The organism is Pengzhenrongella sp., assembly GCF_036565025.1.
Lineage (GTDB): Bacteria > Actinomycetota > Actinomycetes > Actinomycetales > Cellulomonadaceae > Pengzhenrongella.
On sequence record NZ_DATCNW010000165.1, the window covers coordinates 1 to 51,144 of the forward strand.

Genomic DNA, 51,144 nt, shown 5'->3' on the forward strand with positions numbered 1-51,144 from the left:
ACGTTTTGGTGCACTTTCGCTGCACTGAGCGCCGCACAGAGCGCTGCACTGAGGTCGAGCCGGCCGGCTGCCCGGACAGCGGGCCTTCGTCGCGGGTCGAGGGACGAGGGGGGCAGCGAGCCCGCGAACCCGGAGGTGTCGAACTCGGACACTGTTCGATCGGCGAGCTCGCGGCCGCACCGAGCGAACTCACGCTCGCCGATTCGCGCCGCCGCGAACTGGGAGTTGTTGTCGCGCTGGACGCCGAAATACGACAACGTCTCCCAGTTCGACGCGCAGCAAATCGTCCGCCCGCGCCCGAGCGCGACAGACTGTGCGGCGCGCCGCTGATGCGCGACCAGGAATGCCAGGACGACCGGGGGGGCGGGTGAGGCTGCTTTTCACCTTTGCCGGCGGCGAGGGCCACCTACAGCCGATGCTTCCGCTGGCGCGAACTGCCGCGGCCGCGGGCCACCAGGTCACGGTCACCGGCGCGAGGTCGCTGGGACCGACGGTGCGCGGCGCCGGGCTGGAGTTCGTCGCGACCGGTCCCGACGTCCGACCCCAGCGTCGCGCTCTGCAGGCCATCGACATGGAGAACGAGTACCGGGTGGTCAGGGAGCACTTCGCGGGCCGGCTGGCTGCGGCCCGGGCCGCAGCGCTGCTCCCGCTCTGCCAGGACCTGCGACCCGACGTCGTCGTCCGCGACGAGATCGACTTCGGCAGCGCCGTGGTGGCCGAGCGCCTGGGGATCCCGCACGCGAGCGTGATCGTGATCGGCGCGGGCTCGTTCGTGAAACCGGCGCGGATCGCGGAGCCGTTGAGCCTGCTTCGCGCCACCTACGGCCTGCCCGCCGATCCCGATCTGCTGATGTTGGCCCGGTATTTGGTGCTCTCGCCGTTCCCCGCCACGTTTCGCGACCCCGGCGACCCGCTTGCACCGACGGCGCACTACTTCCGCTCCGAGCCGAACCCTCCTCGCGGGGTCGGCTCCCGGCTCCTCGACCAGCTGGCCGGCCGGCGCGTGCTCTACATCACGCTCGGCACCATCTTCAACACCGAGTCCGGCGACTTGTTCAGCCGGGTTCTCGACGGAGCACGCCGGCTGCCGATCGAGGTGGTGGTCACGGTCGGCCGCGGCGTCGATCCGGCCGAGCTCGGGCCACAGCCGCCGCACGTGCACGTCGAGCAGTACGTGCCGCAGTCGTTGCTGCTCCCGCACTGTGACGCCGTGCTCAATCACGCCGGTTCGGGCAGCGTGCTGGGCGCGCTCGACCACGGCCTGCCGATGGTGTGCGTCCCGATGGGCGCAGACCAGGCGCTGAACGCCGCCCGATGCACCGCCCTTGGTGTCGGGCAAGAGCTCGACGCCCGCATGCTCACGCCCGACGACGTCCTTGCGGCCACCTCGGCGGCGCTCACCGAGCCCCGTTACCGCGACGCCGCGGCGCGACTTGCGGCCGAGATCTCCGCGATGCCCTCTACCGGGGACGCGGTCGCCCTGCTCGAGCAGCTCGCCGACCGGCCGACCTAGCAACCACCGTCAGGGCGCGTCCCAGCGGCCGAGCCGTTGGGCGAGCAGCGCGAGCGCGACCGGCCCGGCCGTCGACGTCCGCAGCACGTGCGGGCCGAGCCGGACGGCCTGCGCCCCGGCGCCGGTCAGCACGGCGAGCTCCTGCGCGCTGATCCCGCCCTCCGGGCCGACGACGACGAGCAGCTCGCGCGGCTGCGTGCCTGCGGTCGGCAGCACGACCGTGGACAGCGGCACGGCCGCTTCCTCGTGCAGCACGAGCGCCGCGCCACCCGCGTCGACCACGGACCGGATCCGCGCCGCGAGCCCACGCCCGTCGACGACCGTCTCGACCGCGGGCATCCGGGCCCGGCGGGACTGCTTCGTGGCGGCCCGCACCGTGCCCTGCCAGCGGGAACGGCTCTTCGCCGCGCGGTCGCCCCGCCAGACCACGATCGACCGCTCCGCCTGCCAGGGCAGCACGGCGTCCGCCCCGACCTCCGTCGCGGCCTCGATGGCCAGCTCGTCGCGGTCGCCCTTGGCGAGCGCCTGCACGAGCACGAGCGCGACGTCGGGCGCGGGTTCCTCGACGCGCTGGGTGACGAGCACGTGAACGCCGTCGGGCCCGGCTTCTTGGACGGTCCCGACGAGCCTGACCCCCGCGCCGTCGACCACGTCGACGCGCTCTCCGGCGCCGCGGCGCTGGACGACGCCCGCGTGGCGGCCCTCGGTGCCGCCGAGCAGGTAGACCGACCCGGCGTCGTACCCCGCGAGCGCGCCGGGCTCCGCGAGGAAGACCGGCGCGCTCACCGCGCGACGCGCGACGCGCGCAACGTCCGGGTCACCGGCCGGAGAGCTTGTCGCGCAGCTTGGAGAACACCTTGCCGTGCGCGCCGGAGAGCCGCGCCTCGGGGCGCTCCTCGCCGCGCAGCGTCGCGAGCCGAGTCAGGAGCTGCTCCTGCTCCTCGTCGAGCCCGGTCGGGACCAGCACGTCGACGTGCACGTGCAGGTCGCCGCGCCCGCCGACGTGCAGGTGCCCGACGCCGAGCCCCTTGAGCGTGAGGACGTGTCCCGGCTGGGTGCCCGGGCGCAGGTCGACGTCCTGGGCGCCGTCGAACGTGTCCAGCGAGAGCACCGTGCCCAGCGCCGCCGCGGTCATCGGCACCTCGAGGTTGCAGTGCAGGTCGTCGCCGCGCCGCACGAAGACGTCGTGCTGGCGCTCGCGGATCTCGAAGTAGATGTCGCCGGACGGGCCGCCGGCGGGGCCGACCTCGCCCTGACCGGTGAGCTTGATCCGGGTGCCGGTGTCGACGCCGGCGGGCACGTCGACCACGAGGGTCCGGCGCGAGCGGACGCGGCCCTCGCCCGAGCAGTCCGGGCAGGGCTCGGGGATCGTCGTCCCGAAGCCGTGGCAGGCCGCGCACGGGGAGGACGTCATCACCTGACCGAGGAACGAGCGCGCGACGCGCTGGACGACGCCGCGCCCGCCGCACACCTCGCAGGTACGCGGCGAGGTGCCCGGGCGGCAGCACGAGCCGGCGCACGTGGTGCACACCACGGCCGTGTCCACCTGGAGCTCACGCCGGACGCCGAAGACGGCGTCGGCGAGGTCCAGGTCGAGCCGGACCAGCGCGTCCTGGCCGCGGCGGGCCCGCGGGATCGGGCCGCGCTGGGCGCTCGCGCCCTGCTGGGCGCCGAAAAAGGTCTCGAAGATGTCCTGGAAGCCGAAGCCACCGCCGCCCATCCCGCCGCCGCTGGCCGACGACGGGTCGGAACCCATGTCGTACTGGCGGCGCTTCTCGGGGTTGGAGAGGACCTCGTAGGCCCGCGACACGTCCTTGAACATGTCCTCCGAGCCCTCGGCCTCGGCGACGTCCGGGTGGTGCTCGCGGGCGAGCTTGCGGTAGGCCTTCTTGATCTGCTCGGGGCTGGCGTCCCGGGCGACCCCGAGGATCTGGTAGTAGTCGCTCACTGGTCACTTTCTGCGTGCATTGCGGGTTCGGCGTGCCTGGCGGGTTCTGCGTACCTCGCGAGGCCGCAGGCTCGGGTCACCCGGCGAGCATCCGGGACAAGTAGCGTGCCACAGCCCGGACCGAGGCGATGGTGCCGGGGTAGTCCATGCGGGTGGGACCGATCGAACCGATGCGCGCGACGACGTCGCCGTCGCCCCCGTAACCGGTCGTCACGAAGCTCGTCTCGAGCAGCCCCTCGTGCTGGGTCTCGTGCCCGATCCGGACCGCGACCCCGACGGAGTCCTCGGCCATCTCGGTCAGCAGCCGCAGGAGCACGACCTGCTCCTCGAGGGCCTCGAGCACCGGGCTCAGCGAGTGTGTGAAGTCCGCTCCGCCACCGCGCGCGAGGTTCGCGGTGCCCGCGAGGACGATCCGTTCCTCGATCTCCTCGGCCAGGGTCTCCTCGATGATCGCGATCACCGAGCGAACCAGCGGGCGGTCGTCGGGCGCGAACGTGTCCGGCACGACGGCGAGCGCGCCCACGAGCTGGGCGAGGCGCCGGCCGAGCGCGACGGCGTTCAGGCGGGTCCGCAGCTCGGCGATCAGCACGTCCGTCGGCGGCCCGGCGAGCTCCAGGGTCCGCTGCTCGACGCGGCCGGTGTCGGTGATGATCACGACGAGCAGGCGGCGCTCGCCGACCATGACGAGCTCGAGGTGGCGCATCGCGGAGTGCCGCAACGAGGGGTACTGCACGACGGCGACCTGCTGGGTCAGCTGCGCGAGCAGCCGCACCGAGCGGTCCACGACGTCGTCCAGGTCGACCGCGTTGTCCAGGAAGACCTGGATGGCGCGCTTCTCGGGGCTGGACAGCGCCTTGACCGTGGAGAGCCGGTCGACGAAGAGTCGGTACCCCTTGTCGGTCGGTACCCGCCCGGCCGAGGTGTGCGGCTGGGCGATGTACCCGCCCTCCTCGAGGGCGGCCATGTCGTTGCGGATGGTCGCCGGCGAGACGCCCAGGCGGTGCCGCTCGACGAGCACGCGCGAACCGACGGGCTCACGTGTCTGGACGTAGTCCTCCACGATCGCGCGCAGCACATCCAGCCTGCGGTCCTCGACCATCACACCTCCTCGCGCAGCGTCCGGCGGATAGCACTCACCACCCGCGAGTGCCAATTCTACGCTGCCGGCCATACCCGGCGACTGAGCCGTGTCCGCGTGCTCGCGGGGCTCGGCGGCCGGCCGTCACGAGGCGGCCGCCGGGTGCCCGGCAACTCGCTCGCGGAAGAGTTCCAGGGCTCGGACGGACGCGGGGTGCCGCTCGACGGCGGCCTTGACCGCGAGGTAGACGCCGCGGACCGGCGTCGGGTCGACGATCGGCACCGCGACGACGCCGCGCGGCAGGTGCTGGGTGCCCAGGAGAGGGAGCACGGTGATCCCCACCCCGGCCGCGACGAACGAGAGGGCGCTGGCGTCGTCCGGGGTCTCGATCCGGAAATCGGGCACGAACCCCGCACCGGCGGCCGCGTCGAGCACGACCTGCCGGCACAGGCCGCGGTTGAAGTCGTTGTCGACCCATTGCTCGGATGCGAGGTCGCGCAGCGGGACCCTCGACCGTCCTGCCAGGGGGTGTGCTTCGGGTACGACGGCGACGAAGGGCTCGTCGAGCAGGTGGTGCACCGTGGAACCGGCGGGCGGACCCTCGACAGGCGGCCAGGGCCGGCCCGGGCCGCCGTAGCCGACGAATACCTCCAGGTCCGGGTCGGAGTCACCCGCCGCGCGCAGCTCGCTCAGCCGCAGGTCGAGACGCAGATCCGGGAACTCGCAGATCAGCACCGCGACGACTGCAGGGATCCAGGCTGCGCCCGCGCTCGCGAAGTAGCTGATCGACAGGGTTCCTACCCGCCCCGCGCGCAGGTCCCCCACCAGGGCCTCGATGCCGTTCATCGCCTCCAGCACGCCGCGCGCCCCGGCCGCAAGCGTGCGCCCGGCGGCCGTTGGCTCGATCCCGCGCCCGTGCCGCTCGACCAGCTGGAGCCCGGTCTCGCGCTGGAGCACGGTCAGCTGCTGACTGATCGCCGAGGGTGTGTACCCGAGCACCGCCGCGGCGGCACTCACGGAGCCGGTGGCCACGACGGTGCTGAGCACGCGCAGCCGGTGCAGGTCGATCATGGACGCAACGATACAGCGCTACTTAACAAAAATGAAGAAAGCATCGCTTGTGCTGATGCATCGTCGCTTGCCACGATCACCGCATGCCCCGTCCCCCGTCCCCCAGCACACCCTCCGCCGAGAGTGGAGTAACCGCCCGTTTGACGCGCGTCAGGAGGGCGGTTACTCCACTCTCGGCGGCGATCTCACCGCGCGGCGGGGGGTTCGCGATCGCTGCGGCTGGGGTGACGGTGGTGCTGTGGGCCTCGGCGTTCGTCGTTATTCGAGTCGTCGGCGCCGAGCTGTCCCCCGGGCCGATGGCGCTCGCCCGCGTCACCGTGGCCGCACTCGCGCTGACCGTGCCGACCGTGCTCAGCCGGCGCGGGCGACCGTTGCTCCCCCGGGGCCGAACCCTGATCCAGGTCTTCGCCTACGCCGCGGCGTGGTTCGCCGGCTACAACGTCGCCCTCAACGCCGCCGAGCGGCACATCGACGCCGGCGCCGCCGCGCTGGTCGTGAACATCGCGCCGCTGCTGATCGCCGTCGGCGCGGTCGCGTTTCTCTCCGAGCAGCTGTCCCGACCGCTGCTGCTCGGCTGCCTCGTCGCGTTCGGGGGCGTCGCGCTGATGGCGACGGGTGCCGGTTCGCCCGGCCACAACGACTCGGTCGGGCTCGTGCTCGGGGTGGTCGCGGCGGTGCTCTACGCCGGCGCCGTCCTGATCCAGAAGGTGATCCTTCGCGACCTGGACGGGCTGCACGCGACATGGCTCGGCTGCCTCGTCGGAGCGATCGCGCTGCTCCCGTTCGCACCGCAGCTGCTCGCGGAGCTGCCGACCGTCTCGGGCCGGGCAACCCTCGGCGTGGTCTACCTGGGCGTCTTCCCGACCGCCGTCGCGTTCACGACCTGGGCCTACGCGCTCAACCGGGTGCCCGCGGGCCGGCTGGGGCCGATCGGCTACCTGGTCACCGTCGTGTCGGTGACGATGTCGTGGCTCGTGCTGTCCGAGGTGCCGACCGCGCAGGTGCTGGTGGGTGGCGCGGTGTGCCTCGCCGGGGTCGCGATCAGTCGGTGGCACGGCCGGAACTGACCGGCCGGTGGCGGGCTCTCGACCACTCGTCCGGGGGCAAGACGTCCGTCCGACGGCTCAACGAGCTCAGGCGCCGGCCGATAGGTCGGCAGTACGGCGCGCCGTCGAGGCGCGACCTGAGTCGATGGAGGAAACCGCAGATGTCGTCGTTCAGAGCACTCGACCAAGTGGCCAGCGCGCTGCTGTCGTCCGTCGGGAGCGAGGTGTCGTTCCGCTCGGTCTCCACGCGAGTGCTGCTCCGGACCGGCGTCAACCTCCGGATGCCGAAGCCCACCCAGGCGTCGGACCCGGTCGCGATCGGCAAGGTCGTGTCCGCTCTCACCGACATGGGGTACCAGCTGTGACCGGCCGCCCGCTCGACTCCACTGGAGGAACGATGAACAGCTCGACCACCTCGAACCGCGCGGCACGCGCCTATGCGACCGGGACCGCTCGCGAAGCGGTCGACGCGGTCTCCTCGGAGCTGCGCGACGGCCTGGCCGGACAGGACGCCGCCGTCGTGCTCTTCTTCGCCTCCTCGGCCTACGAACCGGGCGACCTCGCCGGCCCGCTCACGGCACGCTTCCCCGAAGCGGTCGTGCTGGGCTGCTCGACCGCAGGGGAGTTCACGAACGTGTTCTCCGGGATCGGGGGCATCAGTGCCGTCGCCCTGCCGACGTCGGTCATCTCGCGGCGCGCGGCGGCCCTCGCGGACCTGACCGCCGACATCGCCGCCGGCACCGCCGAGGCGGTGCGGGCGATCGAGGCCGAGCTCGGGACCGAGCTACGGACCCTCGACCCCGCCCGCAACCTCGGTCTCGTGCTCATCGACGGCATGCACGGCGCCGAGGAGGAGGTCAACATCGCGCTCGGCAACGCCGCGCCGGTGCTCGACATCGTCGGGGGCTCGGCGGGCGACGACCTCATGTTCAAGAACACCTGGGTGTCGGTCGGCGACCGGGTCTCCTTCCACGGCGCGGCACTCGTGGTGTGCGAGACGACCGGTCCGTTCACGGTCCTGAAGACCTGCACCTTCACCCCCACCGGGGCGGTGCTGCAGGTCACCAAGGCCGACACCACCGAACGCGTCGTGCACGAGTTCGACGGCCGACCCGCGGTCGAGGCGTACGCCGAGGCGATCGGCCGCGACCCGGCCGACCTCGACAGCTCGGCGTTCATGGAGCACCCGGTCGGGCTGATGATCGACGACGCCCCGTTCATCCGCAGCCCGCAGCAGCTCACGGGTACCGGCGGCATCAAGTTCTACGCCCAGATCCTCGAAGGCATGGAAGTCGACGTCATGCAGTCGGGCGAGATCGTCGCCGAGACGTCCGCCGCGTTCGCGGCCGCCGTGAGAAGGATCGGCGGGGTGGCGAGCGGCGCGGTGCTCTTCAACTGCATCCTGCGCCGGCTGGAGCTCGATGCGAAGGGTGAGACCGACGCATTCGTCAACGTGCTCAAGGACGTGCCGCTCGCGGGCTTCCACACCTACGGCGAGACGTGGCTCGGGCACATGAACCAGACCCTGACCGGAGTGGTCTTCAGCTGAGCGCCTGCTGAGCGCCGATTGCGAGGGACGCTCGCGAGCGAGCAGTTCGATGCCTGTTCGCGCAATCGGTCGCCCGTCACGGCCGAGCACCGTCCACACACGTGGTCGCGAGACCGCCCGTCCTCGTCGAGATGCGAGTTGTTGTCGTCAGATCCGCGAAACACGACAACAACTCGCATCTCGGCGCACAAACGAGCCCTGGAGTCGGCTTGAGCTCGTCTTTCGACGCTTGCATCGACTCCGGCGACCCTTCGCTCGAGGAGCGTATGGGCGGACCGGACGAGAGATTCGGCGCCGAGATCCCCTTCCCCAGCGGGCCCCGTCGTCGCCAAGTGAGCACCGCCAGCACGAATATCCACCACAAGTCACGCACTGTTTACCCGCGCACCCCGGACGAGCCGCCGAGTTCGTCATTTTCATTCGAGTTCGCCGTTTTCGCCGTTCGCCCGACGAACTCGCGTCGAAACGACGAACTCGCCAGCGACCAACGTCGGGCGGCGGCTGACGGCCGGCGGCTCGCACGAGATATCCCTGTGCGGCCCGGCGTCGGCGCACGAGCGCCGACGTCGGTCGACACGTCGGTGCAGCGGGTCGACGCGTCAGTGCAGCCCTCAGTGCAGCCAAAGTGCACCCAGGGTGCGCGTTCGCTGCACAGAGGGCTGCATAGAGACTCACCCATGCCCGACGGTGCGCGAAGCGGCGCCAGCAGCTCCCCCACCCTCGAGTTCGCCCTTTTGAGCCGAGTTCGTCGGTCTCGGTTGAACCGGCGAACTCGCGTCAGAATGACGAAATCGAGCCGCAGCACCAGGGCGCGGGCGCGGGCGCGGGCGCGGGCGCGGGCGCGTGTCCGCCCGGGAAGTCGGGGGCTCACGCCCTAGGCTGCCGCGGTGAGCCCAACGGATCGGTACCGCAACGACATCCTCGCCGCCGGCTCGGACGGGGGCCACGCTCCCCGGCGGCCTACGTCGACGCCCATGACCGCGACGCCCGGTCTCGTGGTCGAGGACGTGACCTCGGGCTGGGTGGGCGCCGTCGTGCGCGTGGAGAAGTCGGGCGGCATGCACGTCGTCGTCCTCGAGGACCGTCGCGGCGCGACCCGGACGTTCGCGCTCGGCCCGGGCTTCTGGGTCGACGGCGCGCCCGTCGTGCTCACGGCACCCAAGGGCCCGGCGGCGCCGGCCAGGCCGAGCCGGACGGCGTCGGGCTCGGTCGCGGTGCACGACACGCCGGCGCGGGTCGCCCGGGGGTCCCGGATCTGGGTCGAGGGCAAGCACGACGCCGAGCTCATCGAGAAGGTCTGGGGCGACGACCTGCGCGTGGAGGGCGTCGTCGTGGAGCTGCTCGACGGCGTCGACAATCTCGCCGACGCGCTGCGGGACTTCGCCCCCGAGCCGGGGCGGCGCGTCGGGGTCCTCGTCGACCACCTGGTGCGCGGGTCCAAGGAGAGCCGGATCGCCCACGACGCCCTGCGGATCGCACCGGCGGGAACGGTCCTGGTGCTCGGGCACCCGTACGTCGACGTCTGGCAGGCGGTGCGGCCCGAGCGGGTCGGGCTCGCGGCGTGGCCCACGATCGAGCGCGAGACCGAGTGGAAGCTCGGGATCCTGCGCGAGCTCGGCTGGCCGGCTGCCGAGCAGGCCGACGTCGCGCGGGCCTGGAAGCGGATCCTCGCAGCCGTGCGCAGCTACGCGGACCTCGAACCATCGCTGCTCGGCCGGGTCGAGGAGCTCATCGACTTCGTCACGGCCTAGGCCGACGTCGGCGCGAGCCCCGGCTCGTGACTCCGGCCCCAGGTCATGGGGCCGTCGGGACCGGGTTGACCGGCCGGCGGATGGCACGATCGACGGGTGACGGGATCGGTGTTCCTCGGTGGCGGCGGCTCCGAGTGCGATGAGGCGCCGCTGTGGGACGAGCTGTTCGAGTCCGGCCAGCGGGTGCTGTACCTGCCCTTCGCGCTGCCGGCCTCGGAGCACGGGCGCGGCCGGAGCTGGCTGCGCGACAGCCTTGCGCCCCGCGGACGGTTCGACCTGGAGATGTGGACGCTCCTCCCCGGGCGCGGCGCGCCAGACCTCGAGAGCTTCGACGTCGTCTTCGTCGGCGGCGGGAACACCTTCGACCTTCTCGACCACCTGCAGCGGCACGACCTCCTGTCACCGTTGCGCGACTACGTCGCCACCGGCGGGCGGCTGTACGGGGGCAGCGCGGGAGCGGTGCTGCTCGGTGCCGACATCGCGATCGCCGAGAGCGCGGACCCGAACGACGCCGGGGTCACGAACACCGCGGGTCTCGACCTGATCGCGGGCCTCGTCGTCCGCCCGCACTACACACCGGAGCTGGACCCCGAGCTGAGCCTGCGGGCCGCGAGCACGGGGGAAACCATCCTGGCCATCCCCGAACGCGGCGGGGTGGTGGTCACCGGCGACATCGCGCGCTGCGTCGGCCCGCAGGACGTCACGGTGATCGGCGCCGCGCGCCGCACATTTCACCCGGCCGGCCGGAGCTGGCGGCTCCTCGCCTAGCGCCTGCCCGCGCGCGCCCTCGACCTGCGAACACTGGTCTTTGGGAGTGCGTTCTGGCTAGTCTTTGACGTGGGCAACTGGCCGCCCGGTCAGCTTGTCCCTGCATCCGGCGAAAGGCCCACAATGTCTGAGCAGAACCCGCCACAGCCCCCCGGCGGAAACCAGCCCCCGAACTACGACCCCCCGCCGCCGCCCTACGGCGCTCCGGTCCCGCTCGATGACGCCCAGACTCGGCAGTGGGCCGGCCTCGCGCACCTCGGCGGGATCCTGTTCTTCCTGCCGTCGCTCATCATCTGGCTCGTCTATCGCGAGCGCAGCGCGTTCGTCGGCCAGGAGGCCAAGAAGGCGCTCAACTTCCAGATCACCGTGGCCCTCGGCTACGTGGCCTGCACCATTCTCGCGATTGCCGGGGTCCCCCTCACCGGATTGCTGCAACTCGCCGTCTGGATCGTCGCCATCGTCTTCTCGGTCCAGGGCTACCAGGCGGTCCAGCGCGGCCAGGCGTACAAGTACCCGTTCTCCCTGGAGCTGATCAAATGACCGCGAACCCGCCCGAGAACGCCGACCCGCCGCAGGACGGGCCCGATTCGCCGCCGTCGCCCGGGTACGCGGCCCCGCCGCCACCTCCGGGGTACGCGGCACCACCCCCGCCGGCTCCCGGGTACGCGCCCCCGCCGGCTCCCGGGTACGCGGCTCCACCGCCTCCGGCCGGGTACGCCGCGCCGCCCCCGGCGTACGGCGCGCCGCAGGGTGCATACCCGCCGCCCGCGTACGGCGTCGCGCCCCCGCTCTCCCAGTCCGACCAACAGCTGTGGTCGGTGCTCTCGCACATCGGTGGCGTGTTCGTCTCGTTCGTTGTTCCGTTGGTGGTCTGGCTCGTGTTCAAGGGCCGCGGCGCGTTCGTGGAGGACCAGGCGAAGGAAGCGCTGAACTTCCAGATCACGCTCCTGATCGCCTACATCGCGGGCGGCGCGCTCAGCTTCATCGGGGTCGGCCTGATCATCCTGTTCGCGGCGTGGGTCCTGTCGATCGTGTTCGCCATCATGGCCGCCGTGAAGTCCAGCCAGGGCGAGCTGTACCGGTACCCGATCAGCATCCGCATGATCACGTGAGCCGTCGTCGGACATGACGCTCAGCGACGCACGAACGGGGCCCCGCCCGGGTTGACCTGGCGGGGCGTCGTTGCGTCTCGATCGGGAGCGGTGCGGTTCAGTCCGTCAGCGCACGCACGACGGCGTCCGCCAGCAGCCGACCGCGCAGCGTGAGCAGCACGCGGCGCTCGCCGCCGTCCGCGCCGAGCGCGGCCCGACCGTCGAGCAACCCGTCCGCGACCAGGGCCGCGACCTCGCGCCTGGCCCGTTCGGACAACCGGTCCAGGGGCAGGCCGCCGGACAGCCGGACGCCGAGCATCACCCGCTCGAGCTGCGCGGTCGCGGCGTCGAGCGTCTCGCGGCCCGCGGCGGGACTCCGCCCGGCCTCGAGCCGCCCCGCGTAGGCCCGGGGGTGCTTGACGTTCCACCAGCGCAGGCCGCCGTCCGGGGCGCCGCCGACGTGCGAGTGGGCACCCGGTCCGATGCCCCACCAGTCGTCGCCGCGCCAGTACGCGAGGTTGTGCCGGCAGGCCTGCTCGGGCGTGCGCGACCAGTTGCTCACCTCGTACCAGTGCAGGCCGCCCGCGGTCAGCAGGTCGTCGGCGATCTCGTACTTGATCGCCTGGTCCTCCTCGGTCGGCAGCGCGAGCTCCCCGCGGCGGACCTGGACCGCCATCTTGGTGCCCTGCTCGACGACGAGCGCGTACGCCGAGACATGGTCGACGCCGGTCGCCAGCACCGCCTTCAGGCTCGCCCGCCAGTCGTCGACGGACTCCCCCGGCGTGCCGTAGATGAGGTCGAGCGACACGGCGAGGCCGGCGTCCTTCGCCCAGCGCACGACGTCGGGGATCCGAAGCGGGTCGTGCGTGCGCTCGAGGGTTGCGAGCACGTGCGGCTGGGCGGACTGCATGCCGAACGAGACGCGGGTGAACCCGGCCGCGGCCAGCTCGGCGAGCGAGGCGGGCGTCACCGAGTCGGGGTTCGCCTCCGTGGTGACCTCGGCGTCGGGGGCCAGGCCCCACGCGGACCGGGCGCCGTCGAGCATCCGCGCGAGGTCGCCCGGAGGCAGCACCGTCGGGGTCCCGCCGCCGACGAAGACGGTCGAGAGCGGACGCGCGGGCAGCCCGGCGCGCTCCATGACGCCTGCCGCGAGCCGGATCTCGCGCAGCGCGGTGTCCGCGTACGCGTCCTGGTTCGCCCCGCCGCCGAGCTCGCTCGCGGTGTACGTGTTGAAGTCGCAGTAGCCGCAGCGCACCGTGCAGAACGGGACGTGCACATACAGCCCGAACGCCCGCTCAGCGGCGCCGGCCGCGACAGAGCCCGGCAGCGCGCCGTCGTCGGGCGCCGCATCCCCGTCCGGAAGTGCAGGACTCATCTCTCCCTCTCACCGGAGGTCTACTTCTTTTTGGTTTCGGGGGCGTCGGAGGACAGGGCTGCGATGAACGCCTCTTGGGGGACCTCTACCCGGCCGATGGTCTTCATGCGCTTCTTGCCCTCCTTCTGCTTCTCGAGCAGCTTGCGCTTGCGGGTGATGTCCCCGCCGTAGCACTTGGCGAGGACGTCCTTGCGGATCGCGCGGATCGTCTCGCGCGCGATCACGCGGGCGCCGATGGCGGCCTGGATCGGCACCTCGAACTGCTGGCGCTGGATGAGCACCCGGAGCTTGCCGACCATCATCACGCCGTACGCGTAGGCCTTGTCCTTGTGCACGATCGCGCTGAACGCGTCGACCTGCTCGCCCTGGAGCAGGATGTCGACCTTGACCAGGTCGGCGACCTGCTCGCCGGTGGGCTCGTAGTCGAGCGAGCCGTAACCGCGGGTCTTGGACTTGAGCTGGTCGAAGAAGTCGAACACGATCTCGGCGAGCGGCAGCGTGTACCGCATCTCGACGCGGTCCTCGGAGAGGTAGTCCATGCCGAGCAGGTCCCCGCGGCGGGCCTGGCACAGCTCCATCACGGCACCGATGAACTCCGCCGGGCACAGGATGGTGGCCCGGATGACCGGCTCGCGGATCTCGCCGACCTTGCCGCTGGGGAACTCGCTCGGGTTCGTCACGGTGACCACGGACTTGTCCTCGAGGGTCACCTGGTACACGACGTTGGGCGCCGTGGAGATGAGCTCGAGGTCGAACTCGCGCTCAAGGCGCTCGCGCACGATCTCGAGGTGCAGCAGACCGAGGAAGCCCACGCGGAACCCAAAGCCGAGGGCGACGGACGTCTCCGGCTCGTACGCCAGGGCGGCGTCGTTGAGCTTGAGCCGGTCGAGCGCGTCGCGCAGCGCCGGGTAGTCCGAGCCGTCGATGGGGTAGAGCCCCGAGAAGACCATGGGCCGCGGGTCGCGGTAGGCACCGAGCGACTCGGCCGCCGGCTTGTGCGCGTTGGTGACGGTGTCCCCGACGCGGGACAGGCGAACGTCCTTCACACCGGTGATCAGGTAGCCGACCTCGCCGACGCCCAGGCCCTTGGTGACCACGGCCTCCGGGGAGATGACGCCGACCTCGAGCAGGTCGTGGGTCGCCCGGGTCGACATCATCACGATCTTCTCGCGCGGGGACAGCGCGCCGTCCTTCACCCGCACGTAGGTGACGACGCCGCGGTAGGCGTCGTACACCGAGTCGAAGATGATGGCGCGCGCGGGAGCGTCCGGGTCCCCGACCGGGGCCGGGATGGTCGCGACGATCTTGTCGAGCAGCTCGGTGACGCCGACGCCGGTCTTGCCCGAGACCCGCAGGCACTCCTCCGGCTCGACGCCGATGAGCTTGGCGAGCTCCCGGGCGTACTTCTCCGGCTGCGCCGACGGCAGGTCGATCTTGTTCAGCACCGGGATGATCTGCAGGTCGTTCTCGAGCGCCAGGTAGAGGTTGGCGAGCGTCTGGGCCTCGATGCCCTGAGCGGCGTCGACCAGCAGCACGGCCCCCTCGCACGCGGCGAGGGAACGGGAGACCTCATAGGTGAAGTCGACGTGCCCGGGGGTGTCGATCATGTTCAGCGCGTACGGGGTCCCGTCGACCTCCCACGGCATCCGCACGGCCTGCGACTTGATCGTGATGCCGCGCTCGCGCTCGATGTCCATCCGGTCGAGGTACTGCGCCCGCATGGCCCGCGAGTCGACGACACCGGTGGCCTGCAGCATGCGGTCCGCGAGCGTGGACTTGCCGTGGTCGATGTGCGCGATGATGCAGAAGTTGCGCAGCAGCTCCGGCGGGGTCGACGCGGGCTGGATGCGCTGGCTCAGCGCTTCGCTGGGGATCGGGGACAAAGGGGTGGCGCTCCGAGATCGTCAAGGGATGGCAGGCGCCGTCAAGGCGAGAACTCCCCATGGTCCCACGCCGCGGCCTCGTGCGAAGATTCGCACCCCCTGACCTGGCCGTTCCCGCGCCGCGACCGTCGCTCGCTTTGGACCCGGCCGGGCTGGTAACATCGGTCCTCGCGTGTCCGCCCAGGTCGGCGGGCACAGTTCCAGCTCCTTTCCGCGGGTGTCCCCACGCCCCAGTCCCGGAGCTGGGCAGCCCTCTAGACCTGTCTGATCCATTCTCGAACGCCAAAGAGAGTCCAACACGTGGCAAACATCAAGTCCCAGATCAAGCGCATCGGTACCAACGAGAAGGCGCGCCTGCGTAACAAGGCCGTGAAGTCGGAGCTTCGGACGCACGTCCGCCGCGTCCGCTCGGCCGTCGCCGGCGGCGACAAGGGCGCCGCAACCGTCGCGCTCGTCGCGGCGTCGACCAAGTTCGACAAGGCCGTCTCCAAGGGCGTCATTCACGAAAACCAGGCTGCCAACAAGAAGTCGGCACTTGCGAAGGTCGTCAACTCGCTCTGACGCACGCACCCGCAGGATTCGAGGGCGTCACCCCGGCCGGGGTGACGCCCTCGCTGTCTGTCGCGGGGTCGTCCCCGACGGCGACCCGGCGCGCGCGGCCGCCGGGTCAGTTGCCGCGGGCCGCCGACGACACTCTCAGCACCGCACGCTCGACGGCGAACACCGGGTCCCGCCCGGCGCCCTTGACCTCCGCGTCCGCCTGCGCGACGGCGGTGATCGCCGACGCGAGCGCCTCGGGGGTCCAGCCGGAGAGGTCCTTCAGGGCGCGATCCACCTGCCACGGGGCGAGCCCGAGGTCGCCGACGGCGGCCGCACCGCGCCCGCGGGTGGCCGCCACCTTCGCTAGCACCCGCAGCTTGGCGGCGATCGCGGCGACCAGGGGCACCGGGTCGGCGCCGGTCGCGAGAGCGTGCCGCAGCAGCGCGACGGCCTGGCCGGTGTGGCCGGCGATCGCGGCATCCGCGACCCGGAAGCCGGTGGCCTCGATCCGGCCACCGTAGTAGCGCGCGACGACCTCGGCCCCGATCACGCCGGTGGTGTCGGCCACGAGCTGCGCGCAGGCCGCGGCGAGCTCGCGCAGGTCCGCACCGACCGCTTCGACCAGGGCGCGCGCCGCCGCGGCGTCGGCCCGGCGACCCGCGCGCCGCAGCTCGGCTGAGGCGAACGCCACCTTCTCGGCGTCCTTCTTGATCGGCTCGCACGCGATGCTCGGGGCACCGGAGGACTTCACGGCGTCCAGCAGCTTCTTGCCGCGCTGACCACCACCGTGCACCAGCGCGAGCACAACGTCGTCGGCCGGGAAGTCGAGGTAGGCGAGGGCGTCGGCGATCAGCTCCGCGGTGGCCTGCTCGACCCCCTGCACGACGACGACCCGCGACTCCCCGAAGAGCGACGGGCTCGTCACGACGCCCAGCGTCCCGCTGGTGTAGCCGGCGCCCTCGAGGTGGGTGACCTCGACCTGAGGGTCGCGCTCGCGCGCGGCGGCGATCAACCCGGCGACGGCCCGCTCGCCCAGCAGGCGCTCGGCACCGGTGACGAGCACGACGGGGGCCAGCTCGACCGCGTCCCAGGACAGCACGGGACCCCGACGGGCCGACGACGGGCGTGCGGACGAGGGGCGACGCTCGGCGGGTGGCACCAGGCCAGCCTGCCATGAGCCACCGACATGTCCGGCGTGCATCGCGGGGTGCGGGCGGCGTCGGCTGGGCCTTATGGGCGAATACGCCACGAATGCGCGACGAGTTGGTCGAGATTTCCCCGCACGAATCGGTTTGACAGTGCAAGGTAGCCTTGTCGTCAAGGTCACGGGCGACGCCCACCCACCGAACGTCACGGGGTGGGACCTAGGAAAAGGACTCCTCATGCGCAGTCGCCCCATCGTGATGATTGCCGCAGCTGCGGCGAGCCTGGTGTTACTGCCCGGCGTCGCCGTGTCCGCGCCGGCTGCCTCGGCCCACGCACGCAGCGCCAGGGTGTGTGCGACGCCGGCGGTGGGGTTCGCGTCGTGTCACGCACTGATCCGCACCGACGTCGCCCCGCTCGCGAAGCCCGGCCCGAACGTCACCCCCCAGGGCTACGGCCCCACCGACATCCAGTCGGCGTACAACCTCGCGGGCGCCTCGGCGGCCGGCCGCACGGTCGCGATCGTCGATGCGTATGACGACCCGACCGCCGAGGCCGACCTCAAGGTCTACCGCGCGCAGTTCGGGCTGCCCGAGTGCACCACGGCCAACAGGTGCTTCAAGAAGGTCAACCAGACCGGCGGTACCAAGGCGCCCCGCGTCAACGGTGGCTGGGCGCAGGAGATCAGCCTCGACCTCGACATGGTCTCCGCGGCCTGCCCGAGCTGCCACATCCTGCTCGTCGAGGCCAGCTCCGCCTCGTTCGCCAACCTGGGGACCGCGGTGAACACCGCGGCGAGAGCCGCCGGGGTCGTCGCGATCTCGAACAGCTACGGCGGCGGCGACGCGGCCGACACCACCTACGGTTCGTACTACAACCACCCGGGGATCGCGATCACCGCCTCCACGGGTGACAGCGGGTATCAGGGTGGGTCGTTCCCGGCCTCGTCCTCGTACGTGACCGCGGTCGGCGGTACCTCGCTGACCAGGTCGGCGACGACTCGCGGGTGGAGCGAGTCGGTCTGGAGCGGTGCCGGGTCCGGCTGCTCGGCGTACAACATCAAGCTGGACGCCGCAGCGACGTCCGACACCGGCTGCGCCAAGCGCGCGATGGCCGATGTGTCGGCCGTGGCCGACCCTGCGACGGGAGTTGCCGTCTACGACTCGACCGCCTACCAGGGCTTCTCCGGCTGGATGGTCTTCGGCGGTACGAGCGCGTCGGCCCCGATCATCGGCGCGGTGTATGCGTTGTCCGGCAACACCGCCGGATACGCCAACGCGCTGCCGTACCAGAACTCGGCCGCGCTGAACGACGTGACGACGGGCTCCAACGGCAGCTGCCCCACGATCCAGTGGTGCACGGCGCGCGCCGGATGGGACGGTCCGACCGGGCTGGGTACCCCGAACGGCGCGGCGGCGTTCTGACCTGATCTGACCTGACCTGATCTGATCTGACCTGCGCGACGCACGTGAGGCCTGCCTGCCTCACGGGCGTCGTGTACGACGGCGGCCGGCCGGCCGGCTCGCGGACAGCAGTCCCCCGAGCCACCGTCGCCGGAGCAGGTCGCGGTTCGCGATACCGACGCCGGCCGCCACCGTCGCGGCACCGAGCAACACGGCGCCGCCCGCCCCGCCCGGCCAGGGCAGCTGCGCGCCCGGCAGCCCGGCGCAGACCCGCGCCACCTCGGCGATCCACCACGCGGACCACCCGGCGACCTGCGCGAGCATCGCGCCGCCCCACGACCACCACGGGGCGACGAGCGCAGCGAGCACGCCGGCCACCGTGGCCGGCACGAGGGCGGGGGCCGCGACGAGGTTCGCCGGGACGGCAAAGGGCGACAGGGCAGGGTTGAGCAGCACGATGACGGGCGCGCAGGCGGACTGCGCGGCGAACGGGACCGCGATCGCGTGCGCGAGCAGGTCGGGCAGCCCGCGCGCGAGCCACCGGGTCAGCGGTTCGGTGAGCAGCACGATCCCCGCCGTTGCGAGCACCGAGAGCACAAACCCGTAGCTGCGGGCCAGCCACGGGTCCACGACGAGCAGCGCGATCACGGTCGCCGCGAGGGCCGGGATCGCCCGGGACGGTCGCCCGAGCAGGAGACCGCCGACCCCGACGGCACCCATCACGGCGGCGCGGAGCACGCTCGGCTCGGGGTGGACGAGGAGCACGAAGAGGGCCATCACGGCAGCGACGACGCCGACTCGGACGGGGCGGGACAGGCCGGCGAGGACCGTCAGGCCGAGCACGGCCGCGCCGATGATCGCGAAGTGGGCACCCGAGACCGCGGTCACGTGGGTCAGCCCGGACACCTTCATCGCGGCGGTGAGCTCCGGCGGCATCCGGGTGGTGTCCCCGACCGCGATGCCGGGCACCAATCCCCGCGGATCGGGGTCAAGCCGGTCCGACGCGTCCAGCAGCGCATGCCTGATCCGCCGCACGACCCGGTCGACGACGCCCGGCGGGTCCACCTGTCTCGGTGGCCCGCGGGCTGCGAGCAGCGCGAACGCGACCTCGCCGGGTTCGGCGGGCGCCAGCCTGCCGGTGGCCTGGACCCGCGACCCGTAGGCGACGTCGGCCCACGCCGGTCCCCCGAGCACTAGGACGGGTGCGGCGGCCGACCCGGCGCGAGCCCGGCCGCTGATCTGCTCGACGCCCAGCTCGATCCGGTAGCGCGTCTGTTGGCCGCCCGATCCGGCCGGGTTGAGGACCGGCTGCGGTTCGGAGCGGACCGTGCCGACCACGCGCACTGTCGCCCGCTCGTCGAGCAACGCACCCAGCGGTCCGGACCCCCGGGCCCGGAGCTGGCCCGCCCCGGCGAGCGCGACCGCTGCCACCACGACAAGCAGGAGCAACACGTGACCGGTTGCGCGAGATGCTGGTTCGGCACCCCGTCCGGCCGCGGCCCGGGGACCGCTGCTGGCCTCGGCCCTGCCTGCGGGGACCGCCGGCCGGCCGGCGCTCTGCGGTCCCGTCCTACGTCGCGCGACGGTCCACAGTCCGACCAGCCCCGCGCCGGCGCACGCCGCACAGCCGAGAGCGACGGCCGCTGCGACCGGCAGCACGACGACGACAAGCGCCGTCCCCCAGGCCGTGATCGCGGCGGGCGCGAGGCGCAGATCGGCGTGGGACGTCCGCACCCGCTCAGACCTTCACCAGGTCGCGCAGCTTTGCGAGAACCTTGTCCCCGATGCCCGCGACCTCGCCGAGCTCGGTGACGTCCGTGAACCGTACGTGCTCGCCGCGCCAGTCCAGGATCCGTTGGGCGAGCACCGGGCCGATTCCCGGCAGCGCGTCGAGCGCCGCGAGATCGGCGGTGTTCAGGTCGACGATCGGGGCCTTCGTCGCCGCCGGGGCCGCGCCCGTGCCGTTCGTTCCGGCGACCGGCCCGCCCGGCGCGGGCACGATGATCTGCTCGCCATCGGCGACGACCCGCGCCAGGTTGATCGCGGCGAGGTCGGCCCCGGGCGCCGCGCCGCCCGCGGCCGCGACCGCATCCGCGACCCGCGAGCCGGCCGGCAGCTGGATCACCCCGGGCCTGCGGACCTTGCCCACCACGTCCACCAGGACGGTCCCCGCGCCCGACGTCGCCCCGGAGGCCCCCGCGGACGTTCCCGCGGCGAACGTTCCCGCGGGAACGGGTCCCGCCGTACCGGTGCCCGACCCAGGTGCAGCACCGCCCGTCGACGCGGTGGGGCGACCCGACGGGTCGATCGTCGTCGCGCCGGGCGCCGACGGTCCGACCGGCTTCGGGACCGTCGCCACGGGCATGGTCGGCGCCGCGAGCGTGGCCCGCACGATGACCCCGCCAGCGAGCAGCGCGATCGCGATCCCGGCGACGACGGCCAGCCGCACGCTCAAGTGCCAGCGCTGTCCCGATTCGACATCGGGGCGCGGGTGCTCGAGCGGGTGGCCGTGCGCCGCCGTGTAGCTGGCCGCCGCGGCGCCCAGCGCGCCCGCCCGCATCCGCGCCACGACGTCCCGAATGTCGTTCTCATCCGGAAGGCGATCACCCAGCTCCTCGGCGACCGCCTCTGGTTCTTCGGCCGCGGCCAGCGGTGCACGCTCCGGCGACCGATTTTCGGGTGAGTCCCGCTCGGACCGCTCCCGCTCACGCTCCCGCGGCCAACGCCCCCGCAGTTCACGCCCCCGCGGCCCGCCCTCCGGCAGCTCAGGTTCCGGCGGCTCGCCGTCGGGGATCCAGCTGTCGGGCGACTCATCCGAGGACCCACCCTCAGGTGGCTGACCATCAGCGGCGTCGCCGGGACGAGCGTCGCCGACCCAGATCGGCGCCTGCGGCACCCACCCGAGCGCAGACGAATCAGCTGCTCGCGCCTGCGGGGGCGCGACCTGCACGCGCCACTGCGCGAGCCGGTGCAGGCGTTCGCGCGCGGCGCGCTCGACGGGTTCTGGAGCGCGAGCCATTCCCGCACGCTAGGTCGGCCCCACCCCCGCGCGCCCCGCCAACCCCGAACCCTGTGGACACCCGCCCCAAACCCAAGCCTGTGGGGGGCTCGGCGCGGGGTCAGCGGTCGGCTACGACCACGGCTAGGAGGCCCGGGCCGGCGTGCGCGGCGATCACGGCGCAGATCTCGGACACCTGGACCGCCACGACGACCTCGCCGAGGCACGCCTCGAGCTGGCGGGCGAGAATCGCCGCGACGTCCGGCTGCCCCAGGTGGTGCACGACGACCTGGGCGGTGCCGCGAGCCGTGGCGGCGGCGATCGTCAGGGACTCCAGGCGCTCCCGAGCGGCGCGCCTGGTGCGCACCTTCTCGATCACCTCGATCTTCCCCGACTGCAGCGCGAGCAACGGGCGCAGCCCGAGCAGCGTGCCCATCGCGGCGGGGCCGGCGCCGAGGCGCCCGCCGCGACGCAGGTACTCCAGGGAGTCCACCAGGAACACCGTCGAGCTCGAGGCGGCGACCTGGCGCGCCCGCTGGGCAGCCGACGCGCCGTCGGACGAGCCCAGCTCGGCGGCGGCCACGGCGGCCAGCCCGAGCCCCATGACCACGCTCCGCGAGTCGATGACGTGCACCGGCACCGGGGCGGCGAGCGCCGCGAGCTCGGCGGCGCGGACCGTCCCGGACAGCTCGCCGGACAGGTGCACCGAGACGATCTCGCGGGCCCCCCGCGCGGCCGCGTGCGCATAGGCCCGGGCGAAGGCGGCGGGGGCGGGCTGCGACGTGGTCACCCGGCGGCCGGCGTTGAGCGCCTCGAGGAGCTCGGCCGACGAGAGGTCGACCCCCTCGTGGAAGCGCTCGCCGTCGATCATCACCTCGAGCGGCACGACCTCGATCCCGAACCGCTCGGCGACCCCCGCCGGCAGCGACGCCGTCGAGTCGGTGACGACCGCGACCCGCGGCCCGCGACCGGCGTGCGCGAACCGGTCGAGGATCCCGGGCGTCAGGCCGGCACCACGTTCACGAGCTTGGGCGCCCGCACGATCACGGTCCGCACCCCGCGCCCGTCGAGCGCGCGCAGCACCCCGACGTCGGCCAGCGCGAGCTCGCGGAGCGCGTCCTGCCCGATCGACGGCGGCACCTCGATCCGGCCGCGCACCTTGCCCTGGACCTGGAGCACGCACGTCACTGTGTCCTCCACGAGGTACTTCTCGTCGGCGACCGGGTACGGCTCGTGCGCGAGCGAACCGGCGTGGCCGAGCAGCGCCCAGAGCTCCTCCGCGATGTGCGGCGCGACCGGCGCGGTCATCAGCACCAGCGGCTCGAGCACCGCCTTCGGCACCCGCTTGAGCGAGGTGAGGTGGTTGTTGAGCACGATCAGGCGGGCGATGGCGGTGTTCAGCCGCATCGCCTCCATCTCGGTCCGCACGTCGGCGATGGTGCGGTGCAGGACTCGCAGCGTCGCCAGGTCCGGCTCGTCGTCGGTGGCCGTGACGGCCCCGGTCGACTCGTCGACGCTGTTGCGCCACAGGCGTTGCAGGAAGCGCTGGGAGCCGACGACGGCGCGCGTGTCCCACGGCCGGGACTGGTCCAGCGGCCCCATCGACATCTCGTACACGCGGAACGTGTCGGCGCCGTACGCCTCGTACATGTCGTCGGGCGTCACGACGTTCTTGAGCGACTTGCCCATCTTCCCGTACTCCTGCACGACGGCGACCTCGGCGCCGTCGAGGTCCGCCACGAACTCCCCCGGCGCGCGCTCGGTCACGGACGTCGCCTCGACGTACGCGCCGTTGTCCGCCCGCGCGTAGGCGTACGCCTGGATGTAGCCCTGGTTGAAGAGCTTGTGGAACGGCTCGAGGCTCGACACGTGGCCCAGGTCGTACAGCGCCTTGTGCCAGAACCGCGCGTAGAGCAGGTGCAGCACGGCGTGCTCGACGCCGCCCACGTACAGGTCGACGCCGCCCGCGACGCCGGCCTCGGGGTTGTGGTCCGGCCCGAGCCAGTAGCTCTCGAGCTCGGGCGAGACGACCTGGTCGCGCTGCGCGGTGTCGAGGTAGTGCAGGTAGTACCAGCACGACCCGGCCCAGTTCGGCATGGTGTTGGTGTCCCGGCGGTACTTCTTCGGGCCCTCGCCGAGGTCGAGGGTGACCTCGACCCACTCCTGGCTGCGGCCGAGCGGCGGCTCCGGGGAGGACGCCGCGTCGTCGGGCGCGAAGGTGCGCGGGGAGTAGTCCGGGACGTCCGGCAGGTCCACCGGGAGCAGCTCGTCCGGGATCGCGATCGGCAGGTCGTGCTCGTCGTAGACGATCGGGAACGGCTCGCCCCAGTACCGCTGGCGGCTGAACAGCCAGTCGCGCAGGCGGTAGGTGACGGTGCCGGTGCCCAGGCCCTTGGACTCGAGCCACGCGATGATCTTCGGCTTAGACTCGGCGACCTCGAGCCCGTCGAGACTGATCTCGTCGTTCGCCGAGTTGATCATCGGACCGGTTCCGGTCCACGCACCGCCGTCGAAGTCGGCCGGCGGCTGCACGGTGCGCACGTGCGGCAGGTCGAACGCCTCCGCGAACGCCCAGTCGCGCGGGTCCTCGGCGGGCACGGCCATGATCGCGCCGGTGCCGTAGCCCATCAGCACGTAGTCCGCGGTGAACACCGGAATCAGCGAACCGTTGACCGGGTTGGTCGCAAGGTGCCCGGTGAACACGCCGGTCTTGCGGCCGGCGTCGGCCTGGCGCTCGATCGCGGTCTTGGCGGACGCCTCGACGCGGTACGCCGCGACGGCGTCGGTCGGGGTGTCGTGCCCGCCGGTCCAGCTGCTGCGCGTGCCGTCGGGCCACGCGACGGGGACCTCGTCGAGCAGCGGGTGCTCCGGGGAGACCACCATGAAGGTCGCGCCGAAAAGGGTGTCCGGGCGCGTGGTGAAGACCTCGACCGCGCAGCCGCCGATCACGGGGAAGCGGACCTGGGCGCCCTCGGAGCGGCCGATCCAGTTGCGCTGCATCGCGGTGACCTTGGCCGGCCAGTCGATCAGGTCGAGGTCGTCGCCGAGGCGGTCGGCGTAGGCGGTGATCCGCATGTTCCACTGGCGCAGGCTGCGCTGGAAGACCGGGAAGTTGCCGCGCTCGCTGCGCCCGTCGGAGGTGACCTCCTCGTTCGCCAGCACCGTGCCCAGGCCGGGGCACCAGTTGACCGGGGCCTTGGAGATGTACGCGAGCCGCTGGGTGTCCAGGACTCGCCGACGCTCGACGTCGTCCAGTGCGGCCCAGGGGCCACCGCCCGGGACCTCGCGGGTGCCCGCCTCGTAGGCCGCGACGAGCTCGGCGATCGGCCGGGCGCGGCCCAGTGCGCCGTCCGGGCGCAGCGCGTCGGGGTCGTACCAGGAGCTGAAGATCTGCAGGAAGATCCACTGGGTCCAGCGGACGTAGTCCGGGTCGGTCGTGGCGAAGGTGCGCCGCGGGTCGTGCGCGAGCCCGAGCCGGCGCAGCTGGCGGCGCATGTTCGCGATGTTGGCCTCGGTGGTGACCCGAGGGTGCTGGCCGGTCTGCACCGCGTACTGCTCGGCGGGCAGCCCGAACGCGTCGTAGCCCAGCGCGTGCAGCACGTTGTCGCCACGCATCCGCCGGTACCGCCCGACGACGTCGGTCGCGATGTACCCGAGCGGGTGCCCCACGTGCAGGCCCGTGCCCGAGGGGTACGGGAACATGTCCATCACGAAGAACGACGGTGCGCCCGGCTCGGCGTTCCGACCCGCCCCGTCGGTCAGCGCACCCGACGGGTTCGGGGTGTGGAAGGTACCGAGCTCGTCCCACTTGTCCTGCCAGCGCTGCTCGAGCTCCGAGGCGAGCGCGGCGGTGTAGCGGAACCGCACATCACCCAGCTGGGCATCATCGACGGCGGGCACGGTCGGTACGGCGTCGGGCGAAGTCACCTGGCGAGTTTACCGGGGCGTGCCGCAGCGACCCGACGAACGAACGTCCGGGCCACCGCTGAGCGTCCGAGCGCTGCCGGTACCGCTCAGCGAGCTGAGCGGTACTCCGCGGTCAGCGGGCACTGGAAGGGGTCGCGAGCAGCGAGGCCGACCTTGTTCAGGTAGCGCACGACGATGCCGTACGACGCCATCAGGGAGGTCTCCGTGTAGGGGATGCCGCGGGCCGCGCAGAACTCCTTCACGATCGGCTGCACGCGACGCAGGTGCGGGCGCGCCATGCTCGGGAACAGGTGGTGCTCGACCTGGTAGTTGAGCCCGCCCATGAACCAGTCGGTGAAGCGGCCGCCGTGCACGTTGCGGCTCATCAGGACCTGGCGGGAGAGGAAGTCGATCTTCGAGTTCGGCGGGACGATCGGCATGCCCTTGTGGTTCGGGGCGAAGACCGCACCCATGTACAGGCCGAAGAGGCCGAGCTGTACGCCGAGGAACGCGAACGCCATGCCGAGAGGGAGGAACCAGAAGACCAGGCCGAGGTACCCACCGAGGCGGAGCGTCACGAACGCGATCTCCACGGGGCGGCGCTTGACCTCGCCGCGACCGAAGACCGTCTTGACGCCCGAGGCGTGCAGGTTGATGCCTTCGAGCAGCAGCAGAGGGAAGAAGAGCCAGCCCTGGCGCTTGGCGAACCAGCCCGGGAACCCCTTGCGCGGGGCCTCGAGCGTCTCGGTGTGGAACAGGATCACGTCGGCGTTGATGTCCGGGTCGTAGCCGACCTGGTTCGGCTTGGCGTGGTGCCGGCTGTGCTTGTGGTTCCACCAGCCGTAGCTCATGCCCGAGTACAGGTTGGCGAGCACGAGGCTCGACCAGTCGTTCCACTTGCCGGACGCGAAGATCTGGCGGTGCGCGGCGTCGTGGCCGAGGAACATGACCTGCCCGAACACGAGCGCGAATCCTGCGGCGACCGCGAGCTGCCACCAGCTGTCACCGATCAGGACGACAGCGGAGACCAGACCGCCCAGCAGCGCGGTCAGCACCACGAAGCGGGTCCAGTAGTAGCCGTGCCGTCTGCGCATCAGTCCGGCATCCTGCACGGTGCGCGACAGCGCGGTGAATTCGCTGACTTGGCGCTCGCGGGGCGCTCCTGGTTTGGTCGCGGTAATGCTGGGGTTCACGTTGGTCCGCCCTCGTTCGCTCGGGGGTGACGTGGCACCGTGAAAGGCAGCACGTCCGGTCTTGGATCCGCACTACCGTAACCGCCGAGGCGGGAATAGGGACTGAGGACGCACATCGGCACACCCACGATTCGTACAATCTGCGGGCAGTTCGGGGGCGTCTGCCCGCATTTGGCGGCGCGTTTGCCGCGGTGCGATAGGGTGCCCCGCTGCGCGCCGGCGACGCCCCCGTTCGGTGCCCCGGAACCCTCGCTCAGCGGGTCGGTGCGGGTGCCCGACCGGCGACCGCGACGATCAGCAGACCGACGACCGTGAGACCCGCGCCGAGCCACGCCGGGGCGAGGTAGCCGTAGCCGCCGGCGATGACCAGCCCGCCGAGGAAGGCCCCGGAGGCGTTGCCCAGGTTGAGCGCCGAGTGGCACAGCGCCGCACCGAGCGACGGGGCCGCCGGCGAGAGATCCATCAGTCGCGTCTGGAGCGCGAGCCCGAGCACCTGGCACGCGATCCCGAGCAGCACGATCGAGCCCACGGCACCCACGGGGTTGCGGCCGGTCACGGCGATCAGCACCAGCACGACGGCGGTGCTCGCGAACCCGACGAACACGGTGCGCAGCACGGACCGGTCGGCAAGGCGGCCGCCGATCACCGTGCCGACCGTCATACCGAGCCCGAACAGGCCCAGCACGATCGGCACCGTCGCGACCGGCAGGCGGGTGACCTCGGTGATCAGCGGGGCGACGTAGGAGTACACGGCGAACATGCCGCCGAAACCGATCGCCGCGGCGGCGAACGAGATCCAGAGTCGGCGGTTGCGCAGCGCCGCGAGCTCGGTACGGACCGTCGCGTCGGGGTGGGCCGCGAGCGCCGGCAGCCAGCGCCAGAGCGCGGCGAGGGTCACCAGCCCGAGCACGCCGACGACGACGAACGCCGCCCGCCAGCTCACGTGCTGACCGACGACCGTCGAGAGCGGGACGCCCACGACGTTCGCGATCGTCAGGCCCGCCATCATCGTGGCCACCGCGCGACCCCGCTTCGCCGGTCCGACGACGGCCGTCCCGACGACCGCGCCGACGCCGAAGAACGCGCCGTGCGGCAGCCCCGCGACGAACCGCGCAACCTCGAGCCACCCGGCGCTCGGCGCGAACGCCGACAGCACGTTGCCCACGACGAACGCGGCCATCAGGCCCAGCAGGAGCACGCGCCGGTCGACTCGTGCCGCCGCGGCGGTCAGCAGCGGCGCGCCGACGACCACGCCCAGGGCGTAGGTCGCGATGACATGGCCGGCGACCGGGATCGAGACGTTCAGGTCCGCCGCCATCTGCGGGAGCAGGCCCATGCTCGCGAACTCGGTGGTCCCGATGCTGAACCCGCCGAGCGCGAGCGCGAACAACGCCGGCCGCACGCGTGCGCCGGCGAGCGGGGATCCGGGCGGTGGGGTGCGCCGTGCGGCGCGGCCCTCGGGATCCTCGACGGCGACCCCGCCGGCACGCTGCTGTTCCTCGACCGCGGTCACGGACGCCTCCTCGACGGCTTGCACTACCTGCTCGACGTTCGGTCGAATCGATTCGATCTCAACCCGTCACGGCGCCGTCGACATTTCCGGGAAGGAGGCCGAGCCTACGTGCCCGAACGCCCCGAAGCGACCCCTCGACGCCCCTCGAGGCCCGCCCACGTCGCGGCGGACGGGAGCTGGGGCGGGGTCAGGCGGGGATGGCCCAGAGGGCGGAGGCGGCGAGCTCGCCGAGCTCGACGCCGCGGCCGTCGACGCGCAGGGCGATCACGCCGGTGACCGGGCGCCGTTCGAGGACCGTCACGCGGGCGTCGAGCCCAAGACCGACCGACGCGCAGTAGCGCAACATGTCCGGGTCGGCGTCGGAGATGCGGGCCACGACCCACTCCCCCGGTTCGAGGTCCCACAGCAGACGGGCGGGCGGGCTCGGGACGTGACCGTCGCGCGTCGGGATGGGATCACCGTGCGGGTCGCGCGTCGGGCGCCCCAGCCGGAGGTCGATCCGTTCGATCAACAGGTCCGAGACGGCGTGCTCGAGCACCTCCGCCTCGTCGTGCACCTCGTCCCAGCTGTACCCGAGCGCCTGCACGAGCAGCGTCTCGAGCAGCCGGTGCCGGCGCACCATGGCGACCGCATGGGACCGGCCGACGTCGGTCAGCTCGATCTCGCCGTACGGCGCGTGCACGACGAGGCCCTGGCTCGCGAGGCGGCGCACGGTCTCGGACACGGTCGAGGCACCCACACCGAGCCGTTCGGCCAGCATCTTCGTCGTCACCGGTGCGCTGGACCACTCGCGCGCGGCCCAGATCACCTTGAGGTAGTCCTGGGCGACCGGCGTGAGGTCGTCGGGCTCGGCTCGTGGCACGTGATCAGCCTAACCGCGCGCTCAGCGGCGACGGCGACCGGCGCCGGTCACTTCTGGGGGGTCGGCCCGGCGATCTTGGCGGGTACCGCGGCAGCCGGCGTCGGGAACGGGACCCAGGGGCCCACCGCCGCCGACCTGTCGGGTCGCACCGAGATCAGCCGGTAGTCGACGACCACGTGCTTGACCGGGTCGAACCGGAACACGGTCAACTCCGCGGTCCCGTGCAGCGGGCCCACCGTCGGCTGCCCGAGCGCCGCCCCGGCCGTGCTCGCGTTGACGTACCGCACGCCCTGTCCGAACGGCGCGGGGCCCACCCGGACGTGCAGGTGCCCGGACAGCTGCACCGGCACGCACCCGCTCTGGAGGGCGACGTCGCCGACCGGCGGGGTGTGGATCAGCAGCAGGTCGACCTTGCCGTCGTCGCACGCGACCTTGGCCAGGCGCTCGCCCTCCGCCGCGGCGGACTCGTTGTGACTGAGGAAGGTGCCTTCTCCGATCCGGGTCTCGTTCGGGTCCCGGTCGCCCAGGATCCGGACCCCGGCGACCTTCACGACCTTGCCCGCGAGCACGGTCATGCCGGCGCGGCGCTCCTGGGCGGAGATCTCGCGCGAGTCGTGGTTGCCGTCCGAGACGACGATCGGGATCCCGTGCGGGACCGCCCGCGCGACCGTCGTGACGCAGTACTGCTCGACGGCCGTGCCGTTGATGGTCGTGTCGCCGCCGTCGAGCACGACGTCGGCCCCCGACAGGCGCGCCGCCGTTGCGATGAGCGGCGCCATCCCGACGTTGCAGTGGATGTCGCTGACCATGAGCAGCGTGACCGGCTTCGCGGGTTCGGGCACCGCGGCGGGCGCGGGGCCCTCGGCCTTGGGAACGCGGAGCAGCGCCAGCGCGCGCGCCCGCGAGCGAGTCTCGGCGATCCGCAGCTCGAACGCTGTGGTCAGCGAGCGGTCGGCGGACCGGTAGAACTCCTGGTTCTTGTGGTACGCCTCGATGACCTTCCCGCCGTAGGTGTCGATCACGCCGGCGAGGCGACCGGTGATCCGCGCACCCTCGAGCGCGGTGCCGTCGAACACGCTCGACGCCGGCTGGCCCGTCGGACGTCGCTCGGTCGGGTTCAGGCTGCCCACCGCGGTCACCGCGACCATGAGCACGAGCAGGCCCGAACCGACCAGGGCCCGGCGCCGCGGAGCGAGCATCGCCGCGAGCTCCGCGCGGCGCGGCGCGCCCAGCAGCGCGCGGCCGGCCACCCCGATCGCGACGAGGCAGGCGAACGCGATCACGCTGCGGAGCAGCGCGTCCAGGACCAGGGCCCGCGTGGCGTCCGCGACGCTCGCCTGCGGCGCGCTGAAGAACTGGACGTAACCCTTGAAGTCCTTCTGGAGGTCGGCGAGGGTCCGCACCGGGTCGACCGCGCTCACGTCGGCGGGGATCTCCTCGACCGTGACGCGCACGCCCAGGGTGAACGGCAGCGGCGAGTCGATCTGGACGGTGCCGAGCGGGCCGACGTCGAGCGTGACCAGATCGTCCGTGGTCACGGCGTAACGGGCCTCGTGCGGCCCCAGGCTGAGCTGGACCGAGGCGGTGGTGACGCCGAAGATCACCGAGACCACGAGCGCCACCGACGCGAGGAGTGCCACGCGTGCCCACGGCACCTCACGGGCGCGCGCCCGCCAGCGGTGCGCGAGTGATCTTGGACGATCTGCCATTGCCATCAAGCGTCGCGCATGATCCCGCGACGACCAAACCGCCTCCCGCTCAGCCCCGCGCGTCCCGCCAGGCCACCCACTCGCGCACGTGCGTCAGGTCGTACGCGGGTCCGTTGACTCCTATCGTGAAAAGTGTCGCACCCGCCGCCACCAGCGGTCCGGCGATCTCGGCGGGCCTCTGGCGGACGCCGACCGACCGCTCGATCTCGCTCGGGTCGCGCCCGACGACGGCGCAGTGCTCGGCAAGGATCGCGCTCTTGTGCACCAGCACGTCGACTCCCCCGAACGTGTGCCAGATGTCCGCGTGCTGGGCGACCAGGCGCAGCGTCTTGCGCTCGCCGCCGCCACCGATCATGACCGGGATCGCCCGGGTCGGCGGCGGGTTGAGCTTGGCCCAGCGGGCCGTGATGCGGGGCAGCGCCTGCCCGAGGTCGGCGATCCGGGTGCCGGGCGTGCCGAACTCGTAGCCGTACTCGTCGTAGTCGCGCTGGAACCAGCCGGCCCCGATCCCGAGCAGCAGCCGCCCGCCGGAGATGTGGTCGACCGTGCGGGCCATGTCCGCCAGCAGGTCCGGGTTCCGGTACGAGTTGCACGTCACCAGCGCACCGATCTCGACGCGCGAGGTCTGCTCGGCCCACGCACCGAGCATCGTCCAGCACTCGAAGTGCTTGCCGTTCAGATCGCCGCCGCGCAACGGGAAGAAGTGATCCCAGGTGAACAGGATGTCGATGCTGGAGTCCTCGGCGCGGGCGACCGCGTCGCGGAGCTGGGCGTAGTCGGCGTGCTGGGGCTGGAGCTGGGCGCCGATGCGGATCGGGTGGTTCATGCAGACTCCCCTGCCGGCGCCGAAGCCACCCGCCATCGGTGCGCCTACCCGGGTGGCTGGCCTCAGGGTAGCGCCGGGCCCCTGACCGTGCCGCCGCTAGCACCTCGGGCAGCAGAGTGCAGGATCGCAGAAGACCAAATCAGGCGACGGTCTCCATCGATTCTCCATTGAAGAGTGCGCTGCCGGGTGCAGCCTGCCCCTCAAGTCTGATCAGTAGACGATAGTGAAATGCAACCTCAGGCCCGTTCGAGCGCTCGACTTGCAATGAGTACGGATTCGCAATGACCTCGTGAACAAATGAGACGAGCGGATCCGGCACATACCCCAGCCGGGCAGCGTCGGTGCGCATCACCAACAAGGCCCTTGGGTTCACCGTGTTGCTCTCGTCGCTTTGGAGTCGGAGGGGCTCTCCGACCCGCAAATCAGCAATGCTCGCCTGCGTCTCGGCAGTCAAGTACCGGACACCATGTGCGAAAAAGGTGATCCGAACCGTGCCATCACGGGCCGGGTGCGGAATCGGAATCAGTTCGATCGTGTCCCCGGCCCGGTGCCCACCCGAACGAGACAGAACCTCGAACGGCTCCGCGCCAAGGCGAAGCCCAAGGGCTTCCATCGTTTGGTCGTAATCCGAGCGTCGCGGCGAAATGATCCGTTCGCGAAAAAGAGGAAAGAGATCGGTTGAGCGGTACGCGCTCTCGATTTTGCTCAGTCCAGGCAGCGGCCTGAACCACTCTGCGCCGATCGCGCTTCGGAGATATGAGAAATTGTAGTCGCCACCGTCGAATTCCAGAATCCCGACCGAGCGATAGAGTCGATTCACAGGATCGCGTCGCGTCACAAGTAGCCGACCAGTGTGCACCCCGTCGACGGACGGACGGTCAAGGACGTGCGCACTACTGGTCATGGCACAGCCTCCTCTGGTTCTCGAACAGCAACTCGTCGATGAACTTACGCTCAACCACCGACAAGGCCGACATCTCGGTCAGCACGGACTGCCACTGCTGCCGCTCAAGTGCCGCCAGCCTGGTCACCCATTCGGATGCCCGCTCGCTTCCACCTGCGACCGCCGCAAGCGCGAGATCCACCAACGTCACGGCGCGCCCCTCTTCGAACCGCTGCGCGACACCCTTCGTGCACCACGAGCCTATGCCTGCTCGTAAGAAGCGAAGTCGATTCTCATCCGTGAGGCCCGACCCAAGGGCGCTCCCGTGGTCGAAGCTCTTCGCCAGTCGTTCAGCGTTCGCCGACTGCAGCACCCCCCAGTTGATCGCATGCCTATCGGCGTTGGCAATCCAAGCATCCAGGACCAGATAGCCGGCAAAGACATCGAAAGCTGGCCACTTGTCCACGCTCGTATCCAACGGCCCGAGCATGGGACTCAAGAGCTGCTTGATATTTGCGAGGCTATGTCCAGGACGGAGTTTCATCTTAGGCTTACCATCGCAGGACACGTAACCAGGATATTCCGATAGCACTGTATCGCCAGGCTGCAACTCCCAATCCTTGGGAGCGACATTGTGCGAGATCACACCTTCGTCGGTATCTCGAGCCGCCAACTGAACGTCCGCAGTCGGCACACCTAGCAACTTCGCCAGTTCGCAGGAGATCTTTTCTGCGTAGTCATCTGTCCGGCGATACGCGTCCTCACCTTGACCGTCGGCTCGAGGCTGCACACCATGCTTAGCCTCTTTAAATAGCCACCAAGCTGAACGATCTTTATCTTGAGAATGCGACGGGGGCGTCAACCAGAGTTTCGGGTCGGCGCCGGCATTTTCGATAGCCATAACGTGCCAGGCTGACACGTTCACGACCTCATAGGGCATGTCGCCTGACTCTAGACCACGCTCGCTCTGTTCCGATTGCGCAACCCGCGCGTTCGGACAGTACGACAGCTTGGAGCGAAGAAGTGGTCCCAGGCGGGCTGGAGCTGGGCTCCAATGCGGATCGGGTGGTTCACGAGGAGACTCCCATTCGTTGCAGGAGGTCGGCGAAGGCGCGGGGGTAGGCGGCGGACCGGGGGTCCCCACCGTGGGTGGCGACCGTGAAGAGATAGCCGGTGCGGTCGACCTCCTCCTCTCCCCGGTCGACGTCGTTCCGGCCGTAGGAGATGACCGGGAAGCCGAGGAAGTCGGTGCGGCGCCAGAGGTTGATCCAGGCGGGTCGACGTGTGGGCCGGCCCGCCTCGCGCCCCCAGAGCCGTCGCATCACGGTGTCCCGGTCGAGCGCGTCGTCGGCCGGCGCGTAGTCGCTGTCGGGTGGGTCGTCGTCCCTGCGCTGCCAGGGGTCCGGGGCGCCCGGGTGCGGGGCGAGGCAGGTCGCCGTCCCCAAGACCTTCGCGCCGAGCAGCTCGGGAAAGAACCTGCCGAAATACGGCCGCAGCTGGGTGCCGTAGGTCAGCAGGCCGACCCGCGGACGCGCGGGGTCGTCGTGCTCACCAGCGGGCGGCTCGTCGCTCTCCCGGGCGAACAGGCACGCCACGGCGAGCACCGCGCCGAGGCTGTGGGCGGACAGCACGACGCTCCGGGTCGGGACCTCGAGCCAGGCGTCCACGCGCCCGCGGAGCTCGGGCACCACGCGCTCGGCATAGGAGGCAGGCCCGAACGGGTGCGCGGCGCGCGGCAGGAAGCACATGAGATCCCACAGCACGCCGAGCGGGCGGCCCTTTCCCGCGCGCACGCTGGCGACGGCTCCGGCCACGATCGCCAGCGCGGCTGCGCGCAGGGCCCAGGCCCCGACGAACTCGAGGTAGCCCCCGAACCGGACCCGGGCGAGCGTGGCGACCAGCGCGATCCCCATGGCCGCCGCGAGCCCGCCGACGACCGGCTCGGCGAGCTGGGTGCCCGCGGCAAGCCACCGTCCCTTCAGCACCCGGAGCGCGCCGATGCTCAGCAGTGCCCTCGAGGCCGGGTCGCGGAGCGCTCGCGGGTCGTCGGTCCCGGTCAGCGGTGTGGGCCGGCTGCCGCGGGCCGGCGGAATGAAGGCGACGGACCGTCGCGTCCAGGCCAGCAGCCCGACGGCGACCAGCAGGAGCACGAACGCCGCGACCACCGCGGCGCCGAACTCGCGGTACACGAGCGGCACGTTCACCCGCGGCTTCGTCGAGGAGCTGTTCAGCCAGATCGCGGTGCCGGCGACGAGCAGGCTGCTCAGGACCATCGCCGCGCCGGCCGCGAGCAGCATGAAGACGCCCGGCCCCGCCCCCGCCCAGCCCTCGTGCCGGTGACCGTCCCGGGTGCCTGATCGGTTCGAGCCCGGGGCGGTCGGGCCGCGCCACACCACGAAGAGGTCGGTGCCGAGCGCGAGGATCGCGGCGACCAGGAACCACCGGCGGTTGGCGCCGACCGCGCCCACCCAGCCGACGGCGGCGTCGGGCGTCGGCCAGAGCCTCGCCAGCAGCAGGCACACCCCGGCCACCGCGAGCAGCGTCAGCCACCATCTGGCCCGAACCCACCGGCGCCAGCCGAGGCCACCGGCGGCCAGGGCGAGCAGGACGCCGACCAGCACGGCGGGGGTCGTGACGAGCCCGAGCATGGACCCGGCGGACTCGCTCGCGACGTTCCGGTCGAGCTGCTCCGCCTGCGGGATCCAGGGCGCCCAGAGCACGATCCCGGTGCCGACGAGCACGCCCGAGGCCCCGAGCAGCAACCACCCGGACCAGATGTACCGCGTCGGGTGGTCGGGATGGCGTTCGACGTCCACGCTCGACTCGGCGGCGATGGCGACCCGACACACCACCAGGACGAGCACGACCGCGGCCAGCGCACCGAGCCAGATCATCGCCCGGTCGTCCGGGCTCACGTCGCGGCGCAGGTGGGCGAGGCACGTGGAGCCGAAGAACGTCTGCGGACTGCGGCACTGCGGCCAGGGCGCGACCACCTTGTCCCACGCGAGGCACAGCGCGACGAGACACAGCCCGCCCGCGACGTGCAGCCGCGCGGTCGTGATGCTCAGCCGCTGCGCCTGCCAGAAGCCGGTCGCGGCGAGCACCGGACCCTCCTGCCGTCCCTCGGTGCGCTCGTCGGGCAGCACGTTGACGTGGCCCTTCGCGGCCGGCCGGGAGATCTGGGCGTCGAAACGCATCCGCGCCACCCAGGACAGCGCGAACAGGCCGAGGATCAGCAGGATCGGGATGACGGCGGCGACCGCGAGGCGTTGGTCCCGGGTCCACAGGACGTCCGGGAGCCGTCCGCAGGCCTCGTGCCCACCCGGGTAGCACTGCACGGCGAAGAGGTCGAGGCTCACGGCCGAGGCGGACGTGACATACAGGAGCGTGAGGGCGAGGGCGAACACCCGCAAGGACGCGGCGCCCCCGGCATCGCGCCAGCCCTGGCGATTCTCGCCGGGCTCGGGGATCGCGCGGCTCCAGTAGGCCGCGTTGGCGAGCCCGAACGGGATCAGCAGGGTCCAGGCGATGCGGGCGGCCGCGGCGCCGACGACGCCCGCGATCCGCCCCGTGCCGCCGGGCACCGTCCGGGCGAGCAGCCCCCACGAGTACGCCTCGCGTCGGACCCCGGGGTGGATGTGATGGCGGTCCCCGGACGGCAGGCCCGCGCCCTGCGCGGCGGCGTCGGCGGTCGGCGCCCAGAACCCGGCGAGCGAGTCGCCCGCGACCTGCTCGATCTGGTCGAGCGGCAGGTCGAGCATCCCGGCCACGGGAGTGTTGCTGATGCCGTGGATCCGGAGCTCGAGGACGTCCGGGGCAGGCGGGTCCGCACCCTCAACGTGTTCCGAGGTGATCGCCACGTCAAGAGACTAGCGTCCGGATTATCCAGCCCGGAGAGGAACTGCGCAGGTCAGGGCGGCGAATATCGGCGCAGGAGGCAGGTGGTCGGGGCTCCGGTGGTCGGGGCGCAGGTGGTCAGTGCTCGACGGTGACCTTGAGCAGGTTGCGCCACGGGTCCTCGAAGCTGAGCATCGCGCCGTCGTCGCGCACGGCGACGCCGTGGCGGGCGAGGCGGGCGGTGAGGGCTGCGACGTCGTCGGCCGTGGGGACCTGGATCGAGACCTCACCCAGGCCGAGGGCCGAGGCGCGCGGCCCGGCGCCGGCGCTGTTCCAGGTGTTCACGGCGAGGTGGTGGTGGTAGCCGCCGGCGGAGACGAACAGCGCGCCGTGGAACTGAGCGGTCGCCTCGAACCCGAGCGCGTCGACGTAGAACTCCCGCGCGGTGGGCACGTCGCCGACCTGCAGATGCACGTGTCCGACGACGGCGCCGGTCGCGTCCGGGTGCTCGAGCGCGACGTCGGTGAGGTGCTCGCGCAGGAACTCGTTCGGGTCCAGCGGCAGCGAGTCCATCGTCACCTGGCCGTTCTGCCAGCCCCACAGGTCGCGGCTGCGATCCCAGTAGAGCTCGATGCCGTTGCCCTCGGGGTCGGTGAAGTAGAACGCCTTCGAGACGAGGTGGTCGGCGCTGCCGGCGTAGGTGCCCGGGGCGTGGGCCGCGATGGAGGCGACGGTCGCAGCGAGGCCGGGCTCGTCGTCGAACAGGATCGCGGTGTGGAAGAGCCCGGCCTGGCCGCGGCGCGGGGCCGGCAGGTCCGGGGTGTGGCGCAGGACGACCAGCGGCGTCGTGCCGCGACCGAGCGTGACGGTGGCGGTGGGGTGCGCCGGCAGGATGCCGACCGTCGGCGCCGGGAGGTCGAGGACGTTCAGCGCGAGGACGTCGCGGTAGTACGCGGTCATCCCGTCAAGGTCGCCGACGTGCAGCGTGACGGCCGCCATGGCGGTGTCCGGCGCCAGGAGGTCCTTGTTGGTGACCGCGGCGGTCCGGGCGACGGCGGCGTTGCGCGCGACGGCGTTCGCGACGGCGGCGTTGCGGGCAGCGGCGTTGGCGAGCGCTGCGTTGGCGCGCGCGTCGGTGACGGCGCTGGCGGGGTTCGGGTTCATGCGGGTCCTCCGACGGGTTGAGCTTCTCAATGTACTTGAGTGTTCAATCACTCTGCAAGGGCGGATGTTCCCGGTCGGCTCGCGCGGATGACCGCGGTGCCCACGCGTCCGGGACTACTGTCGCGTGGGTCAACTCGTCAGATATTCGGCCGAACCAGCCAAGGAGTACCGCGATGAACCCGAACACCACCGCTCTCGTCCTGATCGAGTTCCAGAACGACTTCACCAGCGAGGGAGGGTCACTGCACGGTGCGGTGCAGGGCTCGATGGAGTCGACCGGCATGCTGGCGAACGCCGGCCGAGCACTCGACGCCTCACGAGCGGCTGGACTGACGATCATCCACAGCCCGATCGCCTTCCAGCCGGGCTACGGCGAGATCACCTCCCGCCCCTACGGCATCCTCAAGGGCGTCGTCGACTCGAAATCCTTCATCAAGGGCACGTGGGGCTGCGAGATCGTCGGCGACGTCGCGCCGATCGACTCGGACATCATCATCGAGGGCAAGCGCGGACTGGACGCCTTCGGCTCGACCAACCTGGACTTCATCCTGCGATCCAAGGGCATCACGACCGTGGTGCTCGCCGGCTTCCTCACGAACTGCTGCGTGGAGTCGACCATGCGATCGGCCTATGAGAAGGGCTTCGAGGTGATCACCCTCACGGACGCTGTCGGTGCGACCTCGATCGCCGAGCACGAGAACGCGATCACCTACGACTACCCGATGTTCTCCAAGCCGACCACCGTCGACGAGTTCATCTCCGCCCTTCAGGGTGCACTGGTCGCCCCTGACGCCTCCCGGGGCTACTGACTGGTCCGCGGGCTACGGTCCGTAAGCGCCGAGGAACCGATCGCGGAAATCGTCCATCGACCAGACCGGTGCGTCCGGCCTGGGCCTCAGCCCATCCTGCCAACCCCACGGGGAGATCCGGCTCATGACCGCGGGATCGTGGGAGATGAGCGTGATCGGCACGTCGTGGCTGGCGCCCTGGCCGGACACGATCGTTGCGGGCTGGTGGTCACCGAGGACGACGAGCACGAGATTGTTGTCGTGGTAGGCCTGCACGAACGAGATGAGGGAGTTCATCGAGTATTCGACGGACTGCCCTCATGCGGCGTTGGTGACCGCAGCGGTCCGGGCGACGGCGGCGTTGCGCGCGACGGCGTTCGCGACGGCGGCGTTGCGCGCGGCGTTGCGGGCGGCGTTGCTGCGGGCGGCGTCGGCGAACTCGCCGGTCACGGCGCTGACGGGGTTCGGGTTCATGCGGGTCCTCCGACGGGTCGTCTCTCAATGTACTTGAGTGTTCAATCAATCTGCAAGGGTGGATGTTCCCGATCGAGGTGAGGGCCGCAGTGGGTGCCGGCCCGGTCGACGGCGCAAATCAGCCGTGGACCGAGCCCGGACCGGGCCCGGCGCGATCGCCTGCCCGCTTGCGCCCTGCCCGCCGTCTCATCGGCCCGCGCCACGTCATCGCGCCGGACCGGCGGAGCATGACTGCCAGGATGACCAGGCAGGCGAACTCCGCCGCACCGCCGAGCGCAACATCCAGCGGCACCGGTTCCGCCGATCCCGCGACCGGAAGGAGCAGGACAGGCAGCGTCAGGATCATCATCAGCAACCCGATGCGCAGCCGTGCGGTGCTGATCCGGTACCGCGTGACGCCGACGGGCGCCCGGAAGTTCCGCCGGGTCTGCACCCCCATGGCCAGCAGCGCAAGGAGAGCGAGCGCGAACGAGCACCCGAAGGCGATCGTGGTGGTGCGTGGAAGCGCCGCACCCAGCACGATTCCGGCGACCGCGAGGCAGTCAGCGGCCACGGCGCCTGCGATGAGCCGATTGCGGAGCAGTCCCTGCAGATACTCCCGCACCTGAGGCCCCAGGTGCGAAACGAACCTGACCACGAATACGGACGGAAACGCGAGCAGGACCGCCGGCAGCACGCGGGCCAGATCCGAACCGATCGAGCGATGAGCGACCATCGCGACCCAGGCGACCACCACGAACGCCTGAGTGGTCCTGACCTGGAACAGATGCAGGACCACGTCCAGGTTGCGCCGACTCACCGCCGCGTGCGGGTCCACCCGAACCGCGGCCGCAAACCCGTCCGCCGCCTGGGCGAGGCCGCCGACGTTGACGAACGTGCCCCGCGCACGCTTCTGGCTCCTCGCCAGCCGCACGCGCCCCAGCTCGTTGTGGGCGCCAGTGTTGTCCGGGTCGATCGCCAGAGCGCGGTGAAACGCGGCGACGGCGTCGTCGTCGCGCCGATCCGCGGCGGCCACCATGCCCACGGTCAGGAAGGAGTCGGCCGTGTGCGGAGCGAGCGCCACGGCCCGGTCGGCCGCCGCGCGTGCTTCAACGAGGTCCGAGCCGCTGCGGGCGAGCACCCGGGCGAGATAGGTGTGGCATTGCGAGGCGTGCGGCGCGAGGCGGACGGCGGTGCGCGCCATCGCCTGCGCCTCCGGGTGCCGGCCGAGGCCTTCGAGTGCGAGACCGGCGAGGCGGTGTGGCCAGTCGTTCGCGGGGTTCTCCGCGATCGCGGCCTGGGACGTTCGCAGCGCCTCGTCGAAGGCGCGCTGGCCGATCTGCGACCGGGCGAGCAGGCACAGACCCTTCTCGCTGTGGGGATCGGTTGCGAGAATCGTGCGCAGCCGCCGAGCAGCTTCGTCCCATCGCCGCAGGTCACACAGCACGGAGGCACGGTCGAGGTCCGACTCGGCACCCTCGGCGGCGCTTGTCATCCGCGGCCGATCACAGCAGGCGACGCGCGCGCAGGTAGGCCAGCAGGTCGTCGTACGTTCCGTCGGAGTTCGCAAACTGAGCCACGTTGCGCGCCGTCTCCAGCCACGGGCCGACCGACGGTCGGATCTGAGTCAGGGCCGCCTCGAGGTCGCCCATTCCGATCATCCGCGGGTTGCCGGTGCGCGCCGAGTCGAGCAGCGCAAACTCCGCGGCGGTCTCACACAGATGCGCGAGGTCCGCCCCGGAGAAGCCGTCGGTCTTGCGGGCGACCTTGCCCGCATCGACGTTGGCGATCGGGCGGTCCCGCAGGTGGTAGCGCACGATCGCCTCCCGGGCCGGCTTGTCGGGGGGTAGGACCAGCAGCATGCGATCGAACCGGCCAGGACGGCGCAGCGCCACGTCCACGTCCCAGGGGTGATTGGTGGCGCCGAGTACGAAGACCCCGTCGTTGTTGCTGCTCAGGCCGTCCATCTCCGAGAGCAGCTGGTTGACGGTGCCCCGTGCTGCGGAGTTGCGCTGCTGACTGCGCTTGCGGCCCAGCGCGTCGATCTCGTCGAGAAATATCACACAGGGTGAGTTGCGGCGCGCGACGTCGAACAGCTGCCGAACGTTGCGCTCGCTGTTGCCGATGTACATGTCGAGGACGTCGGCCAGCGAGACCGCGAGAAAATGGGCGCCCATCTCGCCGGCCACCGCTCGGGCGATGAACGTCTTGCCGCACCCCGGCGGCCCGTAGAGCAGCAGTCCGCCGCGCAGGGACTTCCCGTACAGGCGCGCCAGCTCAGGGTTGCGCAGCGGCGCGAGCAGGCTCGCCTCCAGACGAGCCTTCACCTCGGCCATGCCGCCGACGTCGGACAGGCGCAGACCGACCCGTTCCACGTCGAAGGTGTCGGTTGCCGCTCGCGGGGCGTCGACGTATTGCGGCGGGACGACGTCGACGAGCTCCGCATCCAGGCGGCGAAGGACGTCGTCGGGATCACCCGACCCGCTCGCACCAGGCACCGTGCCGGCCACGGGGTCGCGCTCGTTCGAGCCGGCCCGCTCCCGCCCCCCGGTGATCAGCGTGATCGCCTCGGCGTTGGTGGGCTCGCGCTGGAGCACGGCGGCGGCCTGGCGGACGGCCTCCTCCCGATAGCCGGCGGCGTCGAGCAGCTGAGCGAGGTGCAACCGGATGGCGATGTCCTCGGGCGCTGCCTCCACGGCCGAGCGCAAGCTGCTCAGGACTGCTTCAGAAACCACGTGTCGACCGTCTTCCTCGCCCTGAACGTCGCCGATGCCTCACGCGACCGTAGACCTATGGCAACCACAAAACGAGAGCCAATTCGGACACCCGACGTCGCCCGCCTCATCGGCCCAGCCGCCCTGGTCTGTCGCCTCCCATGCGCATGCGGCTACGGTCCGTAAGCGCCGAGGAACCGATTGCGGAAATCGTCCATCGACCAGACCGGTGCGTCCGGCCGGGGCCGCAGTCCGTCCTGCCAACCCCACGGGGAGATCCGGCTCATGACCGCGGGATCGTGGGAGATGAGCGTGATCGGCACGTCGTGGCTGGCGCCCTGGCCGGAGACGATCGTTGCGGGCTGGTGGTCACCGAGGACGACGAGCACGAGATTCTTGTCGTGGTAGGTCTGCACGAACGAGATGAGAGAGTTCATCGAGTATTCGACGGACTGCCCGTATGCGGCCCGCACCCGGGTGGGGTTCTTCCACACGGCGGCCGGCGACGGGCCCTGTTTGGGCATTGCGTCGAACACTGCCCCGTCACCGAGCTGCTTCCAGTCGACCAGGTGGGGCAACGGCGTCCAGGGCGTGTGGCTTGACACGAGATCAATCTCGGCCATCACCGGGGCGCGATGGGGATTCGCGAGCTCGAGGCGTTGGAAGGCTGCCAGGGTGTACTGGTCGGGCACCGGTGCGTAGCTGAACTTCGGTCCGACGTACCCGACGTTCAGGCTGTCGTAGAGCTTGTCGTAGTGATAGAACGACCGCCCCTGCGGCCAGTAGACGTTGTCTGCCGGCAGGTCGCTGACCGTGCGCCAGCCTGCGCGCTTGAACGCGTCGCTGAGGGTGAATCGGTTGCTCGTGACGAGGTCGTCATAGCGCAGCTGGTTATTGATCCACACGCCCGATTGCAGGGTGGAGTGGGCCAGCCAGCTGATTCCGCCGAACGTCGGCGAGGTGAGGAATGCGCTCTTGGTCGAGAATCCGGCCGCCCGGAGTCGGCTCGTGCCGGTGTCCAGCACGGCGTCGACCTGCGGCGAGAAGTCGGACCCCTGGACCGCGACGCGCCCGTAGCTCTCGACGAACACGAAGATGACGTCCTTGCCGCGCAGGCCGGTCAGGAGATCCGCCCCCGGGGTGCGGGCGAAGGCGTCGACGGCGGTGGTCTTCGCGAACGCCCGCTGGTCCTTGAGCCCGACGTACACCTGGCGCAGCTTGCCGACGGCCAGACGCGCCGCACTGCTCGAGGCGAGTGGCGCACCGGGCGCGGCCTGAACTCCGGCCACGGCGCAGAGGGTCCAGACAACCCCGAGCGCGGTGACGGCCCGGAGCGAGGCGGCGCGGTGGCGGCCCAGGATCCGGGTCAGCCGAAGCACCGACAACGGCATGCAGACGAGAACCGCCACGGCCGCGAGCGCGGCGGCCGTCGTGGCGACGATCGCGTCGGTCCTGCCGATCGAGTCACTGAGGACACCGACCGCGGAGCCGAAGTAGCTTCCGTCGACCAACGGGTTGAAGGGCCGGTTCACCGCCACGAAGGCGGCCATGTCGAGGACCTTCATCATGGCCAACAGGCTCAGGGTCACGCCGGCGGCCACCGCCGCGACCCGTCCCGCCCTCGGCGGCAGCAAGAGGACCAGTCCGGCGAACAGCAGCGCCTCGAGCGGGATGCGCACGAAGGCACCGGGCGTCAGCGCGCCGCGCTCGTTCGGACCGACGAGAGCGACCCACACGAGAAGAAAGGCCAGGGTGGTGGTCACCCAGCCCGCGGCGGTGCGGAACCCCCGGCCCACGCCTGCGCTACCCATCGCGCGCCTCGCTCCATCGGCTCGCGGTCTGCATGTCTTCGCCGCCGAGCCGAGGGCGCCCGGCCGAGACGGTGACGCGGCCGAGCTCGACGCTCCGGCGGCGCCACAGCCACCACACGTCGCGTCCGAACGACTCCGCAATCAGGGCGAGCGAAACCACAAGCGCCACAGTCGTCAGGAGGCGGGGCGCAAGCTCCGAGACGGCGAGCGCCAAGGTGATGCCCACGATCGCGGTGACGACCTTGCGCCAATAGCGCGGCGGCAGCGTTCTGCGCATCCATGGCACCAGCCAGCCGGCCACACCGAACGCGTACCGCGCGGCACCGATCGCGAGCACCCAGGCGCCGGCCGTACGTGCGACGTACACGCTCAGGACGAGCATCAGGAACGCGTCGACCTCCCCGTCGAACGTGCCGCCGAGGGCCGACACCGATCCCGTTCGCCGCGCGACCCGGCCGTCGACCGCGTCGAGGGTGAGCGCGACGGCCGTCAGCGCCACCAGCGTCGTCACCGTCGCAGGCCGCGCGGACGGGTCCACGGTCAGCGCCGCGACACCGCCGACAAGCGTGGCCCGGGCGAGGGTCACCCTGTTGGCTGGTCCCAGCCGGTCGGCGCGGTAGCGAGCGAGGCCGCGAGCCAGCAGAGCGTTCGTGAGAACCCCGCAGCCGATGCCGACGACCCAACCGGCGCCGCTGAGCCCGACGGTCCCGGCAAGGACTGCGACCAGCAGCACCTGGGCGATCAGCCCGGTCACCGGGCCGGCGTGAACCGTCTGCACCCGCGTCTCCGTCTCAGTGGTGGTAGCCCGTAGTACGTGAGGGACGCCGGTTCGGTTCATTGCCGATCGAATGCGCGCGGACCGACGAGGCCGCTGGCGGAACGGTATCTCGAACGCCGACGCGAAGAGCCGCGCGAACACGATCGTCAGCGGTACCACCAGGGCGAGTGCGACGACAAAGGACGGAACCCCCTGGCGGACCCGGCCGGCCACGACCAGCTCGTACACGACGACGACGATCGGGCCGTGCGTCAGGTACAGGCTGTAGGACGACAAACCGAGGTTGCGCATCGGCCGCGCGTCGAGCAGGCGCAGCAGGGGCGCCGGCCGGCCGGTGGCCAGCCCGGCCAGCAGGCACCCGACGGCTGGGCCCAGCGCGAGGTCGACCCACAACAGGTGGTCGAGCGTCCACACCGAACCCCGCCTCGAGATCGTCGCGATCACCGGCGTCACCGCGCCGAGCGCGAGCCACGACCACGGCCACGACCTGCGACGCACACCCGCACCCGCACCCGCACCCGCACCCGCCACGATGCCGGCAGCCAGGATGCCGACGGCGAACAGCGCGGCGAGGTCGGGCGGTGACTGGATCACGAAGACGTCCAGGCGAGGGACGTGCGGCCCCAGGACCCCGACGGTCGCCACGACGAGCGTGACGGTGGCGACCATGGCGGTCGTGCCCCAGCGGCGGACCAGCACCAGCAGCAGCGGGAACACGACGTACAGCTGGGCCTCGACGGCGATCGACCAGAACGCTCGGTTGGGACTCGGCGCGCCGACGAGGTTCTGCACCAGCAGGCCGTTGACGAGGACCGATCGCGCGTCGGGCGCCCCCTCCCCCGGCGGAGGGACGAGCAGCCACGCCACGGCGAGGCTGAACGCGAGCGCGGCCCAGTACGCCGGGAGGATGCGGCGGGCCCGCCGGCGCGCGAACCGGGCGACCCCGTCGAGCCGCCAGCCGTGACGTGCCGGCGCCAGCGCCAGCGAGAAGCCGGAGAGCACGATGAACACGACGACGGCGAACCGCCCGTAGATGAACCAGGCGGCCCAGAAGGGTGCCCGGTCCACCGGGTAGCCGGGAAACGCGCGCAGGAAGACGTGGTTCACCACCACGAACAGCGCGGCCAGACCCCGGAGGCCATCCAGGCCCGCGAGCCGCTGCCGCGGAGGACCATCGGACGGGTCGGCCGGCGGCAGCTCGTCGGCGATCCGCCCGGTCACCGGGCCGACCTGTTCCACTCGCACCGTACCTCCGTGTCCGTGGGTACGTGAACTACAACGGTCAACACCATGGTCCGGTTCATTCCGGGCCGGCGGGAAGGGGGCGAAGATCGTCAACCGCGTCTGGGTGGGTCAGTCATGAAGCAGGACGAGCGCACCCCATTCGTCCGGGCCCTGCAGCGAGCCCGCGCGTCGGCGTACGCCCCGGGCGAGTTCGTCGGGCAGGAGAGCTTCATGGGCGCCCGGGAGATTCGCGCCCTTGCCGGTCGGGCCGGCATCGCGCCCGGGGTCAGCGTGCTCGACCTGTGCTGCGGAGTTGCCGGGCCCGGGCGGCTCATCACCCGCGAGCTGGGTTGCACCTATCTCGGGCTGGATCTCAGCGCCAGCGCCATCGACATCGCACGCGAGCGCGCCGCCGACCTGCCCTGTCGCTTCGAGGTCTCCCGGATCCCCCCGATCCCCCCCGGCCCGTTCGACGTGGTCCTGCTGTTCGAGACCATGCTCGCCTTTCGGGAGAAGCAGACGCTGCTTCGGGAGGTCTCCCGCGCGCTGACGACCGGGGGGCGGTTCGCCTTCACGATGGAGGAGGGCATGCCGCTCACCGAGGCTGAGCGGGCGAGCATGCCCGACGACGACACGGTCTGGCTCACCCCCCTGCGGGAGATGCGCGCGTGCTTGGAGCAGGTCGGGTTGGTCGTCCGCTGGCAGGTCGACTGCAGTCGGTCCCACCGCGCCGTCGCGGACTCGTTGATGAACGCGTTTGCCGCCGATGCGACCGGAATCGCGGCGCAGATCGGACGCCCAGCACTGGACGATCTGCTGGACCTCCACCGGCTCTGGAGCGCCTGGCTTCGGCAAGGACGGGTCCGCAAGTTCGCCATCGTGGCCGAGAAGGTGTGAGTGTCGGTCCAGGTTCGCCGCCCCGGGGTTGAACCCGAGGCACCGCTCGGCCGTGGTTGGGTACGACGACGACACGACGAGAAGTGCGATGCCCCGTTCAGTTCGGGGCCTGGGTAGGTGAAGCGGGTTGTTGAGTGAGGCACGCGCATTTTGGCTCCGTGAACCCGGCGTGGGCGAGATCCGGCCTGCGCCGCTGAGCGCGCCGGGTCCCGGTGAGGTGCTGGTGCGAACGCTGCACTCCGGGGTGAGCCGGGGCACCGAGACGCTGGTCTTCCGTGGCGGCGTCCCCGCGAGCCAGTACTCCGCGATGCGAGCGCCGTTCCAGGACGGCGAGTTCCCGGGGCCGGTCAAGTACGGCTACCTGAACGTCGGCGTCGTCGAACAGGGCCCGGCGGAGCTGCGCGGGCGCACCGTGTTCTGCCTCTACCCGCACCAGAGCGCCTATGTGGTGCCGGCGGAGGCGGTGGTCGTCGTGCCCGACGACGTGCCGCCGGCGCGGGCGGTGCTCGCCGGCACGGTCGAGACCGCGGTCAACGCCCTGTGGGACGCCGCACCCCTCCTCGGCGACCGGATCAGTGTCGTCGGCGCCGGCATGGTCGGCTGCAGCGTCGCTCGCCTCCTCACCCAGATTCCCGGCGTCCAGGTGACCCTCGTCGACGTCGACGCGTCGCGGGCCGACGTCGCGGCCACGCTCGACGTCGGCTTCGCGCTGCCGGCTGATGCGGACGGCGGCCGTGACCTCGTGGTGCACACCAGCGCGACGTCCGCCGGTCTCCAACGGTCGCTGGACCTGCTTGCCCCCGAGGGCACCGTGATCGATCTCAGCTGGTACGGCGATGCCGAGGTCAACCTGTCGCTCGGTGGTGCCTTTCATTCCGGGCGGCTGGGGATTCGTGCCAGCCAGGTCGGCGTGGTGTCCGCGGCCCGACGCGGGCGCCGCACGGCCGCCGCGCGCCTGGAGCTCGCCCTGGACCTGTTGCGCGATCCCGCGTTCGACGCGCTGATCACCGGATCATCGCGCTTCGAGGAGCTGCCCGACGTGATGGCCCGGCTGGCCGGTGGGAGCCTGCCGGCGCTCTGCCACACCCTCAACTACGGCGGTGCGTAGCTCATGTTCAGTGTGACCGTCCGCGACCACATGATGGTCGCCCACAGCTTGCGCGGCGAGGTGTTCGGACCGGCGCAGCGCCTGCACGGCGCGACCTTCGTCGTCGACGCGACGTTCCGCAGGGCAGCTCTCGACGCCGACAACATCGTGGTCGACATGGGGCGGGCGGCGCAGGAGCTGCACGCCGTCGTCGGCGACCTCAGCTACCGCAATCTCGACGACGAGGCTGCGTTCGCCGGCATGAACACCTCCACCGAGGCGCTGGCCCAGGTGGTCGCCGACCGACTCGCCGAGCGCGTGCAGGGTGGTGCCCTCGGCGACGGCGCCCGCGGACTGGCGTCGATCGAGGTCACGCTGCGGGAGTCGCACATCGCGTGGGCGAGTTACGAGCGAGCACTATGACCGCAGTGCACGTCGTCGTGCCGGACGGCATCGATGACCCGGCTCAACCGAGCGGCGGCAATGCCTACGACCGCCGGGTCTGCCGGGGGCTCACCGCCCTCGGCTGGTCCGTGCGCGAGCACCCGGTGCCGGGCTCGTGGCCCCGACCGGACGCGGCCGCGCGGGCCGGGCTCGCCCGGGCGATGGCGGAGCTGCCCGATGGCGCCGTCGTCCTGGTCGACGGACTGATCGCCTCGACGGCCCCGGAGGTGCTGGTGCCCGAGTCGGCTCGGCTGCGTCTGGTCGTCCTCGTGCACATGCCGCTGGGTCGCGACTGTGTGGGTGCGGAGGTTGCCGGTGCTCGGGAACGCTCCGTCCTGTCGGCCGCCGCCGCCGTCGTCACGACCAGCGCGTGGACCCGATCCTGGCTGCTCGACCGGTACGCGCTGCGGCCCGCTCAAGTCCACGTCGCGGAGCCCGGCGTCGAGGCGGCCGAGCTCGCCCCGGGGACGGCGTCCGGCGGGGAGCTGCTCTGTGTCGCGGCCGTGATCCCCGGCAAGGGACACGACGTGCTGCTCGAGGCTCTGACCGAGATCGTGGACCTGCCGTGGCGCTGCGTGTGCGTGGGCGCCCTCACCCGCGACCCGGGCTTCGTCAACCGCCTCGGGCGCCAGGCCCGGGATGGCGGGATCAGTGATCGGGTACTCCTCGCCGGGCCACGCACGGGCGCCGACCTCGACGCCGCGTACGCCGCCGCCGACGCCCTGGTGCTGGCCTCCCGCGCCGAGACGTACGCCATGGTCGTCACCGAGGCGCTCGCGCGCGGGCTCCCCGTCGTCGCGACGAACGTGGGCGGACTGCCGCAGGCCCTCGGGCGCGGGGCCGACGGGAGCCGGCCCGGCCTGCTGGTCCCGCCCGACGACCCTGCGGCCCTCGCGGCAGCGCTGCGCCGCTGGCTCGGCGACACCAGCACGCGGCGACGGTTCCGGGAGGTGGCCCACGAGCGCCGCGGCGTCCTGCCCGCGTGGTCCTCCACCGCACTTCGGGTTTCCCAGGTCCTGGCCGAGGTGGCGCCATGAGTGCCGAAACGGTCCGAGTGAGCCCGGCGTGGCTGGGCTTGCGGGAGGCGGCCGACGGCGCGGCCCGCGCAGTCGACCTCGTCGAGCAGCTCCGGCCGCACCTACCGGCCGGCGGCGGAGCGACCATCCACGACCTCGGCTGCGGCACCGGGTCGATGGGACGCTGGCTCGCGCCGCGGCTGACCGGGAGGCAGCACTGGGTGCTGTACGACCGGGATGCCGATCTGCTCGCCCATGCCGCCGCGACGATGCCCGCCGGGGCCGCCGACGGAGCCGTGGTCACCGTCGAGACCCGGCAGCGCGACGTCACCCGGCTCGACCAAGCCGACCTGGCCGGCGCGTCCCTGATCACCGCCTCCGCGCTGCTCGACATGCTGACCGCGGACGAGCTCGAACGATTCGTCACGACCTGCGCGCGCGCCGGCTGTCCCGTGCTGATCACGATCTCCGTGATCGGCCGCGTCGATCTCAGGCCCGCCGATCCGTACGACGCGCACATCGCCGGCGCGTTCAACGCCCACCAGCGCCGCACGACCGGGGGCCGGCGCCTGCTCGGTCCGGACGCCGTCGGAGCCGCAGCCGACGCATTCACCCGGCTCGGCATGGACGTCGCCGTCCGGCCCAGCCCCTGGCTGCTCGACGCCGACCAAGCCGCACTGACGGGTGAGTGGTTCAGGGGCTGGGTGGCTGCCGCGTTCGAGCAGCAACCAGGGCTGGCTCTCGCGGCCGCGGGGTACGCGCGGAGTCGGGCGGCCGAGGCGACGGCCGGCCGGCTGAGCGTCCAGGTGCACCACCACGATCTGATGGCCTGGCCCCGATGACCACCCGACGGACCGACGAACCCGACACGACAAGGGCGACGCACTCCCGGGCCGTGTGGAGGTCGGCGCGGCTGCTGGGCGGCGCCGCGATCCTGTCGGTGCTGGTTTGGCGCCTCGGTGCCGGCCCATTCGTCGACGCCGTCCGCAGGGTCGACGGATGGTCGGCGGCGGCGGCGGCCGGCATCGCGGCGCTGACCACCGTCTGCTGCGCCTGGCGGTGGAGCCTGGTCGCTCGCGGTCTCGGAGTCGGCCTGCCGATGCGCACCGCCGTCCCCGCGTACTACCGGTCGCAGTTCCTCAACACGACGCTCCCCGGCGGGGTGCTCGGCGACGTGCACCGTGGCGTGCGCCACGGCCGCGAGGTCGGCGACCGGAGCCGAGGCCTGCGGGCCGTCGCCTGGGAACGCTCCGCCGGGCAGGTCGTCCAGCTCGTGCTGGTGACGACCGTTCTGCTCCTGGCGCCGTCGCCGATGCGAGCATCCATGCCGGTCGTGGCGGCCGCCATCGTGGCGGCAGGGGCGGGCGTTGTCCTCCTGGGGCGGACCCTTCCTGCGCGCGGGTCGTCGCGATGGGGACGCAACCTGCGCACGGCGACCGCCGACGTCCGCAACGGGCTGCTGGCGCCGCGGGCGTGGCCCGGCATCGTGCTCGCCTCCGCAGTCGTGGTGGCCGGCCATGCTGCGACCTTCCTGATCGCCGCCCGGACCGCCGGGTCGACCGCGTCACCGGCCCGGATGCTGCCGCTGGCGTTGCTCGTGCTGCTGGCCATGGGAATCCCCACGAACATCGCCGGCTGGGGTCCGCGCGAGGGCGCCGCCGCCTGGGTGTTCGCCATGGCCGGGCTGGGCGCGGACCAGGGCGTCGCTACCGCCGTCGTGTACGGCGTCCTGGTGTTCGTCGCCAGCCTGCCCGGGGCCGTCGTACTCGTTGCGGCCTGGCTCCGTCGGGGCTCCCGAGCCGATGGCCGGCCAGGCTCGTCCCCACCGCCGGTACCCTCCCCCGCCGTGCTGGAAGGTGCCGCCCGTGGCTGACCGTCCGTACACCCTCCTGAGCTGCGCCACGTCCCTCGACGGCTATCTCGACGGCGCGACCGAGAAGCGCCTGCAGCTGTCCAACGACGCCGACCTCGACCGCGTGGACGCCGTTCGCGCGGCCTGCGACGCGATCCTCGTGGGCGCGGCCACCGTCCGGAACGACAACCCGCGCCTCCTGGTGCGGACGAAGGCGCGACAGGACGAGCGGGTCGCCAACGGGCACGGGCCATCGCCGATCAAGGTGACCGTGACCGCGCGGGCTGAGCTGGACCCGCGCGCGAACTTCTTCGCCGCCGGCGACTGCGAGAAGCTGGTCTACTGCGCGAGCGCGGCGGTGGCGCAGGCTCGCGACCGGCTCGGTCGGGTGGCGACGGTCGTCGACGCCGGCCGGCCGGTGGACATGCAGTGGGTCAGCGAGGACCTCTACACCCGGGGCGTCCGGCGGCTCATGGTCGAGGGCGGCGGAACCGTGCATACGCAGTTCCTGACCGCCGACCTGGCCGACGAGCTGCAGCTGGTCGTCGCCCCCTTCTTCGTCGGCGACTCCCGTGCGCCGCGGTTCGTCAGCGACGGACGGTTCCCCTGGAACCCGGACCGGCGCGCAACCCTCGCCGAGGTGCGCCTGATCGAGGACGTGGTGCTCCTGCGGTATGCGCTCTCGGCGCGATTCCGGATGAGCTGACCGAGGAGGTCCCTTGCCTATCACGTGGTGCTCGCGTGGTAGCGCCAGAATCGGGCGATGATCGCGAGCCCGGAACCACGAGATGAGGATCCCCCCTCATGGGTGGTCGCGGAGGTCCTGCAAGGGCGTGACGAGGCAGAGGTGCCACTCCCTGGCGGTGACGTCACCGACGGGGTAGTGCGCAATGGACGTAACTTAAGGTCCACGCAGGCGGGATCCAGAGGAGGATCCCCGCTCGGGGGCGACTGGCAGGGGGTCCTAAGTTGCGACCATTGGGGCTTGGCGGGTCGGGCCCGGTTGGTTCTCCGCGGCTCGGCCGACTCG

45 protein-coding genes are annotated in these 51,144 nt (G+C 71.7%); 19 read left to right on the forward strand and 26 right to left on the reverse strand.

Features of this window, described 5'->3' with window-relative positions; genetic code table 11:
• Both VIM26_RS09290 and VIM26_RS09295 read left to right on the forward strand, forming a co-directional pair.
• Window positions 1-371, forward strand: a 371-nt coding sequence (locus VIM26_RS09290; RefSeq protein WP_331950407.1) for a hypothetical protein, incomplete at its 5' end; no start/stop codon positions are given.
• Window positions 368-1,513 carry a glycosyltransferase gene (locus VIM26_RS09295; RefSeq protein ID WP_331950409.1) on the forward strand — a complete coding sequence of 382 codons (1,146 nt, stop codon included), beginning with the start codon at window positions 368-370 and terminating at the stop codon, window positions 1,511-1,513. The genes VIM26_RS09290 and VIM26_RS09295, both read left to right, overlap by 4 nt.
• A gap of 9 nt (window positions 1,514-1,522) precedes the next feature.
• Here VIM26_RS09295 and VIM26_RS09300 read toward each other — a convergent pair whose 3' ends face one another.
• From VIM26_RS09300 to VIM26_RS09315, 4 genes are all read right to left on the reverse strand, one after another.
• Complete coding sequence (locus VIM26_RS09300) at window positions 1,523-2,299, reverse strand: 16S rRNA (uracil(1498)-N(3))-methyltransferase (protein ID WP_331950411.1); 777 nt, start codon at window positions 2,297-2,299, stop codon at window positions 1,523-1,525.
• A 31-nt stretch (window positions 2,300-2,330) separates the two neighbouring features.
• Window positions 2,331-3,461: a molecular chaperone DnaJ gene (dnaJ, locus tag VIM26_RS09305; protein ID WP_331950413.1), complete on the reverse strand. Its 1,131-nt coding sequence runs from the start codon at window positions 3,459-3,461 to the stop codon at window positions 2,331-2,333.
• A gap of 76 nt (window positions 3,462-3,537) precedes the next feature.
• Complete coding sequence (hrcA, locus tag VIM26_RS09310) at window positions 3,538-4,560, reverse strand: heat-inducible transcriptional repressor HrcA (RefSeq protein ID WP_331950415.1); 1,023 nt, start codon at window positions 4,558-4,560, stop codon at window positions 3,538-3,540.
• Between the two features lie 123 nt (window positions 4,561-4,683).
• Window positions 4,684-5,610 carry a LysR family transcriptional regulator gene (locus VIM26_RS09315; RefSeq protein ID WP_331950417.1) on the reverse strand — a complete coding sequence of 309 codons (927 nt, stop codon included), beginning with the start codon at window positions 5,608-5,610 and terminating at the stop codon, window positions 4,684-4,686.
• A 233-nt stretch (window positions 5,611-5,843) separates the two neighbouring features.
• On the opposite strand from VIM26_RS09315, the gene VIM26_RS09320 reads away from it, so the two are divergent.
• From VIM26_RS09320 to VIM26_RS09350, 7 genes are all read left to right on the forward strand, one after another.
• Entirely contained in the window at window positions 5,844-6,677 is an 834-nt protein-coding gene (locus VIM26_RS09320; RefSeq protein ID WP_414696466.1) for a DMT family transporter, read from the forward strand.
• 140 nt (window positions 6,678-6,817) lie between these two features.
• A complete protein-coding gene (locus VIM26_RS09325) occupies window positions 6,818-7,021 on the forward strand; it encodes a hypothetical protein (RefSeq protein WP_331950419.1) in 204 nt (67 codons plus the stop codon).
• 32 nt (window positions 7,022-7,053) lie between these two features.
• Window positions 7,054-8,205: an FIST signal transduction protein gene (locus VIM26_RS09330; protein WP_331950421.1), complete on the forward strand. Its 1,152-nt coding sequence runs from the start codon at window positions 7,054-7,056 to the stop codon at window positions 8,203-8,205.
• A gap of 887 nt (window positions 8,206-9,092) precedes the next feature.
• Window positions 9,093-9,956: a DUF3097 domain-containing protein gene (locus tag VIM26_RS09335; protein ID WP_331950423.1), complete on the forward strand. Its 864-nt coding sequence runs from the start codon at window positions 9,093-9,095 to the stop codon at window positions 9,954-9,956.
• 96 nt (window positions 9,957-10,052) lie between these two features.
• Complete coding sequence (locus tag VIM26_RS09340) at window positions 10,053-10,724, forward strand: Type 1 glutamine amidotransferase-like domain-containing protein (protein WP_331950425.1); 672 nt, start codon at window positions 10,053-10,055, stop codon at window positions 10,722-10,724.
• Between the two features lie 123 nt (window positions 10,725-10,847).
• Entirely contained in the window at window positions 10,848-11,264 is a 417-nt protein-coding gene (locus tag VIM26_RS09345) for a DUF4870 domain-containing protein (RefSeq protein WP_331950427.1), read from the forward strand.
• Complete coding sequence (locus VIM26_RS09350) at window positions 11,261-11,836, forward strand: DUF4870 domain-containing protein (protein WP_331950429.1); 576 nt, start codon at window positions 11,261-11,263, stop codon at window positions 11,834-11,836. Before VIM26_RS09345 ends, VIM26_RS09350 begins: the two co-directional genes overlap by 4 nt.
• Before the next feature lie 97 nt (window positions 11,837-11,933).
• Here the strand turns inward: VIM26_RS09350 and hemW are convergent, their stop codons facing one another.
• On the reverse strand, window positions 11,934-13,190 hold the full coding sequence (gene hemW, locus VIM26_RS09355; protein WP_331950431.1) for a radical SAM family heme chaperone HemW: 1,257 nt from the start codon (window positions 13,188-13,190) through the stop codon (window positions 11,934-11,936).
• Between the two features lie 20 nt (window positions 13,191-13,210).
• Window positions 13,211-15,073, reverse strand: a complete 1,863-nt coding sequence (lepA, locus tag VIM26_RS09360; RefSeq protein ID WP_331950433.1) for a translation elongation factor 4 — start codon at window positions 15,071-15,073, stop codon at window positions 13,211-13,213.
• 300 nt (window positions 15,074-15,373) lie between these two features.
• Here lepA and rpsT point away from each other — a divergent pair, with 300 nt between their 5' ends.
• Window positions 15,374-15,634, forward strand: coding sequence for a 30S ribosomal protein S20 (gene rpsT / locus VIM26_RS09365; protein WP_331950435.1), 261 nt, complete (start codon window positions 15,374-15,376; stop codon window positions 15,632-15,634).
• A gap of 106 nt (window positions 15,635-15,740) precedes the next feature.
• Here the strand turns inward: rpsT and holA are convergent, their stop codons facing one another.
• Window positions 15,741-16,772 (reverse strand): DNA polymerase III subunit delta, encoded by a 1,032-nt coding sequence (holA, locus tag VIM26_RS09370; RefSeq protein ID WP_331950437.1) that lies wholly within the window; start codon window positions 16,770-16,772, stop codon window positions 15,741-15,743.
• Between the two features lie 223 nt (window positions 16,773-16,995).
• Here holA and VIM26_RS09375 point away from each other — a divergent pair, with 223 nt between their 5' ends.
• A complete protein-coding gene (locus VIM26_RS09375; protein ID WP_331950439.1) occupies window positions 16,996-18,180 on the forward strand; it encodes a S53 family peptidase in 1,185 nt (394 codons plus the stop codon).
• Between the two features lie 60 nt (window positions 18,181-18,240).
• Here the strand turns inward: VIM26_RS09375 and VIM26_RS09380 are convergent, their stop codons facing one another.
• The 13 genes from VIM26_RS09380 to VIM26_RS09440 form a co-directional block, all read right to left on the reverse strand.
• Window positions 18,241-19,893, reverse strand: coding sequence for a ComEC/Rec2 family competence protein (locus VIM26_RS09380; RefSeq protein WP_331950441.1), 1,653 nt, complete (start codon window positions 19,891-19,893; stop codon window positions 18,241-18,243).
• Window positions 19,894-19,897: 4 nt separating this feature from the next.
• Window positions 19,898-21,178 carry a ComEA family DNA-binding protein gene (locus tag VIM26_RS09385; RefSeq protein WP_331950443.1) on the reverse strand — a complete coding sequence of 427 codons (1,281 nt, stop codon included), beginning with the start codon at window positions 21,176-21,178 and terminating at the stop codon, window positions 19,898-19,900.
• Window positions 21,179-21,278: 100 nt separating this feature from the next.
• The gene (locus VIM26_RS09390; RefSeq protein ID WP_331950488.1) at window positions 21,279-22,163 is read right to left on the reverse strand and encodes a DegV family protein; all 885 of its coding nucleotides are present in this window, start codon (window positions 22,161-22,163) and stop codon (window positions 21,279-21,281) included.
• Complete coding sequence (gene leuS, locus VIM26_RS09395; RefSeq protein WP_414696467.1) at window positions 22,160-25,084, reverse strand: leucine--tRNA ligase; 2,925 nt, start codon at window positions 25,082-25,084, stop codon at window positions 22,160-22,162. The genes VIM26_RS09390 and leuS overlap by 4 nt, the downstream gene beginning before the upstream one ends.
• 86 nt (window positions 25,085-25,170) lie before the next feature.
• A complete protein-coding gene (locus VIM26_RS09400; RefSeq protein WP_331950445.1) occupies window positions 25,171-26,256 on the reverse strand; it encodes an acyl-CoA desaturase in 1,086 nt (361 codons plus the stop codon).
• 253 nt (window positions 26,257-26,509) lie between these two features.
• Window positions 26,510-27,658 (reverse strand): MFS transporter, encoded by a 1,149-nt coding sequence (locus tag VIM26_RS09405; protein WP_331950492.1) that lies wholly within the window; start codon window positions 27,656-27,658, stop codon window positions 26,510-26,512.
• A 298-nt stretch (window positions 27,659-27,956) separates the two neighbouring features.
• The gene (locus VIM26_RS09410) at window positions 27,957-28,631 is read right to left on the reverse strand and encodes a metal-dependent transcriptional regulator (RefSeq protein ID WP_331950447.1); all 675 of its coding nucleotides are present in this window, start codon (window positions 28,629-28,631) and stop codon (window positions 27,957-27,959) included.
• 47 nt (window positions 28,632-28,678) lie between these two features.
• Window positions 28,679-30,271, reverse strand: coding sequence for a metallophosphoesterase family protein (locus VIM26_RS09415; RefSeq protein ID WP_331950449.1), 1,593 nt, complete (start codon window positions 30,269-30,271; stop codon window positions 28,679-28,681).
• 118 nt (window positions 30,272-30,389) lie between these two features.
• Window positions 30,390-31,166, reverse strand: coding sequence for an LLM class F420-dependent oxidoreductase (locus VIM26_RS09420; protein ID WP_331950451.1), 777 nt, complete (start codon window positions 31,164-31,166; stop codon window positions 30,390-30,392).
• Between the two features lie 139 nt (window positions 31,167-31,305).
• The gene (locus VIM26_RS09425) at window positions 31,306-32,070 is read right to left on the reverse strand and encodes a hypothetical protein (RefSeq protein ID WP_331950452.1); all 765 of its coding nucleotides are present in this window, start codon (window positions 32,068-32,070) and stop codon (window positions 31,306-31,308) included.
• Window positions 32,060-32,989 (reverse strand): hypothetical protein, encoded by a 930-nt coding sequence (locus tag VIM26_RS09430; protein WP_331950454.1) that lies wholly within the window; start codon window positions 32,987-32,989, stop codon window positions 32,060-32,062. The genes VIM26_RS09425 and VIM26_RS09430 overlap by 11 nt, the downstream gene beginning before the upstream one ends.
• A 130-nt stretch (window positions 32,990-33,119) precedes the next feature.
• Window positions 33,120-35,909: a hypothetical protein gene (locus tag VIM26_RS09435; RefSeq protein ID WP_331950456.1), complete on the reverse strand. Its 2,790-nt coding sequence runs from the start codon at window positions 35,907-35,909 to the stop codon at window positions 33,120-33,122.
• Window positions 35,910-36,024: 115 nt separating this feature from the next.
• Window positions 36,025-36,885 (reverse strand): VOC family protein, encoded by an 861-nt coding sequence (locus tag VIM26_RS09440; protein WP_331950494.1) that lies wholly within the window; start codon window positions 36,883-36,885, stop codon window positions 36,025-36,027.
• Between the two features lie 338 nt (window positions 36,886-37,223).
• Here VIM26_RS09440 and VIM26_RS09445 point away from each other — a divergent pair, with 338 nt between their 5' ends.
• On the forward strand, window positions 37,224-37,859 hold the full coding sequence (locus VIM26_RS09445; protein WP_331950458.1) for a cysteine hydrolase: 636 nt from the start codon (window positions 37,224-37,226) through the stop codon (window positions 37,857-37,859).
• A gap of 12 nt (window positions 37,860-37,871) precedes the next feature.
• Here VIM26_RS09445 and VIM26_RS09450 read toward each other — a convergent pair whose 3' ends face one another.
• The 6 genes from VIM26_RS09450 to VIM26_RS09475 all read right to left on the reverse strand — a co-directional run bounded on the left by VIM26_RS09450 (window position 37,872) and on the right by VIM26_RS09475 (window position 44,839).
• Entirely contained in the window at window positions 37,872-38,135 is a 264-nt protein-coding gene (locus tag VIM26_RS09450; protein WP_331950460.1) for a hypothetical protein, read from the reverse strand.
• A 21-nt stretch (window positions 38,136-38,156) separates the two neighbouring features.
• The gene (locus VIM26_RS09455) at window positions 38,157-38,312 is read right to left on the reverse strand and encodes a hypothetical protein (RefSeq protein ID WP_331950462.1); all 156 of its coding nucleotides are present in this window, start codon (window positions 38,310-38,312) and stop codon (window positions 38,157-38,159) included.
• A 118-nt stretch (window positions 38,313-38,430) separates the two neighbouring features.
• A complete protein-coding gene (locus VIM26_RS09460; protein WP_331950464.1) occupies window positions 38,431-39,786 on the reverse strand; it encodes a tetratricopeptide repeat protein in 1,356 nt (451 codons plus the stop codon).
• Window positions 39,787-39,796: 10 nt separating this feature from the next.
• Window positions 39,797-41,026 carry an ATP-binding protein gene (locus VIM26_RS09465; RefSeq protein WP_331950466.1) on the reverse strand — a complete coding sequence of 410 codons (1,230 nt, stop codon included), beginning with the start codon at window positions 41,024-41,026 and terminating at the stop codon, window positions 39,797-39,799.
• A 152-nt stretch (window positions 41,027-41,178) separates the two neighbouring features.
• Window positions 41,179-42,816, reverse strand: coding sequence for a CDP-alcohol phosphatidyltransferase (locus VIM26_RS09470; protein ID WP_331950468.1), 1,638 nt, complete (start codon window positions 42,814-42,816; stop codon window positions 41,179-41,181).
• The gene (locus VIM26_RS09475; protein ID WP_331950470.1) at window positions 42,809-44,839 is read right to left on the reverse strand and encodes an acyltransferase family protein; all 2,031 of its coding nucleotides are present in this window, start codon (window positions 44,837-44,839) and stop codon (window positions 42,809-42,811) included. Before VIM26_RS09475 ends, VIM26_RS09470 begins: the two co-directional genes overlap by 8 nt.
• Before the next feature lie 114 nt (window positions 44,840-44,953).
• Here VIM26_RS09475 and VIM26_RS09480 point away from each other — a divergent pair, with 114 nt between their 5' ends.
• The 7 genes from VIM26_RS09480 (at window position 44,954) to VIM26_RS09510 (ending at window position 50,820) form a co-directional block, all read left to right on the forward strand.
• The gene (locus tag VIM26_RS09480; protein ID WP_331950472.1) at window positions 44,954-45,715 is read left to right on the forward strand and encodes a class I SAM-dependent DNA methyltransferase; all 762 of its coding nucleotides are present in this window, start codon (window positions 44,954-44,956) and stop codon (window positions 45,713-45,715) included.
• A 169-nt stretch (window positions 45,716-45,884) separates the two neighbouring features.
• Window positions 45,885-46,823, forward strand: a complete 939-nt coding sequence (locus VIM26_RS09485) for a zinc-binding alcohol dehydrogenase (protein WP_331950474.1) — start codon at window positions 45,885-45,887, stop codon at window positions 46,821-46,823.
• Between the two features lie 3 nt (window positions 46,824-46,826).
• On the forward strand, window positions 46,827-47,225 hold the full coding sequence (locus tag VIM26_RS09490) for a 6-carboxytetrahydropterin synthase (RefSeq protein WP_331950476.1): 399 nt from the start codon (window positions 46,827-46,829) through the stop codon (window positions 47,223-47,225).
• Entirely contained in the window at window positions 47,222-48,283 is a 1,062-nt protein-coding gene (locus VIM26_RS09495) for a glycosyltransferase family 4 protein (protein ID WP_331950478.1), read from the forward strand. Before VIM26_RS09490 ends, VIM26_RS09495 begins: the two co-directional genes overlap by 4 nt.
• Window positions 48,280-49,104 carry a methyltransferase domain-containing protein gene (locus VIM26_RS09500; RefSeq protein WP_331950480.1) on the forward strand — a complete coding sequence of 275 codons (825 nt, stop codon included), beginning with the start codon at window positions 48,280-48,282 and terminating at the stop codon, window positions 49,102-49,104. Before VIM26_RS09495 ends, VIM26_RS09500 begins: the two co-directional genes overlap by 4 nt.
• On the forward strand, window positions 49,101-50,135 hold the full coding sequence (locus VIM26_RS09505) for a lysylphosphatidylglycerol synthase transmembrane domain-containing protein (protein ID WP_331950482.1): 1,035 nt from the start codon (window positions 49,101-49,103) through the stop codon (window positions 50,133-50,135). The genes VIM26_RS09500 and VIM26_RS09505 overlap by 4 nt, the downstream gene beginning before the upstream one ends.
• Window positions 50,128-50,820, forward strand: coding sequence for a RibD family protein (locus VIM26_RS09510; RefSeq protein ID WP_331950484.1), 693 nt, complete (start codon window positions 50,128-50,130; stop codon window positions 50,818-50,820). Before VIM26_RS09505 ends, VIM26_RS09510 begins: the two co-directional genes overlap by 8 nt.
• The last annotated feature ends 324 nt before the right edge of the window (window positions 50,821-51,144 follow it).

Bases quoted from the DNA above. Each gene is read 5' to 3' on its own strand.
- VIM26_RS09500 (WP_331950480.1), top strand. From the start codon at position 48,280: ATGAGTGCCGAAACGGTCCGAGTGAGCCCGGCGTGGCTGGGCTTGCGG.
- hemW (WP_331950431.1), bottom strand. From the start codon at position 13,190: ATGAGTCCTGCACTTCCGGACGGGGATGCGGCGCCCGACGACGGCGCG.
- VIM26_RS09325 (WP_331950419.1), top strand. From the start codon at position 6,818: ATGTCGTCGTTCAGAGCACTCGACCAAGTGGCCAGCGCGCTGCTGTCG.
- VIM26_RS09350 (WP_331950429.1), top strand. From the start codon at position 11,261: ATGACCGCGAACCCGCCCGAGAACGCCGACCCGCCGCAGGACGGGCCC.
- VIM26_RS09495 (WP_331950478.1), top strand. From the start codon at position 47,222: ATGACCGCAGTGCACGTCGTCGTGCCGGACGGCATCGATGACCCGGCT.
- VIM26_RS09470 (WP_331950468.1), bottom strand. From the start codon at position 42,816: ATGGGTAGCGCAGGCGTGGGCCGGGGGTTCCGCACCGCCGCGGGCTGG.
- VIM26_RS09450 (WP_331950460.1), bottom strand. From the start codon at position 38,135: ATGAACTCCCTCATCTCGTTCGTGCAGGCCTACCACGACAACAATCTC.
- hrcA (WP_331950415.1), bottom strand. From the start codon at position 4,560: ATGGTCGAGGACCGCAGGCTGGATGTGCTGCGCGCGATCGTGGAGGAC.
- VIM26_RS09420 (WP_331950451.1), bottom strand. From the start codon at position 31,166: ATGAACCACCCGATCCGCATCGGCGCCCAGCTCCAGCCCCAGCACGCC.
- VIM26_RS09315 (WP_331950417.1), bottom strand. From the start codon at position 5,610: ATGATCGACCTGCACCGGCTGCGCGTGCTCAGCACCGTCGTGGCCACC.
- VIM26_RS09460 (WP_331950464.1), bottom strand. From the start codon at position 39,786: ATGACAAGCGCCGCCGAGGGTGCCGAGTCGGACCTCGACCGTGCCTCC.
- VIM26_RS09385 (WP_331950443.1), bottom strand. From the start codon at position 21,178: ATGGCTCGCGCTCCAGAACCCGTCGAGCGCGCCGCGCGCGAACGCCTG.
- VIM26_RS09425 (WP_331950452.1), bottom strand. From the start codon at position 32,070: ATGACCAGTAGTGCGCACGTCCTTGACCGTCCGTCCGTCGACGGGGTG.
- VIM26_RS09430 (WP_331950454.1), bottom strand. From the start codon at position 32,989: ATGCCCTATGAGGTCGTGAACGTGTCAGCCTGGCACGTTATGGCTATC.
- VIM26_RS09375 (WP_331950439.1), top strand. From the start codon at position 16,996: ATGCGCAGTCGCCCCATCGTGATGATTGCCGCAGCTGCGGCGAGCCTG.
- VIM26_RS09490 (WP_331950476.1), top strand. From the start codon at position 46,827: ATGTTCAGTGTGACCGTCCGCGACCACATGATGGTCGCCCACAGCTTG.
- VIM26_RS09480 (WP_331950472.1), top strand. From the start codon at position 44,954: ATGAAGCAGGACGAGCGCACCCCATTCGTCCGGGCCCTGCAGCGAGCC.
- VIM26_RS09345 (WP_331950427.1), top strand. From the start codon at position 10,848: ATGTCTGAGCAGAACCCGCCACAGCCCCCCGGCGGAAACCAGCCCCCG.
- VIM26_RS09440 (WP_331950494.1), bottom strand. From the start codon at position 36,885: ATGGCGGCCGTCACGCTGCACGTCGGCGACCTTGACGGGATGACCGCG.
- VIM26_RS09455 (WP_331950462.1), bottom strand. From the start codon at position 38,312: ATGAACCCGAACCCCGTCAGCGCCGTGACCGGCGAGTTCGCCGACGCC.
- VIM26_RS09445 (WP_331950458.1), top strand. From the start codon at position 37,224: ATGAACCCGAACACCACCGCTCTCGTCCTGATCGAGTTCCAGAACGAC.
- VIM26_RS09330 (WP_331950421.1), top strand. From the start codon at position 7,054: ATGAACAGCTCGACCACCTCGAACCGCGCGGCACGCGCCTATGCGACC.
- VIM26_RS09505 (WP_331950482.1), top strand. From the start codon at position 49,101: ATGACCACCCGACGGACCGACGAACCCGACACGACAAGGGCGACGCAC.